The sequence below is a fragment of the Deltaproteobacteria bacterium genome, from assembly GCA_016874775.1.
Classification (GTDB): Bacteria; Desulfobacterota; Binatia; order Bin18; family Bin18; genus VGTJ01.
The window spans coordinates 1-43,448 of sequence record VGTJ01000023.1; the positions used below are offsets into that span (position 1 = coordinate 1).

General features: G+C 53.2%; 40 protein-coding genes. 4 read left to right on the top strand and 36 right to left on the bottom strand.

Features of this window, described 5'->3' with window-relative positions:
- The first annotated feature begins 402 nt into the window (after nt 1-402).
- Entirely contained in the window at nt 403-1,386 is a 984-nt protein-coding gene (locus tag FJ147_05855; GenBank protein ID MBM4255406.1) for a hypothetical protein, read from the top strand.
- Nucleotides 1,387-1,690: 304 nt separating this feature from the next.
- On the opposite strand, the gene FJ147_05860 is transcribed toward FJ147_05855, so the two are convergent.
- The 20 genes from FJ147_05860 to FJ147_05955 all read right to left on the bottom strand — a co-directional run bounded on the left by FJ147_05860 (nt 1,691) and on the right by FJ147_05955 (nt 20,752).
- A complete protein-coding gene (locus FJ147_05860) occupies nt 1,691-2,350 on the bottom strand; it encodes a nitroreductase family protein (GenBank protein MBM4255407.1) in 660 nt (219 codons plus the stop codon).
- Nucleotides 2,351-2,581: 231 nt separating this feature from the next.
- Nucleotides 2,582-2,809, bottom strand: a complete 228-nt coding sequence (locus tag FJ147_05865) for a zinc ribbon domain-containing protein (GenBank protein MBM4255408.1) — start codon at nt 2,807-2,809, stop codon at nt 2,582-2,584.
- A gap of 56 nt (nt 2,810-2,865) precedes the next feature.
- Nucleotides 2,866-3,339: a nuclear transport factor 2 family protein gene (locus FJ147_05870; GenBank protein MBM4255409.1), complete on the bottom strand. Its 474-nt coding sequence runs from the start codon at nt 3,337-3,339 to the stop codon at nt 2,866-2,868.
- Between the two features lie 201 nt (nt 3,340-3,540).
- Complete coding sequence (locus FJ147_05875; GenBank protein MBM4255410.1) at nt 3,541-4,593, bottom strand: 2Fe-2S iron-sulfur cluster binding domain-containing protein; 1,053 nt, start codon at nt 4,591-4,593, stop codon at nt 3,541-3,543.
- A 72-nt stretch (nt 4,594-4,665) separates the two neighbouring features.
- Nucleotides 4,666-6,168 carry a monooxygenase gene (locus FJ147_05880; GenBank protein MBM4255411.1) on the bottom strand — a complete coding sequence of 501 codons (1,503 nt, stop codon included), beginning with the start codon at nt 6,166-6,168 and terminating at the stop codon, nt 4,666-4,668.
- A gap of 72 nt (nt 6,169-6,240) precedes the next feature.
- Nucleotides 6,241-6,561 (bottom strand): monooxygenase, encoded by a 321-nt coding sequence (locus tag FJ147_05885; GenBank protein MBM4255412.1) that lies wholly within the window; start codon nt 6,559-6,561, stop codon nt 6,241-6,243.
- Nucleotides 6,558-7,586, bottom strand: a complete 1,029-nt coding sequence (locus FJ147_05890) for a methane monooxygenase (protein ID MBM4255413.1) — start codon at nt 7,584-7,586, stop codon at nt 6,558-6,560. The genes FJ147_05885 and FJ147_05890 overlap by 4 nt, the downstream gene beginning before the upstream one ends.
- Before the next feature lie 40 nt (nt 7,587-7,626).
- Nucleotides 7,627-9,102: a hypothetical protein gene (locus FJ147_05895; protein ID MBM4255414.1), complete on the bottom strand. Its 1,476-nt coding sequence runs from the start codon at nt 9,100-9,102 to the stop codon at nt 7,627-7,629.
- 16 nt (nt 9,103-9,118) lie between these two features.
- A complete protein-coding gene (locus tag FJ147_05900) occupies nt 9,119-10,225 on the bottom strand; it encodes an LLM class flavin-dependent oxidoreductase (protein ID MBM4255415.1) in 1,107 nt (368 codons plus the stop codon).
- Nucleotides 10,226-10,325: 100 nt separating this feature from the next.
- Nucleotides 10,326-10,823, bottom strand: a complete 498-nt coding sequence (locus FJ147_05905) for a hypothetical protein (GenBank protein ID MBM4255416.1) — start codon at nt 10,821-10,823, stop codon at nt 10,326-10,328.
- Nucleotides 10,824-10,978: 155 nt separating this feature from the next.
- Entirely contained in the window at nt 10,979-11,305 is a 327-nt protein-coding gene (locus tag FJ147_05910; GenBank protein MBM4255417.1) for a hypothetical protein, read from the bottom strand.
- Nucleotides 11,306-11,340: 35 nt separating this feature from the next.
- A complete protein-coding gene (locus FJ147_05915) occupies nt 11,341-12,639 on the bottom strand; it encodes an aromatic ring-hydroxylating dioxygenase subunit alpha (protein MBM4255418.1) in 1,299 nt (432 codons plus the stop codon).
- Nucleotides 12,578-13,792 carry an aromatic ring-hydroxylating dioxygenase subunit alpha gene (locus tag FJ147_05920; protein ID MBM4255419.1) on the bottom strand — a complete coding sequence of 405 codons (1,215 nt, stop codon included), beginning with the start codon at nt 13,790-13,792 and terminating at the stop codon, nt 12,578-12,580. Before FJ147_05920 ends, FJ147_05915 begins: the two co-directional genes overlap by 62 nt.
- Before the next feature lie 348 nt (nt 13,793-14,140).
- The gene (locus FJ147_05925; protein ID MBM4255420.1) at nt 14,141-14,506 is read right to left on the bottom strand and encodes a hypothetical protein; all 366 of its coding nucleotides are present in this window, start codon (nt 14,504-14,506) and stop codon (nt 14,141-14,143) included.
- Nucleotides 14,507-14,645: 139 nt separating this feature from the next.
- Nucleotides 14,646-15,884, bottom strand: a complete 1,239-nt coding sequence (locus tag FJ147_05930) for an aromatic ring-hydroxylating dioxygenase subunit alpha (protein MBM4255421.1) — start codon at nt 15,882-15,884, stop codon at nt 14,646-14,648.
- 94 nt (nt 15,885-15,978) lie between these two features.
- Nucleotides 15,979-16,845, bottom strand: coding sequence for an LLM class F420-dependent oxidoreductase (locus FJ147_05935; protein MBM4255422.1), 867 nt, complete (start codon nt 16,843-16,845; stop codon nt 15,979-15,981).
- 168 nt (nt 16,846-17,013) lie between these two features.
- A complete protein-coding gene (locus FJ147_05940) occupies nt 17,014-17,445 on the bottom strand; it encodes a Rieske (2Fe-2S) protein (GenBank protein ID MBM4255423.1) in 432 nt (143 codons plus the stop codon).
- Nucleotides 17,446-17,567: 122 nt separating this feature from the next.
- Entirely contained in the window at nt 17,568-19,505 is a 1,938-nt protein-coding gene (locus tag FJ147_05945) for an amino acid transporter (GenBank protein ID MBM4255424.1), read from the bottom strand.
- Between the two features lie 45 nt (nt 19,506-19,550).
- Entirely contained in the window at nt 19,551-19,937 is a 387-nt protein-coding gene (locus tag FJ147_05950) for a four helix bundle protein (protein ID MBM4255425.1), read from the bottom strand.
- Nucleotides 19,938-20,014: 77 nt separating this feature from the next.
- Nucleotides 20,015-20,752: a hypothetical protein gene (locus FJ147_05955; GenBank protein ID MBM4255426.1), complete on the bottom strand. Its 738-nt coding sequence runs from the start codon at nt 20,750-20,752 to the stop codon at nt 20,015-20,017.
- Nucleotides 20,753-21,073: 321 nt separating this feature from the next.
- On the opposite strand from FJ147_05955, the gene FJ147_05960 reads away from it, so the two are divergent.
- On the top strand, nt 21,074-21,703 hold the full coding sequence (locus tag FJ147_05960; protein ID MBM4255427.1) for a response regulator transcription factor: 630 nt from the start codon (nt 21,074-21,076) through the stop codon (nt 21,701-21,703).
- A 13-nt stretch (nt 21,704-21,716) separates the two neighbouring features.
- Here the strand turns inward: FJ147_05960 and FJ147_05965 are convergent, their stop codons facing one another.
- From FJ147_05965 to FJ147_05975, 3 genes are read right to left on the bottom strand one after another with little or no spacing between them, the layout of a single operon-like run.
- Nucleotides 21,717-22,958, bottom strand: coding sequence for a HupE/UreJ family protein (locus FJ147_05965; GenBank protein ID MBM4255428.1), 1,242 nt, complete (start codon nt 22,956-22,958; stop codon nt 21,717-21,719).
- A 14-nt stretch (nt 22,959-22,972) separates the two neighbouring features.
- The gene (locus FJ147_05970) at nt 22,973-23,929 is read right to left on the bottom strand and encodes a hypothetical protein (protein MBM4255429.1); all 957 of its coding nucleotides are present in this window, start codon (nt 23,927-23,929) and stop codon (nt 22,973-22,975) included.
- Nucleotides 23,907-26,084 (bottom strand): DUF3604 domain-containing protein, encoded by a 2,178-nt coding sequence (locus FJ147_05975; protein MBM4255430.1) that lies wholly within the window; start codon nt 26,082-26,084, stop codon nt 23,907-23,909. Before FJ147_05975 ends, FJ147_05970 begins: the two co-directional genes overlap by 23 nt.
- A gap of 69 nt (nt 26,085-26,153) precedes the next feature.
- Here FJ147_05975 and FJ147_05980 point away from each other — a divergent pair, with 69 nt between their 5' ends.
- Nucleotides 26,154-27,125 carry a D-2-hydroxyacid dehydrogenase gene (locus FJ147_05980; GenBank protein ID MBM4255431.1) on the top strand — a complete coding sequence of 324 codons (972 nt, stop codon included), beginning with the start codon at nt 26,154-26,156 and terminating at the stop codon, nt 27,123-27,125.
- Nucleotides 27,126-27,213: 88 nt separating this feature from the next.
- Here FJ147_05980 and FJ147_05985 read toward each other — a convergent pair whose 3' ends face one another.
- The 12 genes from FJ147_05985 to FJ147_06040 all read right to left on the bottom strand — a co-directional run bounded on the left by FJ147_05985 (nt 27,214) and on the right by FJ147_06040 (nt 40,846).
- Nucleotides 27,214-28,323: an amidohydrolase gene (locus FJ147_05985; protein MBM4255432.1), complete on the bottom strand. Its 1,110-nt coding sequence runs from the start codon at nt 28,321-28,323 to the stop codon at nt 27,214-27,216.
- Between the two features lie 132 nt (nt 28,324-28,455).
- Nucleotides 28,456-28,995, bottom strand: a complete 540-nt coding sequence (locus FJ147_05990; protein ID MBM4255433.1) for a hypothetical protein — start codon at nt 28,993-28,995, stop codon at nt 28,456-28,458.
- 102 nt (nt 28,996-29,097) lie between these two features.
- Nucleotides 29,098-30,261 (bottom strand): LLM class flavin-dependent oxidoreductase, encoded by a 1,164-nt coding sequence (locus tag FJ147_05995; protein MBM4255434.1) that lies wholly within the window; start codon nt 30,259-30,261, stop codon nt 29,098-29,100.
- Between the two features lie 96 nt (nt 30,262-30,357).
- Nucleotides 30,358-31,305, bottom strand: a complete 948-nt coding sequence (locus tag FJ147_06000) for an MBL fold metallo-hydrolase (protein ID MBM4255435.1) — start codon at nt 31,303-31,305, stop codon at nt 30,358-30,360.
- A 256-nt stretch (nt 31,306-31,561) separates the two neighbouring features.
- Nucleotides 31,562-33,214: a PAS domain S-box protein gene (locus FJ147_06005; GenBank protein ID MBM4255436.1), complete on the bottom strand. Its 1,653-nt coding sequence runs from the start codon at nt 33,212-33,214 to the stop codon at nt 31,562-31,564.
- 72 nt (nt 33,215-33,286) lie between these two features.
- Nucleotides 33,287-34,168, bottom strand: coding sequence for a response regulator (locus FJ147_06010; GenBank protein ID MBM4255437.1), 882 nt, complete (start codon nt 34,166-34,168; stop codon nt 33,287-33,289).
- Nucleotides 34,169-34,211: 43 nt separating this feature from the next.
- Nucleotides 34,212-34,844, bottom strand: a complete 633-nt coding sequence (locus FJ147_06015; GenBank protein ID MBM4255438.1) for a response regulator transcription factor — start codon at nt 34,842-34,844, stop codon at nt 34,212-34,214.
- Nucleotides 34,845-35,023: 179 nt separating this feature from the next.
- Nucleotides 35,024-36,247 carry a CoA transferase gene (locus tag FJ147_06020; protein ID MBM4255439.1) on the bottom strand — a complete coding sequence of 408 codons (1,224 nt, stop codon included), beginning with the start codon at nt 36,245-36,247 and terminating at the stop codon, nt 35,024-35,026.
- 92 nt (nt 36,248-36,339) lie between these two features.
- On the bottom strand, nt 36,340-37,608 hold the full coding sequence (locus FJ147_06025) for a CoA transferase (GenBank protein ID MBM4255440.1): 1,269 nt from the start codon (nt 37,606-37,608) through the stop codon (nt 36,340-36,342).
- 31 nt (nt 37,609-37,639) lie between these two features.
- Nucleotides 37,640-38,401, bottom strand: coding sequence for a glucose 1-dehydrogenase (locus FJ147_06030; protein MBM4255441.1), 762 nt, complete (start codon nt 38,399-38,401; stop codon nt 37,640-37,642).
- A 327-nt stretch (nt 38,402-38,728) separates the two neighbouring features.
- Nucleotides 38,729-39,175 (bottom strand): TonB-dependent receptor, encoded by a 447-nt coding sequence (locus tag FJ147_06035; GenBank protein MBM4255442.1) that lies wholly within the window; start codon nt 39,173-39,175, stop codon nt 38,729-38,731.
- Nucleotides 39,176-40,846 (bottom strand): TonB-dependent receptor, encoded by a 1,671-nt coding sequence (locus FJ147_06040; protein MBM4255443.1) that lies wholly within the window; start codon nt 40,844-40,846, stop codon nt 39,176-39,178. It abuts the gene before it with no gap.
- 181 nt (nt 40,847-41,027) lie between these two features.
- Here FJ147_06040 and FJ147_06045 point away from each other — a divergent pair, with 181 nt between their 5' ends.
- The gene (locus FJ147_06045) at nt 41,028-42,230 is read left to right on the top strand and encodes a DNA helicase UvrD (GenBank protein ID MBM4255444.1); all 1,203 of its coding nucleotides are present in this window, start codon (nt 41,028-41,030) and stop codon (nt 42,228-42,230) included.
- 2 nt (nt 42,231-42,232) lie between these two features.
- Here the strand turns inward: FJ147_06045 and FJ147_06050 are convergent, their stop codons facing one another.
- The gene (locus tag FJ147_06050; protein MBM4255445.1) at nt 42,233-42,628 is read right to left on the bottom strand and encodes a hypothetical protein; all 396 of its coding nucleotides are present in this window, start codon (nt 42,626-42,628) and stop codon (nt 42,233-42,235) included.
- Nucleotides 42,629-43,448 lie beyond the last annotated feature (820 nt).

The window sequence follows — 43,448 nt, forward strand, 5'->3', positions numbered from 1 at the left end:
GCGCTTGGAGGTGGTGCGCCGTTCGGCAGACGCCAAAGGCTTTACCGTGTTGCCCCGCCGCTGGGTGGTGGAGCGGTCCTTCGGTTGGCTGGGGCGCTAGCGGCGCTTGTGTCGGGACTTCGAACATACCACCGTTTCCAGTGACGCTATGGTGTACTTGGCCAGTATCCGGCGCACGCTGCGGATGGTGACGACGGAAAATACGAATTAAAAAACACTTTCTGAGAGAATGAACAAGCCGAAACCTTAGGGCGAGGCCGGTATGAAGCGCGGGGGGAGAAACTGGGGTATCGCAATGGGTATGAGCAGGGGACGCTCAAGACCGCCGAAGGGATTTTTCACGTCAAACTGCCGCAGATTCGGGGGCGCGAGGAACCGTTTCGCTCAGCGTTGTGGGGGCAAATGGCGAATACGAGTGACGTGCTCAAGCGGTTAATTGTGGAGATGTACGTGGGCGGGCTGTCCCAGCGGGATATTGAATATGGGTTGGAGAGTGCGTTAGGGCATTTCGTGCTTGGGAAGAGCACGGTGAGTGAGTTGAGTGCGACGTTGAGTGAGGAGTATGAAGCGTGGCGGACCCGGGATCTGAGTCAAGAAACCGTCACCTACCTCTTTATTGATACGGTCTATGAACCGTTACGCCGCTGGGGGCAGAAAACCGGGATTCTCTGTGTGTGGGCGATCTGTGAGGATGGGCGCAAAGTATTGATGAGTCTCTCGACCACCAATAGTGAGAGTTATGAGAGTTGTGTGGACGTGTTGCGTGGACTGATCAAACGGGGGATGCGGACGCCCGTGACGATTACTACCGATGGGGCGGGAGGATTAACCAAAGCGATTGATGCGATATGGCCCAAATCCTTACGTATTCGCTGTTGGTTTCACACGAGGCAAAACTTCCAGCAGAAAGTCCCGGCCCGGGCGTGGCCCGAGGTCAAAGCGTTGTTGGTAGATATGCGCGATGCACCGAGTCGGGAGAAAGCCGAGCAGAGACGGGACGCGATTGTGGAGCAGTATCAACGAGAGTTTCCCGAACTGTGTCGCTGTTTGCTCGATGATGCCGACGCCAGTCTCAATCATCTGGCCGTGCCGCAACGTCATCAACAATACGTGCGCACCTCCAATCTGGTAGAACGCGCCTTTGTCGAAGAACGCCGGCGCACCAAAGTGATTCCGCATCTCTGGGAGGAAGGGGATGTAGTGATGTTGGTCGTTGGGGTCTTAATTCGCGTCAGTGAGCGGTGGAGTAAGAAGTGTTTCAGTGCGTTTGAACAACAACAGATTCGCAGCTTGCGTGAACAACTCAAGCTCGACGAACAGGAGGTGAGTCCCGGAGACATATCACACCCAGTCCAGACCCGTAGAAGTGCCGCGTCTGCTGCCTAACTTTAGGTTACAGGGATTAGGGGACTTGACCGGGTAGTTTTTTATCCAAGCCTCAATTGGCGCGGATTTCCCCTCGTGAGGAGCCGCGTGTTCGTCATGCCCGCGCAGGCGGGCATCCAGGAGCTTCACCCCTGAACGATTGCGTATGCCCCCCTGGATTCCCGCATTCGCGGGCATGACGTCTCGTCTTTTCTCAGCGTAAAAGCCTACCCCTAAAAGAGGCTGTACCCGCCATCGTCGTCGACAATCCCAAATCTTGGTGTGTTCCGCATATAGGCAGGCCAACACTAACATCCGATATGACCTATACAAACGGTTTCTCCCAGGTATCAACATAAGCCATCTGCTCAACCGAATTTCGTGAAATCAGCCCATGGCCACGGAATTGCGGATAGCCGGTCGGAATCGCCGCTGCGGTTCCCCACGGCTGTGGGATTTTTAGGAGTTCGCGCACTTCAGGCTCAGCAATACATAGGAGGGTCGTGAGCGTACAGCCGAGCCCTTCCGCGCGACAGGCGAGCAAGAAGTTCTGCACGGCTGGATAGATCGATCCACCACCAACAACGGACACACGCTCAAGTTTAGCATCAGTCACAGCCAGTCCATCGGGATGAAAGCAAAAGATGCCGATCACTGGTGCCTCGCCAAAGTGCTCGGCTAAGTGCAAACCAGAGCGAATCATCTTCTCGCCTTTCTTCCGTTCGTCTTCAGGAAGATTTGCGAACCTGGCAGTGTACGACTGAATAAAAGGAGTCGCCACTTTGCTGTACAACTCACCCAGGCGTTGTCTAAGCACTGGGTCTTTGACCATAATGACACGCCAGGCTTGGCGATTGCCACCGCTCGGCGCCCACGTCGCGGCTTGCAGTACACGACGTAGCACGTCATTGGGAATGGGATCGGGGCGGAGTCGACGCACCGCACGTAGTGTACTCATTGCCTCGTAAAGGTCGACAGATGCCATGGCAGGTCCCTCCTTTTTGGTAAGCATTCAGCGGTCAGCAATCAGCAGTCAGCCAGAATAGGACTGAGGGCTGAGTGAAAAAGAGAATTCAGAATTCAGACAGCAATTCTCATTTTGACTAAGGCAACCGTCAATGTAGGCCGGAATAAGCGCTGCGTTTCCGGCACGAGTGCGCCAGGAACGGCCTGCGGCCTTATCCTGGCCTACGCTTCTGCTCAGGAACAGAGACAGTTAGTTATCCCACGCACACGCACCAGGACCGCGTGGATCACCACACGAGCCACACGCGCCCATTGTCGGTTGCATATCACTTCCTGTGTTACTGCTCACTGCAAACGTTGACAGCATCTTCTCGAGTTTGGCACTGCTGCATTCTGGACAAGACGGCTTGGCTGAGCCCATCACAAGCGTCTCAAACTGATGGCCACATTTTTTACAGGCATATTCAAACAAGGGCATAGGTCCTCCACACGAAAGGAATGCCGTAGTCCCCTCTACAACATTCCCCGCTCGTTTTACTTATCCTGAATAAATCGCTTCTTCGCCCAGCCTTGGTCGTATGGTGTCCAGAATTCAGAGTTCACTTTGAGGTTCTTGAACTTCCATTCGCCGTTGACCTTCACATATTCCTCTGAATACTTGGCCGCACCAAGCACGGCTTGGTTGTTTTCAGCGAACGTACAGGTCTGGAACAGATACCAAGTGCCTTTGCCGGTATTGCCAGTTACCTCAATGATCGGGTTCATCACATAATGTAGGGCAAACGGGAGCATCTTTGCTGCTCCTTGGAAGAATTTGCGAATCGCTTCGCGTCCGACACATTTGCCAAACAGACCACCGTCCCATGTTGCATCCTCAACAAACAACGACGCGAGATTGTCTGGCTCGTAATTATTATCACAGTAGCCGCAATAGCGGGCTTTGAGACGTTTGATGGCTTCGATGTCTTCGAGGTTTTGTACACGCGCGGCGAGTTCTTCGAGTGTCATGGGATCCTCCTTTCATTTGTTGTGTGATACGTGAACCGTAACACGTAATACGTACACTCAATTCGCTGGAGCAATTTACGATAGTATTTGCCTTGAATCCTAGCTTTCGACCCTCACCCTAGCCCTCTCCCTGGCAAGGAGAGGGAAACTTGCAGCAACGAAAGCGGAGAATGACCAAGATAAAGCCAACTGAAAATTGTTCTAGGCAGCAGTATCTGCTTTCGTAACAAACTTATCGTAGAAAATGTCCTTTTCATCAATCCCGAGTTTCTGCAACGCAACAATAGCAGCGTCGATCATTGCCGTCGGCCCGCACATGTAGGCTTGCTTGTCGCCGCCGCGCGGAACGAGACGTTTGACAACCTCGGTAATCAGCCCAGTCTCTCCTGACCAGGCATCCTCTTGCGTTGGTTCGGACAACGCGGGAATGAAGCAAAAGTTCGGGAGTTGTTGTGCGAAGCTCTGTAGTTCATCGAGGAGGAATAAATCCCGTCGGGTGCGAGCCCCATAGAAATAGATCACAGATCGTGAGTCTCTACTCTCGGTCATATCGCGGAGCAATGAGAGAATTGGCGCCATGCCTGAGCCACCGGCAATGAAGATCAATTCCTGTTGTGTGTTGCGTGTTGCGTGGTCTGTGTTGCGTAAATAGAAATTGCCGTACGGTCCTCGGATGGTTAGCCGCTCGCCTGGCTTGAGCTGGTGGTCCACATAGGAGGAAAACACGCCACCGGGCATGAGTTTAACCATTATTTCTATTTCGCCACGGCGACTGGGCGGATTCGCCATCGAGTACGAGCGCCACTCGTTGGTTCCGGGAACAAGGACATCGATGTATTGGCCGGCTTTGAAAACAATCCGTTGCGGATCATACAACTGTAGATGAATGCCGCGAATATCGTGAGCCAATGTCTCCACCCGAGTTACATCAACTGCAAACTCATACACCGAGAGACCAGACACAAGGTCCGCTTCGTCGTAATCCCATAACTCGATGCTGAGATCACTCTCAGGATAAGCGCAACACAGCAACGCCATGCCTTGTTGTTTCTCGAAATCGAGCAAGGCAAAGCTCGATGCCTCTGAGTTTTCAACTTCACCTTCAACCACCTGGGCTTTACACATGCCACAACCGCCAAATTTGCAGCCGTAGCGTAAGTTCAACCCATTGCGCATCGCGGCTTCGAGAATGGTCTCGTTATCACCGCAGGTGAATTGCTTCTCAAATGGGAGGAGTGTGATGGTGTACGGCATACAAAATGGGGGGAGGATTTAGGGGCTAGGGATTGGCGGGGGACCCAGCCCCTACCCCCTAGCCCCCACCCCCTAGTTCCGGAGTGGATCTTTAATCGTGTACTGCAACCGCCGAATATCATCGATGGTCCACATATTCTCAGTCTTGAGATGCGGCTGAGCTATCAACGTTTTGCCGTCTGGGCGGATGTAGCCGAGTTCTGTCACCACATCAGCAAGGTCCCACCCGTCGAAACGCTCGAACCAGGTTTGAAAACCAAGATAGCGCTGCGGTTCGAGATCGAAGATCCATTCGCACGGCTCTGAGCAGAACGCGCGTTTCTTGCCAGCTTTCTCAACTATATGAACGGCACTGTTATCTGGCCGTGGGATCACGCATGGCAACTGGCACACCTGGCACAGCGGTGGGAGGCTGGGAAGCAATTGCGCGGGAATCTGTCCGTGCTTTGGGTCAGCCATCATGCGATACGCTTCCCAGAATTTGCCATAGTGCGTGTCCCATCCAGGATAGTTCTCGGCAAACCAGGCACAGTCCTTCTCTTGCATGACATCAAAGCGCCAGAAGGCGACTGGCCACAGAGCGAATGCTGACATCGCCACCGAATGATGCATCCAGGAGATATTCTCCTGCGCTTGCGGTAACCAGCGGGGCGGCTTGAGGCCAAATTTTTCTAATTTTGCAATGAAGCTGCCGACCCAATCGTCAATGATCCACTGTTGCCACATGTTCTTGTAGGTCTGTACGTGATTGACGCTGAAGTAGTCGGTCAGCGTCCCGAGGAACGAGTCAATAAACTTATGCGTACGCCAAAAGTATTTATCAATTGCTTCTTGAATCAGCGGGAGGTTGCGATCATCAGACAACGCCGCTGCCAATGTCGCATAGCCATTGGCCATGTGTCGGGCTTCATCCGATTGAATGCTCAGGAAGACGGTTGGCGTCGCATGATCCCCATTCGCTGCCGCCGTATTGGGAAAGGCAACAAACAGTGGGTTTGTAAACGCAGTTTCTCCGACTACTTGCAGACTAATCGCACACTCGATGGGATCACCGGCAATAAAGGTTTCAATAAACGAGCGACCAGCAGCGCCAAGGAAATGCTCGCCGAAACCTTTCTGGCTCACATCGAAGCCAGCAGGGTCGGCGTAGTGCTTCATGTAGTAGCGACCAAGATACATCTCTTGTTGATTATGGCGCACTTCATCGAGCATCTGTGCGAGGTAGCCGTTGCGCAACTCCTCATTCTCGACCGTGCTAATCAGCATGCCTTGGCATTTACCTGCCGCATATTCAGCAAAAGGAAGAATTGCCAACGCTGGCTTTAACGACTCAGCAAAGCGCGGCTCAACCTGATTCGGATTATCGATGCGGACAGCACCATCAAGAAAGCCATACTGCCGATCATCTTTCTCGGCTTCCATCGCCATGTAATCGCGGATCAGATGACGGAACGGATCTTTGGTTTTCTTGGGAATGTGGAATTTGGTTTCGTACTTCGCCTCAGGTTGGAAGTACGTCGGCGTCCATTCCAATCCTTTAATCTTGTCGTGGGCTTTGATTAGATTGCGTGGCATGGGTTCCTCCAAAAGAGTAGTCAGTAGTCAGCATTCAGTAGAAAAAATGTGTGTTTCCATGCTGACTACTGGCTACTGACTACTTTCTTCAAGTTGCAACATCTCCGAGTATACTCCAAACGTATTGTCTGTCACCTGCGCGCGACCGTAGTAGCTGGTCATCACGACCAGAAACGTCGACATGTCGAGGTCACGTCCGAGCCGTTCCCCAACTGCCGCGACATCTACTTCTATTTTTCCCTCGCCTTCGATCATCCAGTAACAGTTAGTTTTGGTGATACGAAGGTTGGGCTGCTCCTCACGTAACATCTCCACGGCAACGTCGGACTCTTCACTTCCCATCAGCACGAGACCGACAGTGTCACGGGCTTTGATCTTGTTTTCTTCGCTCATGCAGATATACCCACATCCTTCAGTAGTGCCGCGTACTGCCCTTCAACTCGCTCATGCGCTTGAGCAAAGGTGAGTGGCTTTGTGGTCGGCTTTTCAAAGAGTGGGGCAAACGCGTGCACCGCCTCGCGGGTGTATGGCAACCATTTCGCCAGCCATCCTTCAATGACTTTTTTATTCCCGGCCCCATGCTCGGGGTCTCGTAACATCACGTGGACGAATTCTTTGGTCCATTTGAGATTACGTTGCCAGTCGTTTTCGACCGTCGCTAACACTGCGGGTGATATCGCATCACCATTCCGTGGCGCAAAGCGCGAGAAGAAATGCGTCCGTGCCAACACCCCAAACAGCGGCTCTAGCGCGAGGTTAATACCAATAATGACCTCACCCCAATCCTTCGCGGCCATCAACCCTTCAACCAGTTTGCGCGCACCTTGATAGACCGGATCTTCGAGCCACACGATTTTCGCATCCGCATCGGAAAAGCCAGGGACAGCATCAGTCAAATCCATGCCATAGAGGGCAATATCTTGCGCATGGCGGATCTTGTCTGCCGCATTAAAAATACAGGCGTTACCAGCGGTCGCAGACAATGCCTCGCGTTGCGCGTAGGAGAAGCAGCGGAAGAGACCATATTCGAGACACGCATAGGCTGCGTAATATCTACCGATAATAGTCTTTACCCAGGTTTCATCGAAGTCAGCAAACAGTCCCTCAGACTTGGCGGCTTCGACAATCCGGTCGAGGCTACGTTCTTGTTCAGCCTGGCCTGCAACGTAGGTCCGCTGCCACTGTTTCGATGGGTCCTGAAATTCCCACCAGTTGGTACATTTGAGAGCGGTTGAATCTTCATTCCACGCGCCGCGTCCATCAGCAAAGCGATTCAGCCAACCTTGAAACGCGTAGTGACGTGGATCTGGTTGCGTGTGGATGGTCAAATCTTCATATTCACTGGGATGGCGGCCTTTGGGCTTAAAGTAGGAAAACTGACGATTACCTGAAAAAGCTCCTGACTCGTGTGGCTTCATAGGACTCCTCTCCCAGTGCGGGCCCGTGCAGACCTCGCTTCTAGAGCTTTCCGAGAAGTCGGTCAATCATCCCCTTGTAGGTTGCTACTGCTGGAGAGCGGTAAAACCGCGAGCGGGTGAATATCGGGTCACCCGCATAAAACCACTCATATTGCAGTTGGCGACTGCCAAACTGCTCGCCCAGCATATCCCACGCCAGCTTGAAGAGTTGCACGCGATCGCGCGCGCTGATGTTCTTTCCGACCAGGTATTTTTCCAAATACGGTGCGACTTCGGGGTTGGCAAAGTCTTGCTCCGTGGGCGTCATAATTAAACCGCTGCCGCTCACCTGTCGGATAATTTCCGCGGCGCGCATTTGCGTTTCAGGAATGAAGACCCATAGCGTCGCTGCCAGCGCGCGCAGCGAACCACCTTCCTTACGTCCGTTCACGACATCTTGGGCAGCAGCACGGAGGAGACCATTGCCAAGCTCGACCTTGGCAATTAACTCGCCAAGTTGAGCCTGTACATGCGGAGCGGCACTACGACCAACGGTATCAGCCACATAGCACGCCAATCCTGCCATGAACCGCAGCTTCACCACACCGCGAATCGTCGCTTGTAACAGCGCATAGCCCGGTGCCCGCGCCAGAATGTAATTCGAGGCTTCGATATCACCATTAATGAACACCCGCTCCCAGGGAATCAGCGCGTCATCAAAAATAGCTAACGCGTCTTCTTCATCAAAGCGTGACGAGGCTGGACGATCGAATGCACTGCGATTGGTGTCATACGTCTCGCGACAGACGAACTTCAGTCCAGGCGTATCTATCGGCACCGAGAAACACAGCGTGTATTTTTCTTCTCCGGGCCTGCGTGGATAAAACGGACCAACCCACAGCTCATTGGAGAACGGCGCTAAGGTCGAGAGCATACGCGCGCCACGCACGATGATGCCGCGATCAGTCTCTTTCACAAAATGTAATGCGGCATCTGGGTCAGCCTGTTCCGCTGGCCCTTTGGAACGGTCGATCTGCGGATCAACCAACGTGTGCGTCAGACACCAATCGTTATCACGGCACTGCTCATAGTAACGCACGATATTGTCACCAAAGCGCGGATTGGGCTTACCAATTGCTGTGTGAGAAAAGGCAGCATCAGCCACTAGCGCATTCATGAAATCCGGCATGCGGCCCATGAGCCCAAAGGTCGCTTCAGCACGGAACTCCTCAGCCTTCCAGCGACGCTCGACATCCTCAGCCGTTTCTGTCAGCAGAAAGGACATGGCCACCGGCTTGCCATCCACAGGAGATGGATAGGTCAGCATCCGCTGATGGGCAGGATCATGCTGCAGGTCATACAACATCGCCAACGAATCGATCACACCACGAAACGGGGCATAGGTCGTCACATCCTTTACCCGCGTACCGTTGACATACACGGTGCGCCCATCTCGTAAACTCTCGCGGAATTCCGCTCCCGTACGAATCCCCATCGTCTCTCCTCGATAGCTACTGAAATGGGAAAGGGCGCCCATCGTGCGCCCACTAAAACTACGACACCACTTGCGTGTTGGGTCGATCGTTCACGCGAACTGTAGCCAACTGACTTACCTGCCCTTCGGAGAAATGAGGCATGACGTGTTTGGCAAAGAGTTCCATAGAGTGAAAGACTTTTTCTTGCGGCATGCCACCCCAATCAAACATAACCATAATGTGATTCACGCCAACAGCTTGGTAGTGTCGGATACGCTCTATACAGCGCTGGGGATCACCAAAAATCGCCATGGTGTCTATTTGCTCGATCGTGGCAGTGGCAAGAAACTGTCCGACTTTGGCAAACGTTTCGTAACCACTCACTCCTGGTTTGACCCATACTTTCGTTGAGCCACCAAGCTTCTTTTTCATCCCCGCTTCGGCTTCACGCAAGGCTTGTTCGGTAGACTCGGTTACATGCGACCAAAAGACATGCGGGATATCGTCTGGTGGTTCACCATGTCCGGCAGCAGCATACGCCTGGCGATAACGTGCAAGTTGTCCACCGACTTCTTCTGGAGACGGGCCAGAGGCAAACGGCACGGCGCTAAAAGCATATCCTCGCCGCGCCGCTTCTTCAGCCGATCCCGGAGATGCAGCCGCAACCCAAATCGGCGGCATAGGTTTCTGCAATGGCTTGGGAAGAAGAGCAATATCATCATAATGATAAAACTTACCATGATAAGAAAATTGCTCCTGCGTCCAGGCTAAACGAATGATCTCTAGACATTCCCAGAGTCGTTCCTTGGTTGTCTCCGCAGCAATGTTGAATCCGGCGAACTCATGCGGCTGGTAGCCACGCCCGACACCAAAGCAGGCACGTCCGTGGCTCATGAGGTCCAGCACGGCAATATCTTCGGCGATACGAAGAGGATCATTGACCGGTAAGACAATAACTCCAGTCCCTAAGCGAATCCGCTTGGTGCGCTGTGCAATGGCTGTCAGCACCATTTGCGGCGAGGGAAACACACGCTGGCTCGCCTGAAAGTGATGCTCGCCAACCCAGAAGCTGTAGAAGCCGAGTTCTTCAGCATACTGGCCTTCTTCGATGACTTCTTGATAGAACTGCTCGTGAGAACGCAAGTGTTCGTAGTTATCTCCGAGGGTGAGGAGTGAAAAACGCATAACGCCTCCTAGAGGTTAAGGGTTAGGGATTAGGGATTAGAGGAGACCGAAAAGAATTCTTCTTGCCAATCCCCGGCCCCTAACCCCCAACCCCTTTCTTCTACTGTCGCATGGACTTCAGCACGTCCATCAAGCCAGGGCTATCAGGCGCAAAGTCAAGCTTCTCCATACCGAGATAGGCGTTTGGTACCGTCTGCACTAATTCAGAGATGTCGTTATCCGTGTACACTTCTAACTCGTTGTTATCCGGATCACGGAAGTACACGCTCTTGCTCACACCGTGATTCACCGTGAAGGTCACAGGAACTTCTTTGGCTTTGAGTTCCTTGTAGGCAGCCAGCAGGTCTTCTTCATTGCGGAGGCGGAAGGCGACATGGAGCATACCAGTCTGATTCTGTCTGGGAGCTTCGGCCTGTGCGCCGATCTCAAAGAGCGCGACTTCGTGGTGATCACGCCCATTGAAGGAGAGAAAGACAGCCTTGATCTCAGGCACGTGCCTCATCACCTGCATGCCAAGAATCTCGGTATAGAATTTCTTCGACGTTTCTAAGTCCCGCACTTTGAGAACGAGGTGAGCAATACGTTCAGGGTGAATCATAAGAGACCTCCTTTTCAATATGGACAACGTAAAACGGACAACGTGAGAACGTCAACGGGAGCGCGCGAAATGTGGCACGCCATACACGTCGCGCAAAACGATGGCAGAATTTCACTGAGCTTTTTTTTCACGTAACACGTACCATGTTCTACGTCCTATTCATGCTCTGGCACAAACCGTGCGACATCGAACACGTCATCCTCGCTCGGTTTTCCGAATAGCTCAACGGCTGGCGCCACTTCGGCGAGTGCGAGTGTCATATCGAACAACCGTTGCTCTTTCTCTGGCATTGCGTCAAGTGGGAATTGATTCAGGTGCGTCAACACAGCTTCCATCCGAGGTAACATCGTAGTGTAGAAGGCACGAATCTCTTCAATGGTGCTCTGTTGACGTTTGCGACTGCGCTCGGCCTCTTTCGTCAGTGCCCAGCCAGCATAGGGTTCAAGATCGGTAAATATCTCAGGGAGTATGCGTTGCGTCATAGGCTTTCTCTTTCTCTCCTAACTCAGTTGTGCCTTCACTGTCGGTTTTCTCGCTCGCGGTAGAAGCCTACCCAGTCTTCCACGACCTTATGAGCATGCCTGACGAGGATCTCTTGTTCTTGCAGGACGTAGTGAGTCTTCGCGCCAGAGGCAAGCACCGACTGGGTCGCTTCTAATGTACTCGCATCTTCTAAGAGCACATCACGTAGCAGCACTTTCCCATATTCCTGACTAAAACGCTGGCCTGCGGTTTGCGCCGCCGGGAAGTAGGTGGACACCTCCCACAAGGTGCGGTCCGGCGCAATCGGCCAAAATTGGTGGGTCAGATAGGTTCCGTTCAATACAAAAATATTGAAGTTGGGAAACACCATAAACGTATCGAGTGCCCATTCACGTCGACGTTCCGGATTAACCCCCGGTGGTAAGTCCTCCATGGCGAAGGTGCGGTTGACCACCGAACTGCCGAAGCGTTGCGCCACGATCTCTAGCGGTGAGGGACAATGATCTGGGTTGCCATACGATGAAGAGCGACGATGGTGGGTCCACAGCTTGACGCCAAAGTAATGACAAAAAGGATTTTTGGGGCTGGTGTACGAATCTGGCAACGATTGCTTGTGCATGAACGGGAGGTGATACGACTCTTGAAACGCGTCTTGCGCGATTTTCCAGTTCGCCCGGAGATCGATACGCCAGGAAAATCGTGTCGTCGACAATTGCGCAAACGGGTACCCTGTGAGCCCATCGGCGACTTCTGCGAGATACTCACGCAAGGTTTCTTGCGGGTGCGGGTTCAGGTGAATGAAAATGAAGCCGTTCCAGATCTCGGTCGCAACCGGAGTCAATCCGTGGCGACCTTTGTCAAAGTGAAAAAAGTTCTCCTCGTCAGGAACAAAACTCAACTTCCCATCCAATCCATAACTCCAGCCGTGAAACTTGCAGGTCATGACCTGGCACGACCCGCGACGACCCCACAACAGCTTGTTACTACGGTGAGAACAGACGTTGTGGAACGCGCGGACCTGCCCGTCTTTTCCCCGAACGACAACAATCGAGGTCTGACAGATGGGAATGTCTTTGACGAAGTACGATCCGCCCTCGGGCAGTTGCTCAATGCGCCCGACTTGGAGCCAGACACGACGAAAGATACGGTCGCGCTCAAGCGCAAAATATGCAGGCGAGATAAGCGGCTCGATCGGTACCGGATCAGTGCCCAGCTCTGGATATGACGCATGCCAGCGTTGGTTGAAGTCAGCGCTCATAGGCGTACATGTTTTAGTGCTGCGCTTCGTGTTGGCGATAAAACCCGACCCAATCTTCCACAGCCTTGGCAGCATGACGCACGAGCAATTCTTGGTCTTGTAACACGTAGTGCGTCTTTGCCCCTGACGCCAGTACCGACTGTGTCATCTCCAGCGTACTTCCATCCTCAAGCAGCACGTCACGAGTCAGCACTTTGCTGTACTCCTGGCTGAATCGTTGCCAGGCATTCTGAGCTTTCGGGAAACAGGTTCCGACCTCCCACAGTGTACGATCGACGGCAAGCGGCCAGAACTGATGAAAAATATAGGTACCGTCAAACACAATCACCGAGAAGTTGGGAAAGAAGGTCACAATATCCGACGACCAATACCGGCTGCGCTCAGGGTTGACACCTGGCGGCAATTCACTCACCGCACTATCGCGTTTGACAATTGATGAGCCAGCGCGTTGCGCAAGAATTTCTATAGGAGTTGGTTTGTGTTCGGGATTCCCATAGATCGACATGCGCCGATGCGAGCCACTGATCTTGTAGGCAAAGGAGTGGCAGAAGGGATTCTCTTTGCTGGAGAATGAATCAGGGAGTGATTGTTTATGCAAAAAGGCCAGGTGATACGCTTCTTGAAATGCGTCTTGCGCAACTTTCCAATTGGCGTTGATCTCGGTGCGCCACACAAAGCGTGTCTGCGAGAGGTCGTGGAACGGATAGCCAACCAGGCTTTGCCCTAATTCTACGAGATATTCTTGGAGTGTCTGCTGAGGCTTGGCAGCGAGATTGATAAAGATAAACCCTTCCCACACGTCACACGCAACTGGGGTCAGGCCGAGTTCATTCTTCTTTAGATTGAAAAACCCGTCTTCATCAGGAACAAAGGTCAGGTTCCCTTCGGTGTTGTACGCCCATCCGTGAAACTTACAGGAAAAAACGTGGCACGAGCCACCTTTGCTCCACATCAGTTTGTTACTGCGATGGGAGCACACGTTGTGAAATGCACGAATCTTTCCATCCTTGCCGCGCACAATCAGCACCGAAGTGCGCGCCATCGGCAGGTCTCTGACGAGATAATCGCCCGCTTTCGTCAGTTGCTCTTCCCGTCCGACGTGCAGCCACGCTCGCCGGAAGATGCGCTCACGTTCGAGTTCAAAGTATTCTTGAGAAATGTACGGTTCGATGGGAATTGGCTGAGTACCGAGTTCAGGATATTGCGCGTGCCATGTGGTGTTCGTCATGAGTATTCCTTTTGTCACAGATCACTTCCTCGCCTTTTCGTCTGCGTGAGAAGCAAGGAAGATGTCAAACGTCTCGGTTGTACTCTTTCAAGGGTGGAAGGACAATGGTGGGATTATTGGGGTAGGCTTTTACGCTGAGAAAAGACGAGACGTCATGCCCGCGAATGCGGGAATCCAGGGGGAATACGCAATCGTTCAGGGGTGAAGCTCCTGGATGCCCGCCTGCGCGGGCATGACGAACACGCGGATCCTCTGGACTTCGTTTCGACCGAGCAGGTGCACCCGGCACTCGATCAGCAGAAAACGTCCAAAAAGAAAGCGGAGCAAGCAACCGCTTCTCGTCGAAGTTCACTGTCCGGCTGCTGGAATAAAACGTTCAGGATCATAACCATCAGTGACTAACGGCTGGTTGAATAGCTCAACCGCCGGTGCCACTTCAGCTAACGACAAGGTCAGGTTCAATAACCGCTGCGCATCATCCGGCATATTGTCGAGCGGTAGCGGATTCAAATATTCGATAATCGCATCCATGCGCGGCAGGATGGTGTTATAGAATGCGCGGATTTCTTCTATCGTACTATCGCGGCGCTTGCGGGCCCGTTGCCCTTCGGTCGCCAGCGACCAGGCAGCAATCGACTCAAGATCGGCAAAGGCTTCAGGGAATTGTCGTTGTGACATAGTGGTTCCTTCTTGTAATGAAAAGCGGCTTGCCATTCCGTTTCCCTTGACTAGTCCTCGCACCGTCCGCGCTACGCTTGTATTCCCCTCTCCCTGGCAGGGAGAGGGTCAGGGTGAGGGTCGTAAACCAGGGATCTACGGTACGCACAATCGCCAGTGGCTCTCAGTGTGATCGCTACTTCCCACTGTAAAAACCAACATAACCCTCATGCACTTTCTGGTCATGACGAATGAGGATTTCCTGGTCTTGCAGGATGAAATGGGCTTTCGCTCCAGAGGCTAACACTTTTTGTGTTTGTTCCATGGTACTGGAATCTTCCATGATGACATCGCGGAAGATGACTTTACTGTATTCCTGGCTGAAGCGTTGGGCAGCAGTCTTCGCCTTGGGGAAGTAGTTCCGTACTTCCCACAGCGTGCGATCAACCGTGAGTGGCCACATGTTGTAGGTGAAATACGACCCTTCAGAAATATCAACAAAGAAGTTCGGGAAGACAACATTGAGATCGAGTGCCCAGCCCTGATCCTTGGTCGGATTGACGCCTGGAGGCAAGCGCGAGGCAGTGAAGTCATTTCTGATAAGCAACGTACCGAAGCGATACGCCAAACCTTCAACTGGGGTCGGCTTGTGCTCCATGTTACCCCACACCGACATCTGACGGTGACGTTTGTAGAGTTTGTAGTCGAGGCCATGCGCGAACGGATTGCTCTTGCCGGTAAACGAATCGGGAATGGAGCGCTTGTGCAGAAACGCTACATGATACGCTTCCTGGAACGCATCTTTGAGTAACTTCCAGTTAGCATTGAGTTCGGTTGACCACGAGTAGCGCTCGACCGAGTAGTCAGCAAACGGATACCCTTTCAGCGTTTCGCCAATCTCACCTAGATACTCTTGTAACGTCTCCTGCGGCTGTGGGTCGATATTAATAAAGATGAAACCTTCCCACGTGTCACACGCAACAGGCGTCAGGCCGTTTTGACTTTTCTTGAGGTCGAAAAAATTTTCTTCGTCTGGCACAAACGTCAACGCGCCTTCAAGGTTATAGGCCCAGCCGTGGAACTTACAGGAGAAGTTCTGGCAGTTTCCACCTTTGTCCCACACCAGCTTATTGCTACGATGCGAACACACGTTGTGAAAGGCACGGACTTTACCATCTTTACCGCGAACGACAAGAATCGAGGTCTGGCAAATCGGTAAGTCTTTGACCAGGTAACTTCCTGGCTTCGGCAGTTCTTCGATACGACCGACGTTGAGCCAGGTCTTACGGAAAATGCGCTCGCGTTCGAGTTCAAAGTATTCTTGTGAGATATAGGGCTCGATCGGAATCGGGCCGGTGCCTAATTCGGGATGTTTCTTATGCCACATGTGAGCTGGAGTCGGGGTCCAGCCATTGATTTTTGCTACTGCAGCCATGGGGTTTCCTCCTTAAACCGTGTTACGTGTTACGTGTTACGTGTTGCACGAACCGTTGGCTCAAGTGCACGTCTCACGTTCCACGCAACACGCGTTATACCCTGAGTCCTACTTCTCTTGCAAACTTTGCCATCAATTCCACCAACTGTGAAAAATCCGAGGTCCAGGCACGGAATGAGAGATACACATGCTGAACACCGAGGTCCTGATACCGCGGGAGATCACTAATGACTTGATCGATACTCGGTGCGGCGAGTGGAAGCATGTTGATCTGTAACTCTTCGGGCTTGCGACCAGCTTTTGCTGTCAATTCACGCAGGGTGTCGAGGGGTGCCTTGATATCATCCGGACTCTTGCCCATGGCGATCCAGCCGTCGCCACGTTTGGCCGTGCGTTGCAACGCGCCTTTGGTCATGCCACCAATCAGAATCGGTGGGCGTGGTCTTTGCACCGGCTGAGGCAACGCCTTGATATTCTCGAACTGAAAATGCTTGCCTGAGTAACTGGCAGTGTCCTGCGTCCACAGCGCTTTCAGCGCGTCGATGGTCTCGTTGGTACGACTACCACGCTCGCTGATCGGCACGCCGAAGGCATTGAACTCACCTTCAAGCCATCCGGCACCGACACCAACAATCACACGTCCACCAGACAAGACATCAATAGTTGAGAGCACCTTGGCAGTATAAAGCGGATGCCGATAGGGCAGCACTAGAACGGCAGTCCCCAGTTTGACCCGCGTAGTTTTCATCGCCAACGCGGCTAGCACGGTCATCGGCTCCAACATCGGATCGTTAGGATTAAAGGCGTAACCTTCCATCTTGGCGGGGAAGACAACATGATCGACAACCCAGACGGTACTAAAGCCCAACGCCTCAGCAGCTTCGGCAGCAGCAATCACGCGACGGGTGACATCTTCACGAGCAAATGAGCCGAAGTGGGGCAGGACGATACCGTAGTCCATGCGGTGAACTCCTTTGCGCTAGGGTCATGCCATATTCGACTACGGAGGTAAAGGGGAAGGAAAAAGGCTACAGGCTATAGACTGAAGGGGAAATTTCATGTTCTCGCTTTATGGGGAAGCCAAGACTCTATCGTGCAGCGTTCCTCCCTATGGCCTATAGCCTCAAGCCTATAGCCTTGCCTTCCCCTCAAAGAACTTCGTCCTCTTCAGGTACGATTCGAGATCCTCGCCCTCGGAATTTAAGCTGGCAAAGATACAACCTCGGACAATGCCCATGCGCGGAACGGGTTTGAGGCCGTGTCGTTCTGAAAAAGTCCGAGCCATCTCCCCCGCGCTGCTCAACCCCATCAGGTTGCCTTTGGTGTTGTAGACCCAGCCGTGAAACGGACAGACGAAACGTGTGGCATTGCCTCGTTCCTCATGGCAGACCATCACGTCGCGATGGCGACAAATATTGAAAAGCACGCGAACCTGACCGTCTTCACTGCGAACAACAATCACTGGCTGTTCACTAATGACCAGGGTTTTGAAGTCCCCGCGAGTGAGAATTTCACTTTCGTCGGCGAGGTAATACCAGTTGTGTTGCCAGTTGTGGATCATTGCAGCCCGTTGAAAAATAAAACGCAATACGTAGCCACCACCTCTCCCCGTTTTACATATTGACGCTTGACGATTTCCTATTTCCCCCCTACAGCCTATAGCCTGTAGCCTTTCTTCAGATCTCACTCACTCACATGTACCGCTGGACGCCACTTAGGATCAGGTTCACTCTGGCGCAAGATTTCTCGCGTCACTGGTGCGGTGTAGCCTTCACCGAAAACAATATATTTGAGTAAGTACGTGAACGGGTTTCCTTCTGTCCAATCAAAATAGATATGAGGTACTCTGCCAGTTTCATTCCGCAGATGAAGTAAGAACGCGGCAATGGCATTGGGCACGGCCGTACTTTCTGCTCGCAGCACTCGGTAGCCGTTGACGTTCACCCCTTTAATACGCAGGGTATCGGTAAACTCCGAGGCGTCATCAACATAGACTTCCAGAAAGAGGACAGGAGACTCTGCTGGGATGAAATTGTCTTTGCGTTGCTCTGCTTCTTTCAGGCGATATTCTAATTCATCACGACTATCTGGCTGGTTGGCAATCACATGAATAGGACCAGCGCTCAGTTCATGAATGAATGCCTGTGCCGTGGGGTCGATCTCAATGCCCTCAACCCGTAGTTCCGTCGCACGCAATATACGCGAGACGAAGGAGGTCACAACAATTGCCAAAATAAAAAAGATGGCAATTTTGAGGCCTCTGGGTTGGGCGTAAATATTCACGAGAGTGGTATAGGTAAATATGACCGCAATCAGCGCAAACGCCCACTTTTGCCAACCACCAGCGCGCCACACCGCAAGAGCAACTGCAAACGCGGCGGAACTCATCAAGGCCAGAACGCCAGTGGCGTATGCTCCACCTTGCGCATCAACATCCGCCTCAAAAAGAATCGTCACAACAAAACAGACTGCCGTGAAGACCAGCACCAGAGGTCGCGTCGCCCGCGCCCATTCTGGCGCCATGCCATAGCGCGGCAGATAGCGCGGCACGATGTTCAGAAGCCCGGCAAGTGCCGAAGAGCCCGCAAACCAGAGGATAAGAATCGTACTAAGATCATAGAGCGTTCCGAACGCTTCCCCGAGATGTTCGTGCGCCAGATAGGCTAACGCCCGTCCGTTGGCTTCCCCACCCTTTTGGAATGCTTCAGGAGGAATGAGTATCGTGGTGACAATACTGCTGCCAATGAGCATAACGCTCATAATTAACGCAGCGGCAGCAAGCAGTTTACGCGCATTGCGAATACGACCAGTGGGGCGCTCATGGGTATCAGTGGCATCGCCCTGGACCAGCGGCATCACGACAACCCCAGTCTCGAACCCAGACAACCCAAGGGCGAGTTTTGGAAACAGCAGTAACGCAGCCCCGATCATGGCAGGGATGTTCCCATGACTGCGCAGGAGCGTCTCATGCCAATTCCCTAAGACATCAGGATGACGAACAATCTCGACGAAGCCAGTTCCAACAACGATCAGGTTCAGACCGATGTACAGAACGACAATGGCAACCGCAATGCCAATGGCCTCACTAAACCCCTTTAAAAACACCGCGCCAAGGGCACCAATGAGCACCAGGGTGACAGCAACGCGATGATGCAGAAATGCCGGAGCGTAGGGATTCTCCGCAATATGCGCTGTCGCATCGGCAGCCGACAAGGTAATGGTGATAATAAAGCTAGTCGCAGCGAAACCGAGCAGAGCCAACACAAACAGTTTGCCACGCCATTGCGGCAAAAGGTCCTCGAGCATCGAAATCGAGCCATCCCCATGCGGGCTCGCCTCCGCCACACGATTGTACATCGGCAATGCGCCAAAGAGCGTCAGCAACACCAAGACGAGTGTCGCTAATGGCGAAAGCGCCCCAGCCGCGAGAAAGGCAATACCAGGCTGGTATCCCAGTGTCGAAAAGTAATCGACACCGGTGAGACACATCACCTTCCACCACGGGTGTGTGTGCTCAGCCGCACTGACATGCGGACCTGCAATCTTTTTCCGATACCCTTCCAACAGCCAGAGCTTCAGGCGTCGGCGGGTGCGGGTTGGTAGGATGTGATTTTCAGACATACGCGTGCACAGAATGGGGGAACGGGTGAATGGGTGAATGGGTGATTATGAAAGTTTCACTATCCACTTATCTGCCTCATCAATCATCCGAATTAGTTGACTAATGATGTGGTTAGACATGGCATCTAGCTGCTTTTCTGTGTCCATACTCACGTAGTTACACTTTTGAGCAAACTCAAACCAAACTTGAGTTTCGCTCGCTTCACTCTCCGCATCGTTCAACTTCGCAGTACAAGCAGCTTGACACCTCCGTTTTCGCCATGCCTCAGCAATGTTTGCACACACCGAACGCGAGGAACGACGGATTTGGTCGACCAGAGAATACTTTTCCTCTACTGGAAACTTTTTCGTTAAAGAGAAAATCTCCATCGCCGCTTCCATAGCGTTCTGATAAACACGCAACTCCTTGTGGGTATGGATTCTAACCGCCATGTTTTCATTCACCCATTCTCCCGTTCCCCCACTCTCCCATTCGCTTCTCGTCTTCGCACCCTCACCCAGTCGTTCTTCTACAGCGGCGCAGGCACACCTTCCTCGACACCCATCGCCACCTTAAAAATCCCTTCCTGCGCGGCGCGGAATTTCTCACACCAAGTTTGCAACGCAGAACGGATCTTCTCCTGCCGCTCAGGGGTGGTCGCATACTCGTTGACCAAGACATACACAGGATCGCCGTGCGCCTCGGCTTCACCCATGTGGGCGTAGAAGAATTCGAGTTGCGAACGCGTGAGACCGTACTTCTCACTGAATGACTTCACTAACCGTTCCATCGAATCCTCGCGGCGACTTTCGCCACCTATCGACATCGCCGCCAGTGTTACCAAACCGTATTCTCGGCGCCCCAGCTCAATCGTCCAGTGCACGTAGTCGAGCACTTCTTTAGCGACTTTTGGGCGAGCGAGTTCCTCTGGTGTCGCCCCAAACGCTTCAGCAAGGCGACGCGATAACATCCAGTGCGCATCATCGCCACGGCCCATCACTGTCTCTTCGTCAATCAGATTTTCAACGATGTGACGGCGAATTTTCTGATCGAGCGGACTCAAACCAGTGTTGAGGAAAATGCCCCCAAAAGCACGAATATGCTGGCCGGTGCGGTAGTGATGCTGAATTGCCCACTTCTTCAATGACTCGCGATCCATGGTCCCAGCCATTACTCTCTCAAAGAAACTCTTGCCATAGATCGGAGCCTGTTCTTGTTCGCGCATATACGCTCGCAGTTGTCCGACAAACTCGCTGGTCGCTGTCATATAGCCTCCTCTTTTTCGTTTGCGCTATAAGCGCCGACACCTGTCATCAGTGTGTAAACTATTGACGGCGGGGGAGAAAGAGGCCCGTGAACATCAATTCATAGGCTGCGAGTGGATATATCGACGCCCTTTAGCAAGAATAAAGCCGACAAAAAAATCAGAACAGGGGGAACTATTGCCCTCTTAGTACAATACGCTATGATTGAGCCGTTTTTCTATCGTGAGGAATTCAACTGAAAACACAAGACAACAAACGACTGTATTGGAGCGCCCTACGGCTCACGTTTTCGTTCAGTTGCTAGGTGTGCCGCAGGACAGCTTATGATAAAAGTTTTCATCGTCGATGATCACGCCATTATCCGCCGTGGACTCAAACAAATCATCGCCGACGCGACCGACATGTTCGTGGCAGGAGAAGCGCCCAGCATCTCCAAGGCCTTGGAACAGTCACGCTATTGCGAGTGTGATGTCATCGTTCTCGGCTTCTCGCTTCCTGACCGGAGCGGACTCGATGTACTCAAGGGGTTTCGACACGAGCAAGCGAACCGTCCGGTGCTCGTGTTAACTATGTACCCGGAGGAACAAATTGCCATCCGGGCATTCAAAGCCGGGGCCGCCGGCTATCTGACGAAAGAGTGTAGTCCAGAAGAATTGATCTACGCGCTCAGAAAAGTGGCGGATGGAGGCAAGTACGTGAGCCCTGTGCTAGCCGAGCGCTTGGCTTCGCGTGTTGCCCACCATGAAAAGCTGCCCCACGAATTTCTGTCTGATCGTGAATATCAAGTGCTACATTTTCTTGCGACAGGAAAGACCGTCTCAGAAATTGCCAGACAATTAACACTCAGTGTGAAAACCATTAGCACCTATCGTGCGCGGTTGTTAGAAAAGATGAGCTTAAGAAATAACGCCGAACTGATGCGTTACGCCCTCACGAACCGTCTTTTTGAGTAAGGCGATCGGACGATCATCGCGCAACAGCTCTGGTCACAAACCAGCAGATGCCCACTGCTAAAATGGCGGCTGACCCAGCATGGATCGTGAGCAGCCGAATCTGGGGTCGCCGTTGCTGATTCACCCACCTCAGCAACGGCCATAACAGCACGACAGTCCCGAGTTGGCCAAGTTCGACACCGACATTGAATCCCAGCAAGGCCGTCACCAGCCGATCTGTCGGCAAGGCCAGCTCCGTGAGCACGCCAGCGAAACCAAATCCATGAATGAGGCCGAAGATACACGCGACACACCAGCGCAGCCGTTGCGGTTGCGCAACCCGGCGCAACAAGCACAGGTACGCAACAGAAAAAAGAGCGAGGCCCACGAGCGTAATCTGGGGAAGCTGAAGGACACCAGCGTGAGCGGTGAGCATACTCCCACCAAGGATAAGGAGCAGCAAACGCACGATTCCTCGGCGTATTGATTCACTACTTGTTACCCATACATTCTCGAGGGCAACAACGACTATCGAGAAACCGATTAGCGACTCGATCACACTGCTAAGGGGGCGCACAACGTTCAAGACGCTCAACATGAGAGTTACACTATGGGCAATCGTAAAGCCAGTCACAATCGACGCAACTGAGGAGAGAGACTCTGCCAAAAGCAGTAACGCGAGCAAAAACACCAGATGATCAGCCCCACTCAAGATGTGCGTAACACCAAGCCACAGATACTCGTCGAAACGGCTGCCGATCTTGGTGGTAGCGGTTTTCGCTGGGCTGAGAAACCACTCACGCTCATGCGCGGCAAAAAGTTTCTCAACTACTGGGGCACTATCAATTCGGACTCGGGCAAAGTGCAAGTGCGCCGGAGCAGTGGCAAAGAAAGCATCGTTCCGTATGTGCAACTGCCGTGGGTCCGGGCAAACCACCGTCCAGGTACGCGCGATTCGCAGGGGATCATTTGTCGCCACAACCTGCACGCCTGCGGATAGTGGTTGACAAGGCTGCTCTGCAGAGAAAAGCCGCAAATGCGTCGTTAGATACGTAGCAAGTTGCCATGCACTCGCACCGTCATCCGTTAGCAAGGTTGGAGAAGCCGCTGCGTCCGATAGCAACGATCGCTGCAGTTCGATTATTGGCACACGCACAGTGACATGCGCACGAGTTCCTGTGATTTCCCACGTCGAATACGACGTACTCTTTGTATGAGCAAAGGCAGCTTGGGGAGAGAAGAGAAGCGACACCAGAAGAAGGAAGAAGACACACATACACGCCTCCTTCTCTAATCTACTTCCCTCACCGTCGGTTCACCCGCGATCGTTTCCCATTCCCGTGCAGTCTGGATACGTGCCCGTTTTCTGAGATCGGTAATGTATGCAGCGACTGCCTTTTCACCGGCAACCCGTCGATACTGCGCCAGAACAGTATCGCGTATCGTTTCAAACGGAGGCACAGTACCGAGTTGGCGCTCATGCAGCACCAACACATGATAGCCGGTGCCTGAACGCACGGGGACACTCACCTCACCAGGGGTCAACGTAAGCAATGCTTGCGCCACCGTCGGTCCAAGGTATTCTTGGATTTTTTCTGGTGGCAGCGGTCCATCCGGCAAATGCAGTACTGGCTCGTCACCTAACTCTTGGTTAACAACGTCAAACGCCTCGCGGTCACGTAAGCGCCGTGCAATCTGCCCTGCTTGTTGACGGCGGTCATCATCTTGTGACGCTGAGGGAACACGTACGAAGACTTGCGAGAAGGCCAGTCGATCGGTACGGGCAAACAGGGCATTGTGCTCGGCGTAGAAGCGACGGAGTTCACTGTCGTCAGGGATACGCTCGTCGGCTTCTGTTGTAAGGTTTGCTGTCAACGCATTGACAATCTGACGGCGCAGCACCTGATCCGTCCGCGCTAAGCCCAGTTCAATGCCGCGTTGCACGAGCAGCTCCTCGTCGATCATGCGGTCCAAAACGCGTTGGCGGTCGGCTTGCGTAAGCCCCTCGGGCTGCCGCTCTGCGGCCAAACCACCAAGAACACGCGCATAGAGATCTGCGGCAATGGCATACCCATTCACCAGCGCGACAGCGCCAGCAGGAATGGCCGCCTTGGCGTTGCTCTCTGGCTCTCCAGAGCGAAGCAAGCCAACTGCGGTCAGCATCAGGCCACAGATCACTCCTCCCCACAACAGTATTCTCGTCTGGGTCTCGTTCGTATCCCGATCACGACGCATCTGTGCTCCCATAATTCACAAAGATCGGAGAAGACCAAGCTCGCTCCTCTCCATCACTTAGGCAGTCGTCGTCCATCGCCGTGCGATAATCGGCGTAACAAGGTGTTGTCTTGATACAATTGCCCTGTGCATCATACTCACAACGCAGATTCCGCGCGCTCACCATCGGTGTCTTCTCCTGAATCGCTCGCACATAATACAGCGCGTCTCTCCCTGCCGGTCGGAAATCCAGATCTTCAAACGTTACCACACACCCGTCAGGAGTGCCTGGGCATGGCAGGGTCTGCCACGGATCATCAATGAGCGGTTCGATCGGCTCTCCAGGTCGGACCTGCGGACGAATACGCACGACCTCGATCCGCGTAATCGTATAGCGTTCATCGGTTGGGTTGTAGCATTCCCCCAAGCAGATATTGCTGATCACTTCTGGTGAGACACTCGCAAACGTGTGAGCAGGACAGCCAGGTTTTTGCTTCAACGCACCAACGGCACGCACCTCAAACCGAGGTGTTTGTTGCGTGGAGACTTCGGTCCCCATCGGCACTCGTCGCCCGCCAGGGGCATTCAGTAAATCAACCCATAGTAAAATTCGCGGCCCTGAGGTGCCATACACCTCCTTGCGCTTGAGCGCATCCCAGATGGCTTCACGACTTCTTCCTGCGCTGTGTACGGCCACCAATCCACCGGTATAGAAAAAGCTTCCTTGCCGCTCAAATTCCCACGCACCAAAGCCACGTGGTGGTGGCTTTGGTGCCACCGCTTTGCCGATCGGCCCTAACGGCGCTCTGGGTCCTTGCGCGTCGGTATACGCTTTGCGTTTCTCTTTATAGCCGGTGCCAGGCTGGGCGCGGTGATTATCACTGGAAGACAAAAATCCAAAGCGATAACGCAGCACGTTCGTTGGATCGTCGAAATTACTCACTGCCAGTGCATACTGGACCGTTGCCATAGGCCGAGTTGAAAAGTCAGGGTTAAAACAGTCGCGACACTGGCCGCAATCAAGCCAATCTTCGACCGTTGCTCCCGGAATCGTCTTGTGACCATAGAGACCAGCGGCGATGTACTGCCGTTGGGCTTCGACGACGTGGGCTTCACATTCAGTCGAGGACGGATTGGCACAGCGTGCACGAGTAATTTCACCAGCTCGCCAACAGCACGGTAGATAGTCCTTTGTCGGTGCCGGACACACCGCTTTGCCATCCACAATGTGATACGGTCGCCATTTGCGGTACTCCTCAGAGTTGCCATGCCCGGAGTACACTTCAATGAGGGTTTGTTTCTCAGGATCATGATGGCGACGGTTGAGCTGTGTGTCCCACTGCGCAAGGGCAGGCACCATGACGCCCCACGACGTTCCGTGTGGAATCACTAACGTCTCGAAGCCCCACTGGCCGAGCTTCTCGAACAGGGTCGCAGGCTCAGGTGCACCTTCCAGACAATCGAGGGGAAGCTGTCGTGTATCAACCCCAGAGGGACACATCGCGGCATTTTGCAAATCGACAAGTTGCGAACGAAGTTGCAGAAACGGGCGTGCATTGAACGGAAAGAACACTGCTCCGATCAACGGGGCGCGCGTGTTGAGGTTCCCCTGTTGCCACGGGACGTACGGGTCGCGGCTGCTGATTGGTCGGGCTGGCAAACGAGCTTCATCAGTGTCACGAAAGATCACATTCTTATGGCCATAATAGCCTGCAGGTTCCTCAGCAAGTTGGGTCCATTCCCAACCAGGAAAGACAACGAGATCTGGATTGTCCGGCGGTCCAGCCAGCTCATTGCACGTCCGCGTTGTCTGCTTTATCTCTTCCCACTGCTTCAGCAAAAGTCCCTCGGAATGGTCGTTGAAACTGAAAAAATCCAAGTCCGCACAGAAACGGGCAAAGTCACAAGCATCAGCCGGAGGATGTGCGCCAGTGCCACTTTGAGACGGGAGGCTGAACAGGAAGGCATCGATCGAGAAGGTCGTATGGACGTGGAGGTCACCGAAGAGGATTTGCTTAGCTCCTGAGTTGCGCTCTTTTCGGATGGGCTGTGAGATGTTACGTGCAGCAACGACCTCTTGAGGAACACGAGTCGGGGCGGGGGTTCCGGGGTCGGTATAATCACAGCTCGACACAACCACAAGAAAACTCAAGGCGAGTTTCATCAGTCTACAGACAGCAGGCGACATGGTCACCTCCTTTACCCGTCGCTTACCATTGACGCAATTCGCAAAATGTTTCAATGACTCAAGGATGAAATGAGCAAATGTTTCATATATGGAGAAGGCACTATGCACATCGCGGCAGGTCAAAGTTTTGTTGCGCACGTCGATCACCGGGCACGCATCCTCGTTCCCAATCTCCACTGGGTCATTGTCAACGGAGATGGATCAGCAAACGCCTCTCCTGAGAAATGTGAACTCCTCGTCCTTGCTGGGGACTCTTATACACCACAGTTTGTTACGGCAGTGCTGAAGCTTCCCGCGGTGCGTTGGGCACACACAGAAGATGCAGGCACTGACGGAGTATTCTATGACACGATGCGCGCACGGGGAGTGACCGTCACCCACAGTCCAGGAACTAACGCAATTGAAGTTGCTGAGTTCGCTTTCGGGCAAATCCTGTGGTCGGCAAAACGGTTCGGGGATTTCCGCGACAATCAACGCGCTCGTAAGTGGCAACTGCTGGGGTTAGAAAGTCTGAGCGATAAAACGGTCCTTATCGTTGGGTTGGGCGCGATTGGTCAAGAGGTTGCCAAGTTCGCCAAAGCGTTCGGCATGCGGGTACTGGGGATTCGACAGTCACTAACAGTCATCACAAACGTCGATCAACACGGGACTCTGGCTGACCTTCCGCAAATGTTGCCTCTGGCCGACTTTGTTGTCCTCGCTGTTCCGTTAACCGAGCAGACGCGTGGATTGATCGGTGCACACGAATTTGCCGTCATGAAACCAAGAGCAACATTGATAAACGTCGCACGCGGGGCGGTTGTTGATGTCTCTGCACTAAAAGACGCGCTGGATACAAACAAACTACGACACGCCTGTCTTGATGTGCTGCCGACCGAGCCGTGGCCTGCCAATGACGACCTGTGGGATCTCCCGAATCTCTTTATCACCCCACACAATGCCTGGTCTTCGCCAATGTATTTGCCACGCGTGGCAGAGCTGTGGTTAGAGAATTTGCAGCGCTATGTCGGTAGGCAAGAGTTGTTGCATCGGGTGCGATAGAAAAGGTGCGAAAGGGGTAAAAGGAACAAAGGAAGACGAGACAAGAATCTTGTTATTCTGTGTTTTCCTTTTCCCCATTTCGCCTTGACTATACGGCGAAGCCGTATAACTTCGCCGCGTTCTCACAGGTAATCTTGCGCGTGTCAGATTCTGGCACTCCGGCGAACGCTTTTTCGATGAAGTCACGTGAGTTAGGAAATGTTGACGCCTGGTGCGGGTAATCAGTGGACCACATAATGTTGTCCGCACCACCAAGATGGTGATACGTCTTGAGCCCGAGCGGATCGTCAATGAATGTCGCGTAGCACTGGCGGCGGAAGTATTCGCTCGGCTTTAACGAAAAATTCACCCCATAGCCTTGCTTGAAGCGACGGAAGTACTTGTCCGCGCGTTCGAGCACGTGTGGTACCCAGGCAATATCTGCCTCAGCCGAGACAATCTTCAGTTTCGGAAATCGCTCCAATACGCCAGAGAAAATCAGCGTCAGCAGTGAATCCTGCACTTCGTGCGGTCGGTTGACCATGCGCACGTACAACTGGGCGATGTTCGATTCATCTTGTTGACTATGCTTACTCTTACCGGTCACTAAGTGTAACGACAACGGAATGTCTAACTCTTGCGCCGTTGCCCAAAAGGAATCGTAGGCAGAAGAGCTGTACGGTTGATCTTCTGGCGGTGACGCCCAGATCATCGCGCCTTTCAGCCCGATCTTCTTGCAGCGTTCGAGTTCTTGCCGACCGCGCTCAATATCAAACAGTGAGATCAAACCTAATCCAGCGAATCGCTTTGCATCATAGCGGCAGAACTCAGCGAGCCAGTCGTTATAGACGCGAAAACAGGCTTCCTGCAGCGCAGCATCATCAAGCCAGAACAAGACAAACGCACAGGTTGTGTATAAGACTTCAGCCGCAATACCGTCTTCGTCAAGATCCTTGATCCGCGCAGCCGGGTCCCATCCACCCGGAATGGCATTTTCCATTCCGGCTTCCATAAAGGACTTATCGAAACTCTTACCAGCGGCAAAAGCACCAGACACACGAAACGGCGGCAGATTCTCACAGACAAAGAATGAACCTTTTTGACCATTCGGGTCTTTGACAATACGCGGCGCACGATCAAGAAAACGGCGATCAATACGATCGAGCCATAGCGTCGGAGGCTCGCACATGTGCGAGTCGGCGGAGATTATTTTTTGCATCACATTCACTCCTCATGCTGACGTAAGAACTCTACTCAACTGAATGGGCGATGGGGCGACAAGGCGAGCGGGCGATAAATAATGCCGGGTTTGCTCTTCGCCCACTCGCCCACTCGCCCGTTCGTTCCGAGGCTACACCTCAAGCTCAATCACCCGATTATTTCTCTTCTTCAGATCCACATACTCGACGTAAGAGCGGACAGCATTGGCCTTCTCGATCCTCCCTTGCAGTTCATCGGCTGGACTGTTGCCTTCACCTTGGTTTTTGCGCGTCACGTTAATGAACGTGCACTCATTTCCTAGTGTGATGATGTTGTGCCAGGTGCCTTTGTAGATCAGCGCCGCTTGTCCGGGATCAAGCATGAAGGCGGCGATTTTCTCATAGTCAACCTCGTAATCGTTCATACCAGCGTCACGATTACGTGGTGGCGGTCCGACAACCAACACCATCGACCCATGCACAGGAATAAATGTCTGATTGTAGGAAAAATGAATCGCCAGTTGGTCCATGCGTTTGATGCCAGGGCGATAATTGAGCTTGAGCATCTCCATTGCCACGCGCCCCTCTTCCGTTTCCGGATAGATGAGCCCGCGTTGTTGCAATACCTCACCATAGGGGCGAAACATTTCAGCATTCAGTGGTTGAATTTTCACTTTCAGTATGTCTTCCATAAAGTCTCCTTGAAAAAGCACTTAACGAGCAGCTGTCAGCACTCAGCCAAACAAAGCCGATACCTTGCTGAAGCTGAAAGCTGACTGCTGATCGCTGACAGCCTATCGAAGTTCCTGCATCACGTTGCCAAACACCTCCATCTGTTCTTTCATCACCGCACGAGGCAGAAAGCCTTGGTCAGAGAGAATCATAAACCAGTCAGGATTGAGTTTTTCTTTCACTGTCCGCATTTGCTGACGAATATCGTCCTCAGTACCGACAAAGGCAATTCCGGCATCGATCAATGGTTCAATAGTAGTCGGAATATTCTTATCAAACTTGGCATGGAACTGACTAAACAGGAAAATCGCCCCGTCCCGTGCGCGTTGCATCGCTTCCGCACGAGTTTTACCAATGTAGACGAGTCGTGCCAGGCCAACATTCTGTCCTAAACGGAGCGAGTGCCCCGCTTTGTTGGCTTCTTCGGTATAAAACGTCGCTCCTTTGATACAGAGATCAGGGAACGGCAAAAACATCATCGGAACGATTCCCTCACGTGCTGCCCAACGAATGGTATCCTCGTTGGTTGTCAAGGCTTGGAATAACGGCGGGTGAGGTTTCTGGTAGGTCTTCGGCACTGGTGAAATTTTGCGTAGCCACCCTTGGGCATCGACTTCACCCGGTGCCCCGTATTTCCGTGTCGCATCCCGCGCCGCCCAATCGAGCCCCTCAGCCGGGAACGGCACTTGGTAATACTTCCCGTTAAATGAAAACGGTTCGTCTTTCCAAGAAAGTTTCATCACCTCAAAGAGTTCTTGAAATACTTCACGGTTGCGCAACTCTGCTTCCGGTCCCATCGTCCCAGGCTGCACACCATACTTTTGCCCGAGGACATTGACCCAACGCGGAAAGAAGCCACGGGCAAGACCGACAAACACCCGCCCTTTGGACATGTGATCTGCCCACGCAACATCCTCAGCAAGGCGAATGGGGTCCCAGGTCGGTAGCACGAACCCCACTGGGCCAATTTTAATACGCTGCGTGTGGAACAGCAGGTTCAACATATGCGGAATCGGCGTCGCCCCAGCCTCAAGTCCTTCAGTGTAAAAATGATGCTCAGAGTAACTGACCGCATCGAAGTTCACACGTTCAGCAAACTGAGCAAGATCGATCATCTCTTCAAGCATCTCTTGCGTCTTATCCGTACGATGGGCAATCGGCGCAAGTCGCTCTCGCTCGTGTGGAGTCGCCGGAACAACCGGAGTGAGATGGAACATGAATTTCATGAAGGTCCTCCTTGAAGCTTCGTCCCCTCCCCCTTCCAGGCCTCGTCCTAAGTTTGTCGAAGGAGAGAGGGCTAGGGTGAGGGTAAATACCGCTGGTTATAAAACAAACCTCGTGCCTACGCTATTCTGCACGAACGCCTGTGGCAACTCGCGTGCTATCGCATGTACGGCTTTCCAACCCGTACAATGCGCTGGAACGACAAGCGCCGGGTTCATCTCTTTCAGTGCTGCCACAGTCGGAGCAATAATTGGTTCGAACAATGGGCCAGACAAATGGAACCCACCGATCACGGCATGGATCTTTTGTACCCCAGTCAGTTCTTGCGCTTGTTTAATAGTGTTGATGGCACCCGCATGACCACAACCAGTGAGGACGACTAATCCCTTATTTTTGACATTGACCACGACAGCCTGATCATCATGGATATACGGATCTTTTTGCCACTCCCCATCACGCAGCGCATGATGTAACGGAAAACCGGTTTCAAACGAGGTGGTGCGATGCACCTGCCCGGTAACCAGTACCAAGCCGCCCAGCACATACGACGGACCACGCTCTTCAATGAACTCGATACCGTCCTGAGAGAGAATTCTTCGGTCTGGCGGCGGGAGATTAATTTCATGCCCGTCAGGGAAAATCACTTTTCGTTCGAGGAATGCATCGGGGTGAAGCAACAACGGCATTTTCTTTTCCCCGAGACGCTCGACCATCCCCATCAAGCCACGGGTGTGATCAGCATGGCCATGACTGAGGACAATGGAATGAAATTCTTTGGGTTTGATGTCCAGCACATCCATGTTGTGAATCAGACCTCGTCGGCTCAGGCCCGCATCAAAGAGCAACAGCTCCGACGTATTGCCGTTGGTGACTTTGACCAGCGCAGAGAAGCCGTGCTCAGCGATGAGGTTTTCCCGTGTCATAGCATCTGCATGACGCGGAGGACGCTTGGCTTTGTCGGAATCCGGTAGGAGCATGTCGACCGTATTGTCGAGCACGGTAAGGATCTCGACGTTATCAACTTCTTTCAGAGGCATCGTGGACATAAACCCTCCTTTTGCCTTTCGCCCGCCTCCCCCGCTACCGTGCCTGCATAGGGCTGTCAAGGTATCAGTTCGCGTGCTTCAGCTGCAGCAGTTCTCATTTTGACCTGTTGGGGTCGTCCATGTAGGCCGGAATAAGCGCAGCGTTTCCGGCACCTGCACGCCGGGAGCGGCCTGTGGCTTTATCCCGGCCTACGTTTCTTCTCCGCTCATGGGAGAAAAGCGTTTTCGATGCACACACAATGAGCGCCTTAGCGCCTCAATTCGGCTGTATGTCCTGGTCATGGGTGAGTGCAACCGGAAACATCGCTCGTACCTCGGTCCCTTCCCCAATGATCGAAGTGATCTGCACGTGCCCATTCACCAGTTGGGCGCGTTCCCGCATTCCGAGCAAACCACCATTGCTCCTGCGCGTCATGTCGGCAAATACGGCCTCCACGTCAAAGCCCACACCATCGTCTTGAACGAGTAAATGGAGTGCCTCGTCATGATAGTGAATCTCAATCCACACGTTCTCGGCCTGTGCGTGCCGCATAATGTTCGTCAACGCTTCTGGCGCGACGCGGAAACAGACAATTTCCACTTCGGGTGAGAATCGCTGGTCGGGAACGTCCGCCAGAAATTCGACATGAGCATGCGTCAACTGCTCATGTTGATCGGCGTACCAACGCAAAGCTGCCACAAGTCCCAGATCATCAAGCATGAGCGGTCGTAAATTACGTGAGAGGATACGGACCTGTTCAAGCGCGCTCTGCACCATATCGACGCTCTCTTTAATGCGTTCTGGCATGTTGATTGGTCGGCGAGAGATGTTCTGCAATGTGAGTTTCACGGCACTCAACACTTGCCCCAACTCGTCGTGCAACTCACAGGCCAAACGTCGTCGCTCCTGCTCCTGCGCATCTAAGATCCGCCGAGAAAAGGTCTGTAGCGTCTCCCTGGCCTTTTCTTGCTCGGAGATGTCACGCGCAATCACTGAGAGATATTGGGCTCGCCCCGTTTCATCTTTGTGAGCAAGGATGACATGGGAAGTGGGAATTTCTTCTCCGGTGTGACGAACGACAGATACATCTCCAGACCATATTCCTGAGCGTAAGGCCGTAGGAATTCCTTGACGAGACACAATCTCTCTTGACTGTTCGGTGTACGCTTGCGGGCCCTGCCACTTCCGCAGTTCCTCATCTCCCAAGAGACCAAACAATTCACGGGTTGCTCGATTCATGTAGATCCCACGCCCATCAATTGTGGTTGTCGCCACGAAATCCGGCGTGTTCTCCAAAATTGCAATAAGTCGAGCTTGCTCAGCTTCGATCTGTTTCCGCATGGAAATGTCTTCCATCACATCAACATAATACAAGGGAACGCCAGAACCAGAGCGTACAAGGACACTCGTCACCCTGGTCCACACGACAGTTCCATCTTTACGAAGGCTGCGTTTCTCCAGAACAAAGGAGAGATCTTTTCCTGAGAGAACACGTTGTGCAGCCTTCTTGGTTGCCTCGCGATCGCCCGGATGTGTGACCTCAGAACAGGACTTCTGCTGCAGTTCATCCACCGTGTAGCCGAGAATATCACTCAGTTTCTGATTCACCAGCAAGAGGCGCCCATCGAGACCAACGTGCGCCATTCCCACCGCGACCTGCTCGAAGATAGCGCGGAAGCGAGACTCACTCTCACGGAGCGCCTCTTCGGCTCGCTTTTGCTCAGTGATGTCGATGACAACGCCTAAGCCAGCCAACTGCCCACGATAGGAAATGGTACTCATGGCAGCACGGACCCAGCAGGCATCACCGCTCTTGGTGACAGTTCTCAGCACATAATTCCCCGGAACAGATTCACCGCGCTGTCGCGCCAGGCCAGCTTGCTTAATCGACTCGCGAAACTCAGGCGCCATGGTCTCCCAAAACTTCATCGTCAGCAGTTCCTGCTGGCTATAGTCAGATATCCGACCGAGCGCTGGATTGACATAGATCAGGGACTCATCCTAAACAATGAAAATACCAGCCTGTGAGGTTTCAGCCAGAGAACGAAAGAGGGCTTCACTCTCACGCAACGCGTTCTCCGCTCTCATGCGGTCAGTGATATCATCGTGAGTCACCACCACACGCACTGGTCCGGGCCCAGGGACTCTTATCACCTGGCCATGAAACCATCCAGATGCCGTCAACGAAGGACAAGCATAATCACACGCAAAACTTTCTTGCTCTCCGTGAAGGACCGCACGGATTCCAGTAGCAAAGGCTTTTGCCTGATCGGCAAATTCATCGCGCGTTTCATCACATACAGCAAGATAGTTCACACCTTCTGCCGTCCCTCTTGCTTCAGGGGCATTTTTTTTCGTGTATTCCCGCCAGGCTTTATTGACGGCAACAATCTCGCCGGTTTCATCAAGTACGCACAGATGCGAAGGCAACGCATCGATAATGGAGTGCAGGAACTGCTCTGACTCGTGCCCTACCACTTTCTCAAACACACCGCTCTGGGCTGTTGTCGCACGGTGAAGCTGCCGCACGAGTTCTTCTGGTCCTTCTTTTTTCTCGACATAAGCAAACACACCGAGATTGAGAGCGGTTTTGACAACAGAAAAATTATCACAGTTTGTGTAGAGGACAACTCGCGTCGCAGGACTCAGCGCGCATACGTGCTGCAAGAACTGGGGAGATGCAGCACTCGGGAAAGTGAGGGCGACGACAAGAATGGCAAAAGGCTCTCGCTCAAGGCACTCAATGGCTGCCTCGATCGTGTCGCAGTTCACGACCAAGAACCCTGCGGATTGAACAACTGTACTCAGAATGTGACGCTGCTGATCGTCGACATCAACAATCAAGACTCGGGGGTTACTTCCCCCATCATCAGGATCCCCCATATGCCCCTCTGTACTTCACCGTTGCGTTCTCGACTCATCATCGTCAGTCTACCAGCTGCCGCTGCATAGCATAGCGCATGATCTCGGCGTTATTCCGCAAGTTCATTTTTTCGAGGATGCGAGCCCGATACGTACTCACTGTCTTGACACTCAGGGAAAGCTGTTCAGCAATTTCAGACACGGTCCGCCCTGAGGCAAGGAGAGAAAACACTTCGTATTCACGGTCCGACAACCGTTCATGACTGTTCACCGGGCTTGCCGTAACCAAATCCTCGGCAAGTCTTTCAGCCAGCGAGAGGGTCAGGTATCGTCCGCCCGTCGACACTTTGCGTAGAGCAGTCAGCAACTCTTCTGGCGAACTCTCTTTCGTCAAGTAGCCTGACGCACCTGCTCTCAATGCTCGCACGGCAAACTGCTCTTCAGGATGCATACTCAGCATGAGCACTGACAACGTGGGCCGTTCTTTCTTAATCTCTTTCAAGACGTGCAGGCCGTTCCCATCCGGCATGCTGACATCGAGAATGACGACATCACATTCAGAGATGCGCAGCAAATCGATTGTTTGTTTGGCACTCTGCGCTTCGCCAACCACCTGCATATCGACTTCGTCGGCAACAGTCTGTTTGATCCCCCGCCGGATCATGGCGTGATCATCTGCTACGAAGATTTTGATCATAGGCGTTTCCCAATCTCTCAGCGCTGTCTGCGCGACATTCGACAGTCGCTGAAGTCGTAACAAGCTATTCAATTCTTCAAGCACCCCGGCAGCTATTTTCTCAACTGCAAAAACCAGGGGCGGCGTTCCATACAAGCATTGACATCTTCGAGCGCTTCACCTGTCCTGGAGCCTGCTCTTCACTCAAGATACATTTCCACCGTACCCCTACCAATCAACTCGGCGATCGCCTCATCGGAATAGTGGAGAATACCTTTGAGCACCTCTTCATAGTGTTCACCCAAGAGCGGCGCGGTAGACACTTGACCCGGAGTTTTGCCAAGCTGCGCCATCAGTCCATCATAGGGCGAACGTCCCATCACTTTGTGTTCACACCAGGCGAAAAATTCGCGATGCGCGAGCTGCGGATCGTCAAATAAGTCAGATTGTTTCGCGACCATCCCAGCAGCGACACCGGCAGCTTGTAGCAGAGACTCCAGAAGAGCGGCATCTTGAGTTTTGGTCCAGGTTTCAATCAGACGATCGAGTTCGGCCTCATTGGCTTGTCGCCCAACTGCTGTGGTGAATTTCTCTGCCTGGGCCCAGGCGGGATCCCCCATGACTCGGACGAGGGACTGCCATTCATCATCGCTAAAGACAGCGATAGCCAGCCAGCGCTCGTCACCAGTGCAGGGATACACCGCGTGCGGACAACCACGGTCATCATGATTACCATTGCGGGTGACCACCCGGCCATTCACGACGTAGTCGAGCACTGCCACCGGCACATGATTCACGCCGGTCTCAAACTGAGACAGATCGATCCATTGTCCTTTGCCCGTCCGTTGTCGATAGTCAAGCGAAGCCGCAACCAGCGCGGCGCCGACACCAGGAGTGAGCATGTCAGTGTATGCACCATACACCATCGCTGGGCCACGATCGGCCCAGCCGGTAATCTCATAGTAACCCGCGAGCGATGCAGCCATGTTCCCGTAGCCCGCATACATCGAGTACGGGCCAGTCTGCCCAAGCTGGCATGTCGACACCATGATCAGGTCAGGTCGCGTTTGCGATAGGTCTTCGTAGTGCAATCCCCACGCGCGCATTTGCTTGGGAGTGAACCCTTCAACGATGACATCGGCCCATTCCAGGCAGAGACGTTTAGCAATCGCGCGGGCATCGGCGTGCGCCATATTCAACCCAAGGCTCATTTTGCCAGCGTTGAAGGTGGCAAAGAACTGACTGTTATTGAGGCCAGGTTTGGCATTTTTATACGGCGGCGCCATACGCAAGCCATCGAATCGTGTCAACGACTCGATACGAATCACCGTCGCGCCATTATCACCGAGATAACGAGCTGTGATCGGGCCAACACCTATCCAGCCAAAATCGAGAACTTTGAGTCCATCGAACGGTCGCGACATAAACGCCTCACAAGGAAAAGGTAAAAGTTAAAAATGGAAGGGAATTTCGTTTTGTCAATGCTTCACGCTTCACCCGTAATGCTTACCCAATGTCAAACAACACCCGCCTGCCGCCATTCGCGTATCTGTTCGGCAGCATATCCCAGCCGTCCGTAGATTTCGCCATTGTGTTCCCCAATGCCTGGCGCACGAAACCGCGGCCCGGCTTGCGCGTTGGTCATCAACGCCCAATGGCCAGGGTACGTAATCTCGGTGTTGAGATCTTCGTGCCACAGTTTGTGAAAAAACCCACGCGCGTTGGGTTGTGGGTGCTCAACCAAATCTTTGACATTGTTGACTGGTGCCGCAAGAATCTTCTCGTTGCACGCGCGTTCGAAGATTTCCCATTTCGATTTGGTGGCAAGAAATTTGGCCAAGGTCTCGTTCAGATCGTCCATCTCTTTTTGTGCCACCGGATCAGTCGCAAGCTTGGCGAGGTCCCACTCTTCCCACTTCTTCCCCCGCATCACATCAGGAAGTTTACCCTCACTTTCCATCCACCGTCCCATCGCATAGAGCGTCGGCGCACCCATGTGACCGCCCATGGTCAGAAACGTCACGTAACCATCGGCACACGAGAGAATCGCCCGCGCATTACCAAAGCCTGCATTATAGCGGTCCCCGGCTCGTTTCTGGTCGGTTCCGTGGTGTTTGGGAAATGACGAGGCGTTCATCATTTGCCACACGCCGACCGGTTGCAGCGCAACATCAACGTGTTGCCCTTCGCCCGTACGATTGCGATGAAATAGCGCAAACAAGGAAGCATTCGCAGCTTCGACGCCACCTTTGGTAGCAATCATCGGGACACTGATACGCACGGGTGCACGGTCTGGGTCGCCGAGCAGATATTGCATCCCACTCCGCGCCTGGAGCGTCAGATCCGTACCTTTCCAGTCACGGCGCGGGCCAGTTTGGCCAAACGGCGTAATCGAGGTAAAAATCAGATCAGGCTTGATCGCCGAGAGTGCTGAGTACCCGACCCCTAGAGCGTCCAGATACCCAGGGGCAAACGATTCAACCACAATGTCTGCCTGGCGAACCAGTTCCTTCAGCAGCTTCTGCCCGTCAGTTTGTGAGATGTCGAGGGTAATACCCTTCTTACTAGTGTTAAAGGCAAACCAAAATAAGCTTTTCTCCGGATGCCGCTGGTCCTTATAGAAAGGCCCGATTGCACGTGCCGGATGTCCACCGGGAGGCTCGACAACAATCACCTCGGCACCTAAATCGCCGAGGAGCTTCCCGCACATCAGACCGTTCTCGCCAGTGAGGTCGAGGACACGATACGGCGTTAGCAGGTAATCTTTTTGAGTCACGCTGGTCATGTGTACCTCTGTTCGCACTTCCGCTGCATCATTAACCGGCCATGGTCAATCCACCACTTACAGAGAGGACTTGTCCAGTAATGAAATCAGCATCAGGCGATGCGAAGAACGCGACCGCAGCCGCAATTTCTTCTGGTTGGCCGAGGCGACGGAATGGCACCGCTTTGGTCATCGCATCAATGATGCGTGCACCTTTACTCCCGCCTGTGATCTGCTTGAGGAGCGGTGTTTCTGTCGGTCCCGGGCAAACAACGTTGACGTTGATCTTTGCACGCGCCAGTTCACGGGCGAGGGTTTTCGAGAACCCGACCACACCCGCTTTACAGGCAGAGTACACAGCCTCGCCAGTGGACCCCACCCGACCAGCGTCAGAACTTATAGTGATAATTTTTCCGCTCCCGCGCTGCAACATTTGCGGAACAACAGTGTGGCAAAAACTGATGGGGCCTTTGAGGTTGATCGCAATCACCTTCTCCCAGGTTTCTGGTTGACTCTCGATGAAGGGTTCGATTTTGTCCCAGCCAGCGTTGTTCACCAGAATATCGACCTGGCTCCAGGCATCGGTCACTGCCAGCACGGCGTCTTGCACCTGCTCAAGCTGAGTGACATCACATCGTACGGCCATGGCTTGCCCACCGCTAGCCTTGATTTCATTGGCCGTTTGTTGTGCTTCTGTTTCGAGAATATCGACAACAGCAACTTTGGCCCCTTCGGCTGCGAGCCGCACGCAAATAGCATGGCCGATACCGCGGCTCCCTCCAGTGACGAGTGCGATCTTATCTTTGAGACGCATGATCCCCTCCGTTTGAATGGAAAAGAGAGGGTATAATACCGTAAGGACTCTAGGGTCAGCAACGAGAGGGGGACAGGAGAGCTTTTAGGGGTAGGCTTTTAGGCTGAGAAAAGACGAGACGTCATTCCCGCGAATGCGGGAATCCAGGGGGAATACGCAATCGTTCAGGGGTGAAGCTCCTGGATGCCCGCCTGCGCGGGCCTGACGAACACGCGGCTCCTCAGGACGGGAAATCCGCGCCAATTGAGGCTTGGATAAAAAACCTACCCTTATGAGGGACAGGAGAGGGTATCTATGCAGGCAGGGAAGCTTTGCGGGACAGCCAACTCAAAACCCATACTTTAGTCGCAACATGAACGTCCGCCCGTCCTGACGAATCGTATCTTGCGCGTGTTCCTCAGAGCCAGGATCGCCGTAGCCTGCATCGAAGAGGTTATACACACTTGCCGATACTTCAGCTCCTGGAAACACATTGCGGCTAAACAGCGTGACGTTGGTAACGACGTAGTCCCCGGCGTTTCTGCCCGATAGAGTCACGCGGTTACTGAGATAGCGGGTCTCTATCCCAGCAAACAATCTATCCATGAGTAGCGGCACGATGAGATTCCACTTTGCCATGTGTTGTGGCGAGTTCGTGAGTGGTCGCCTGGTTTGGTGATTGGTGGTCTTTTGCAAGGCGTAACTGAGCCGCCCCACCATCCCTGAGGACCAATGACCGTCAAGCGTCAATTCTATGCCCTTTGCCTCGACGGAGTCGGTATTGGTAAACACCAGTCATCCATCAGCAGGATCTTCTGCTTGATTCAGTAGACCATCGATCGTGTAATAATATCCGGCAAGAGATGCCCTGAGGTTCTTGCCCAACGATCGCTCGACAATCGCCTCGTAGGTCGTAATCTTCTCAGGGTTGAGGTTGAAGTTCGCCTTCAATGCGGTTCCGGTATAGAACTGCTCATAGGCGTTGGGAGCGCGGAATGCGGTTCCGTAGATCAACTTAAACGTGGTATGCCAACGGTTGTAAATCAGCGCGACGCGCGGGCTGAGCGTCCCGCCGAACGAGTCATAATAATCATATCGTACGCTACCGTTGAGAATAAGATCTTCACGGATGGTAAATTCATCTTGCAAAAAGAGTGCCCAGTTGCGTGAGCCAATGTTTTTTCTCAAATACGAGACGAATGGTTGTCGATCGATATTCGTCAGTTCGCGGCGAAAATCATGACGATATTCTGCACCGACAGTGACACGATGTTTCTCCCACAGTCGTTTCGTCAACCGAACGTCGCCGCCCCACCACTCGCCAACATGGTGGTCTTGGTTCAAGACAAACACGGGGTCAGCCGTGTCTGAATAGTCGAAAAAGAAATTGCCTCGATAATAATAGCGATCGTAATAGAGACGGGTGACGAGTTCCCAGCCTTTGGCAATTTCTTTTTCGTACTTGAGATCAATGTACCCGCGCTCGTCGTAGTCGCTCGTTCGTCTGCTCGGGAATACCGTTCCGAAATGGGCGGTGGGCGCAACTTTCTCGCGCCCACTATATCCACCCACGAGCGTCAGATCACGATAGGTGATCTTGGTGAACAGATTGTAAGATTGGTCGCCATCAGCGCGACGCGTAACTCCGTTATTCGTGGCGGGATCGTTATATTCCTTGTAGAAAAGGCGTTCGTGCCCACGGCTATCATAGAATGCGCCTGACATGAGCACTTCGAGGTCGCTTGAGAGTCGTTTACCGTAGGTCACCCGCCCCTTATACGAATGATACCCGCCAATCTCGGTTGAGAGTTCAGTACCGTTGAGGTCACGCCCACGCTTCATGATGACGTTGATGACTCCGAAGAACGCATTGGTCCCATAGAGAGAGGAACTCGGTCCACGGACAATTTCCACACGATCGATCAAATCGACGTCGACAGGTGATTCCGTACCAATACCTGCTTGATCGTAGAGATTGTCGTTGAGGCGGTGCCCATCAACCAGCAACAGCACGCGCGAGTTATAATCCCCCGGACGGTTAAAGCCACGGACGCCGACGTAGCTGTAACTCCGATCGTTGGTGACATAAACCCCGTTCACACTGTGAAGAATATCAGCCAACGTACGGTAGCCGTATTTCTTGATTTCGTCGGCAGTGATGATGGTCACCGAAGCCGGAGCTTCTGTCACTTTCTGTACATACTGTGAGGCACCAAACACCTTGAGACTTGACAATTCGCCAAGATCAAGATCGAGAGAGTCTTGTACTTGCGCTGTCCCGGCTTTATCTTCTGCCAGCGCGGTGGACTCCGCACGCCCGGCGGGCGCGAACAGGACAAGAGCGGCGAGGACGAGGCCAGTTCCTACTCCCCAACGACCCTGCCTGAACACACTTCCACATCGGGAGTTTGAAGGGACAGATACATCCCTATATCCATGCGAATCAACCTGCGTTTTCGTGACCATGAGGTTTCCCCACTGTGAGCCTATCGGACCATTTCAAAAAGGTGCCAACTCCTTCTAGAACCTATCGGGAGAATCTCGCTCCGCTTTAGGCTGAGTACCTATACGTTCGTAAGGGGTATAAGCCCAGCATGTAGGAGCACGCTACTTGACAGTCGCGGTCAGATCAGGGGAAATGCGCTCGATGCAAATCGTCGCGGATCTCCACATTCACTCACGTTTCAGCGCAGCGTGTAGTCAAGAGATGGAAGTAAGTCGTCTCGCCTGGTGGGCGAAGCGCAAAGGCATTACCCTGCTTGGTACTGGCGACTTTACCCATCCAATCTATCTTGCTTCACTCAGACAACAACTTGAGCCCGCAGAAGAGGGATTGTTTCGACTCCGTGAAGGTGAACGTGACGTCCGCTTCATGCTGACTGTGGAGATCACCAATATTTTTCGCCATGAAGGTCGAGGACGAAAAACTCACACGCTCATTTTTGCCCCCAGTTTTGCCGTTGTGGATCGCCTCAATACCCGACTCGCAACCCACGGTAATTTAGCCCTGGATGGGAGGCCAACACTCAAGTGCACGGCGAGAGAACTACTCGTGATCGCAAAAGAGGTCGACCCCGCCTGCGAAGTGATTCCCGCCCATGTGTGGACCCCGTGGTTTTCGGTGCTGGGAGTATCGTCGGGATTTCAGTCACTAGAGGAATGTTACGGTGCGGATGTCCGCCATATTCGTGCGGTAGAAACGGGGCTTTCCTCTGACCCAGCAATGAACTGGCGAGTGTCGTTTCTTGATCACGTTGCTTTGATCTCTAACTCAGATGCGCATTCACCGCGGAAACTTGCACGAGAAGCGAATATCTTGAATTGTGCTCTTCGCTACACTGACGTTTGTGAAGCGCTCACGAGTCGTGATCCGCAACAGTTTCTCCATACGCTTGAGTTTTTCCCCCAAGAAGGCAAGTATCATCTTGACGGTCATCGGCCATGTCAGGTGTGTCTGGCACCACACGAAACAAGAGCAGCGTCAGGGCGCTGTCCACGTTGCGGTAAGAAAATCACAGTGGGGGTCCTCCACCGCATCGAAGCGCTGGCCGATCGCGACGTGGGCTATGCTCCAGCGCTGCCGATTCCGTCACGCTACCTCCTGCCACTCGAAGAAATCATCGCAGCTGCCGTCGGACAACGGACCAATACCAAGAAGGTGAACGTTGAGTATGATCGTCTGCTCGATCGCTATGGCTCAGAATTACGCATCTTGCTTGATCTTGACGAGAAAGAATTCGCCGACGGCACGCCTCCACGCATTGTCGCGGGCATCATGAAAGTGCGTCGCGGTGAAGTCCAGATTACTCCTGGGTACGATGGAGAATATGGCAAGATTGCGCTGTTTTAGCGTCAGCGTTCAGCTTTGCCGCCTGGTCGCACGCTGACATGCGCCGCGGAGAGAAAATCCACGACTTGCGCCTCTGTGAGTTGCCCTCGACGTTGATACCGTTTGATAATTGCCGTAACCGCTCCAGGGTCACGGTATTGCTCGTTTCCTCGTCGTAGTCGCTTCGCCAACAGTCGATAAGCCTGGACACACTCAACCCCAAGCATCAGTACGGCTTGGGTGCGCATATTCTGGATGGGAAAACAGCGATAAATGGCGGGGCGTTGGCACAGACCACAGGTAGCAGTTGGATCATACGTCGGACACAGCGCAACGACGGGGTCCCCAGGTTTGGCAAATTTCTGCAAGGCAATCGTGCACCGCTTGGCATACCCGGGAGAGAGTGGACGAGAAAGCATAGAGGTTTCCTAAATCAGTTGTGGAGTAGATAAGCGCCGTTCATGCTTCGGCAGGCTCAGCAGGAACGGGGACAGTAGCACGACGCTGAACCGTTCACCCTGAATTTGTCGAAGGATGGTCAGTGCCTCGTCGGTCTTCATCTGGCATAGGATACCTTAGAGTGATGCAGCCACTCTACCCTCTTCTTTTGAGTTGTGGGAGAGGGCGTCACTGCTCCGTATGATTCTTCCGGAGCCGATGCGGGGGGGCAGCCCGCAATCGGTTCCGGTTGGGCACTGCGCGCCGTGGCCCAACTCTAGAAACGTCTTGACAAGATGTGAGAGCGCCAGTCTCAAGGAATAATCGGCAAGCAATGCTCGTGTTCGAGGAGAAAGCCCACTGCCCTCTCCTTCTTTCGTGGATTTTCCACGCTGGGCATTCGCTACTTGCTACGCCACCTTTTTCGTATTGTGCGGCGGGAGTGGTTCAGCGTTTCCCTTCTCACTCGGCATCTGACGCGTGGGCTGTAGTACGTTCCGTACGAGAGGCTGCGACTCCCAGGCTTCAAGTCCTAATAGTGTTTCGAGTTCGAACCGAGCCGTCGACGGCTCTTGCCGGCAGCAGTGAATTTTGTGATCCAAGAGTTCATCAATTAACCGAAACGGGACATTCATCGCTCGACCGTGACGCAATCCGAGCCGGTAAGCATATCCCCAAATCCCAAGAGCGACGAGAACACTGATGCTTAGGCGGTGGCAGGAAACAACTTACCGCAATAGTGATTGACCGGAGTGGAGAGCCTCTGCACAAGAGCAGGGATGAGAGACGAGACCATTGTGT

Bases quoted from the DNA above. Each gene is read 5' to 3' on its own strand.
- FJ147_05855 (MBM4255406.1), top strand. From the start codon at position 403: ATGGCGAATACGAGTGACGTGCTCAAGCGGTTAATTGTGGAGATGTAC.
- FJ147_05860 (MBM4255407.1), bottom strand. From the start codon at position 2,350: ATGGCATCTGTCGACCTTTACGAGGCAATGAGTACACTACGTGCGGTG.
- FJ147_05865 (MBM4255408.1), bottom strand. From the start codon at position 2,809: ATGCCCTTGTTTGAATATGCCTGTAAAAAATGTGGCCATCAGTTTGAG.
- FJ147_05870 (MBM4255409.1), bottom strand. From the start codon at position 3,339: ATGACACTCGAAGAACTCGCCGCGCGTGTACAAAACCTCGAAGACATC.
- FJ147_05875 (MBM4255410.1), bottom strand. From the start codon at position 4,593: ATGCCGTACACCATCACACTCCTCCCATTTGAGAAGCAATTCACCTGC.
- FJ147_05880 (MBM4255411.1), bottom strand. From the start codon at position 6,168: ATGCCACGCAATCTAATCAAAGCCCACGACAAGATTAAAGGATTGGAA.
- FJ147_05885 (MBM4255412.1), bottom strand. From the start codon at position 6,561: ATGAGCGAAGAAAACAAGATCAAAGCCCGTGACACTGTCGGTCTCGTG.
- FJ147_05890 (MBM4255413.1), bottom strand. From the start codon at position 7,586: ATGAAGCCACACGAGTCAGGAGCTTTTTCAGGTAATCGTCAGTTTTCC.
- FJ147_05895 (MBM4255414.1), bottom strand. From the start codon at position 9,102: ATGGGCGCCCTTTCCCATTTCAGTAGCTATCGAGGAGAGACGATGGGG.
- FJ147_05900 (MBM4255415.1), bottom strand. From the start codon at position 10,225: ATGCGTTTTTCACTCCTCACCCTCGGAGATAACTACGAACACTTGCGT.
- FJ147_05905 (MBM4255416.1), bottom strand. From the start codon at position 10,823: ATGATTCACCCTGAACGTATTGCTCACCTCGTTCTCAAAGTGCGGGAC.
- FJ147_05910 (MBM4255417.1), bottom strand. From the start codon at position 11,305: ATGACGCAACGCATACTCCCTGAGATATTTACCGATCTTGAACCCTAT.
- FJ147_05915 (MBM4255418.1), bottom strand. From the start codon at position 12,639: ATGCTGCCAAGGCTGTGGAAGATTGGGTCGGGTTTTATCGCCAACACG.
- FJ147_05920 (MBM4255419.1), bottom strand. From the start codon at position 13,792: ATGACGAACACCACATGGCACGCGCAATATCCTGAACTCGGTACTCAG.
- FJ147_05925 (MBM4255420.1), bottom strand. From the start codon at position 14,506: ATGGCAAGCCGCTTTTCATTACAAGAAGGAACCACTATGTCACAACGA.
- FJ147_05930 (MBM4255421.1), bottom strand. From the start codon at position 15,884: ATGGCTGCAGTAGCAAAAATCAATGGCTGGACCCCGACTCCAGCTCAC.
- FJ147_05935 (MBM4255422.1), bottom strand. From the start codon at position 16,845: ATGGACTACGGTATCGTCCTGCCCCACTTCGGCTCATTTGCTCGTGAA.
- FJ147_05940 (MBM4255423.1), bottom strand. From the start codon at position 17,445: ATGATCCACAACTGGCAACACAACTGGTATTACCTCGCCGACGAAAGT.
- FJ147_05945 (MBM4255424.1), bottom strand. From the start codon at position 19,505: ATGTCTGAAAATCACATCCTACCAACCCGCACCCGCCGACGCCTGAAG.
- FJ147_05950 (MBM4255425.1), bottom strand. From the start codon at position 19,937: ATGGCGGTTAGAATCCATACCCACAAGGAGTTGCGTGTTTATCAGAAC.
- FJ147_05955 (MBM4255426.1), bottom strand. From the start codon at position 20,752: ATGACAGCGACCAGCGAGTTTGTCGGACAACTGCGAGCGTATATGCGC.
- FJ147_05960 (MBM4255427.1), top strand. From the start codon at position 21,074: ATGATAAAAGTTTTCATCGTCGATGATCACGCCATTATCCGCCGTGGA.
- FJ147_05965 (MBM4255428.1), bottom strand. From the start codon at position 22,958: ATGTGTGTCTTCTTCCTTCTTCTGGTGTCGCTTCTCTTCTCTCCCCAA.
- FJ147_05970 (MBM4255429.1), bottom strand. From the start codon at position 23,929: ATGGGAGCACAGATGCGTCGTGATCGGGATACGAACGAGACCCAGACG.
- FJ147_05975 (MBM4255430.1), bottom strand. From the start codon at position 26,084: ATGTCGCCTGCTGTCTGTAGACTGATGAAACTCGCCTTGAGTTTTCTT.
- FJ147_05980 (MBM4255431.1), top strand. From the start codon at position 26,154: ATGAGCAAATGTTTCATATATGGAGAAGGCACTATGCACATCGCGGCA.
- FJ147_05985 (MBM4255432.1), bottom strand. From the start codon at position 28,323: ATGCAAAAAATAATCTCCGCCGACTCGCACATGTGCGAGCCTCCGACG.
- FJ147_05990 (MBM4255433.1), bottom strand. From the start codon at position 28,995: ATGGAAGACATACTGAAAGTGAAAATTCAACCACTGAATGCTGAAATG.
- FJ147_05995 (MBM4255434.1), bottom strand. From the start codon at position 30,261: ATGAAATTCATGTTCCATCTCACTCCGGTTGTTCCGGCGACTCCACAC.
- FJ147_06000 (MBM4255435.1), bottom strand. From the start codon at position 31,305: ATGTCCACGATGCCTCTGAAAGAAGTTGATAACGTCGAGATCCTTACC.
- FJ147_06005 (MBM4255436.1), bottom strand. From the start codon at position 33,214: ATGAAGTTTTGGGAGACCATGGCGCCTGAGTTTCGCGAGTCGATTAAG.
- FJ147_06010 (MBM4255437.1), bottom strand. From the start codon at position 34,168: ATGGGGGATCCTGATGATGGGGGAAGTAACCCCCGAGTCTTGATTGTT.
- FJ147_06015 (MBM4255438.1), bottom strand. From the start codon at position 34,844: ATGATCAAAATCTTCGTAGCAGATGATCACGCCATGATCCGGCGGGGG.
- FJ147_06020 (MBM4255439.1), bottom strand. From the start codon at position 36,247: ATGTCGCGACCGTTCGATGGACTCAAAGTTCTCGATTTTGGCTGGATA.
- FJ147_06025 (MBM4255440.1), bottom strand. From the start codon at position 37,608: ATGACCAGCGTGACTCAAAAAGATTACCTGCTAACGCCGTATCGTGTC.
- FJ147_06030 (MBM4255441.1), bottom strand. From the start codon at position 38,401: ATGCGTCTCAAAGATAAGATCGCACTCGTCACTGGAGGGAGCCGCGGT.
- FJ147_06040 (MBM4255443.1), bottom strand. From the start codon at position 40,846: ATGGTCACGAAAACGCAGGTTGATTCGCATGGATATAGGGATGTATCT.
- FJ147_06045 (MBM4255444.1), top strand. From the start codon at position 41,028: ATGCAAATCGTCGCGGATCTCCACATTCACTCACGTTTCAGCGCAGCG.
- FJ147_06050 (MBM4255445.1), bottom strand. From the start codon at position 42,628: ATGCTTTCTCGTCCACTCTCTCCCGGGTATGCCAAGCGGTGCACGATT.